Annotated in this window: 60 protein-coding genes and 1 tRNA gene (2 of these 61 cut by a window edge); 29 read left to right on the forward strand and 32 right to left on the reverse strand. The window is 26.6% G+C overall.

Translation table 4 applies throughout. The features are described 5' to 3' along the window. A protein-coding gene (gene dnaE / locus NV226_RS01380) for a DNA polymerase III subunit alpha (RefSeq protein ID WP_258211114.1) crosses the window boundary here: on the reverse strand, positions 1-1,598 show its 5' portion. It extends 1,309 nt beyond the left edge of the window; 1,598 of the gene's 2,907 nt are visible here — the first part of the coding sequence; the start codon lies at positions 1,596-1,598; its stop codon lies beyond the left edge, outside the window. Positions 1,599-1,706: 108 nt separating this feature from the next. On the opposite strand from dnaE, the gene NV226_RS01385 reads away from it, so the two are divergent. Both NV226_RS01385 and NV226_RS01390 read left to right on the forward strand, forming a co-directional pair. Next, complete coding sequence (locus NV226_RS01385; protein ID WP_258211115.1) at positions 1,707-2,051, forward strand: hypothetical protein; 345 nt, start codon at positions 1,707-1,709, stop codon at positions 2,049-2,051. Positions 2,052-2,124: 73 nt separating this feature from the next. After that, entirely contained in the window at positions 2,125-3,654 is a 1,530-nt protein-coding gene (locus NV226_RS01390; RefSeq protein WP_258211116.1) for an endonuclease/exonuclease/phosphatase family protein, read from the forward strand. Between the two features lie 76 nt (positions 3,655-3,730). Here NV226_RS01390 and NV226_RS01395 read toward each other — a convergent pair whose 3' ends face one another. The 6 genes from NV226_RS01395 to NV226_RS01420 are packed head-to-tail and all read right to left on the reverse strand — an operon-like array spanning position 3,731 to position 7,857. Further along, positions 3,731-4,153, reverse strand: coding sequence for an iron-sulfur cluster assembly scaffold protein (locus NV226_RS01395; RefSeq protein ID WP_258211117.1), 423 nt, complete (start codon positions 4,151-4,153; stop codon positions 3,731-3,733). Further along, entirely contained in the window at positions 4,140-5,300 is a 1,161-nt protein-coding gene (locus tag NV226_RS01400; protein ID WP_258211118.1) for an aminotransferase class V-fold PLP-dependent enzyme, read from the reverse strand. Before NV226_RS01400 ends, NV226_RS01395 begins: the two co-directional genes overlap by 14 nt. A 1-nt stretch (position 5,301) precedes the next feature. Further along, positions 5,302-6,024 (reverse strand): TlyA family RNA methyltransferase, encoded by a 723-nt coding sequence (locus NV226_RS01405; protein ID WP_258211119.1) that lies wholly within the window; start codon positions 6,022-6,024, stop codon positions 5,302-5,304. Further along, positions 6,024-6,518, reverse strand: a complete 495-nt coding sequence (locus NV226_RS01410) for a hypothetical protein (protein ID WP_258211120.1) — start codon at positions 6,516-6,518, stop codon at positions 6,024-6,026. The genes NV226_RS01405 and NV226_RS01410 overlap by 1 nt, the downstream gene beginning before the upstream one ends. Further along, positions 6,505-6,945: a transcription antitermination factor NusB gene (locus NV226_RS01415; protein WP_258211121.1), complete on the reverse strand. Its 441-nt coding sequence runs from the start codon at positions 6,943-6,945 to the stop codon at positions 6,505-6,507. Before NV226_RS01415 ends, NV226_RS01410 begins: the two co-directional genes overlap by 14 nt. A gap of 57 nt (positions 6,946-7,002) precedes the next feature. Continuing rightward, positions 7,003-7,857: an ECF transporter S component gene (locus NV226_RS01420; protein ID WP_258211122.1), complete on the reverse strand. Its 855-nt coding sequence runs from the start codon at positions 7,855-7,857 to the stop codon at positions 7,003-7,005. Between the two features lie 338 nt (positions 7,858-8,195). On the opposite strand from NV226_RS01420, the gene NV226_RS01425 reads away from it, so the two are divergent. Genes NV226_RS01425 through NV226_RS01435 form a run of 3 tightly spaced genes read left to right on the forward strand, consistent with a single transcriptional unit; the run spans position 8,196 to position 11,184 of the window. Then, on the forward strand, positions 8,196-9,587 hold the full coding sequence (locus NV226_RS01425) for an RNA polymerase sigma factor (protein WP_258211123.1): 1,392 nt from the start codon (positions 8,196-8,198) through the stop codon (positions 9,585-9,587). Beyond that, positions 9,574-10,341, forward strand: a complete 768-nt coding sequence (locus NV226_RS01430; RefSeq protein WP_258211124.1) for a Nif3-like dinuclear metal center hexameric protein — start codon at positions 9,574-9,576, stop codon at positions 10,339-10,341. Before NV226_RS01425 ends, NV226_RS01430 begins: the two co-directional genes overlap by 14 nt. Before the next feature lie 15 nt (positions 10,342-10,356). Beyond that, positions 10,357-11,184 carry a deoxyribonuclease IV gene (locus tag NV226_RS01435; RefSeq protein ID WP_258211125.1) on the forward strand — a complete coding sequence of 276 codons (828 nt, stop codon included), beginning with the start codon at positions 10,357-10,359 and terminating at the stop codon, positions 11,182-11,184. A gap of 32 nt (positions 11,185-11,216) precedes the next feature. Here the strand turns inward: NV226_RS01435 and metG are convergent, their stop codons facing one another. The 5 genes from metG to NV226_RS01460 all read right to left on the reverse strand — a co-directional run bounded on the left by metG (position 11,217) and on the right by NV226_RS01460 (position 14,977). Then, positions 11,217-12,752, reverse strand: a complete 1,536-nt coding sequence (gene metG, locus NV226_RS01440; RefSeq protein ID WP_258211126.1) for a methionine--tRNA ligase — start codon at positions 12,750-12,752, stop codon at positions 11,217-11,219. Between the two features lie 4 nt (positions 12,753-12,756). Next, positions 12,757-13,527, reverse strand: a complete 771-nt coding sequence (locus tag NV226_RS01445; RefSeq protein ID WP_258211127.1) for a tRNA1(Val) (adenine(37)-N6)-methyltransferase — start codon at positions 13,525-13,527, stop codon at positions 12,757-12,759. A gap of 65 nt (positions 13,528-13,592) precedes the next feature. Then, positions 13,593-14,048, reverse strand: coding sequence for a YgjP-like metallopeptidase domain-containing protein (locus NV226_RS01450; protein ID WP_258211128.1), 456 nt, complete (start codon positions 14,046-14,048; stop codon positions 13,593-13,595). Positions 14,049-14,145: 97 nt separating this feature from the next. Continuing rightward, positions 14,146-14,328, reverse strand: a complete 183-nt coding sequence (locus tag NV226_RS01455) for a hypothetical protein (protein ID WP_258211129.1) — start codon at positions 14,326-14,328, stop codon at positions 14,146-14,148. Further along, on the reverse strand, positions 14,309-14,977 hold the full coding sequence (locus NV226_RS01460; protein WP_258211130.1) for a nuclease-related domain-containing protein: 669 nt from the start codon (positions 14,975-14,977) through the stop codon (positions 14,309-14,311). The genes NV226_RS01455 and NV226_RS01460 overlap by 20 nt, the downstream gene beginning before the upstream one ends. 133 nt (positions 14,978-15,110) lie before the next feature. Between NV226_RS01460 and rpsT the strand changes: the two genes are divergently transcribed. The 3 genes from rpsT (at position 15,111) to NV226_RS01475 (ending at position 17,875) form a co-directional block, all read left to right on the forward strand. Continuing rightward, complete coding sequence (gene rpsT, locus NV226_RS01465) at positions 15,111-15,374, forward strand: 30S ribosomal protein S20 (protein WP_258211131.1); 264 nt, start codon at positions 15,111-15,113, stop codon at positions 15,372-15,374. Positions 15,375-15,549: 175 nt separating this feature from the next. Then, positions 15,550-16,200: a hypothetical protein gene (locus NV226_RS01470; RefSeq protein WP_258211132.1), complete on the forward strand. Its 651-nt coding sequence runs from the start codon at positions 15,550-15,552 to the stop codon at positions 16,198-16,200. Next, the gene (locus tag NV226_RS01475) at positions 16,163-17,875 is read left to right on the forward strand and encodes a hypothetical protein (protein ID WP_258211133.1); all 1,713 of its coding nucleotides are present in this window, start codon (positions 16,163-16,165) and stop codon (positions 17,873-17,875) included. The genes NV226_RS01470 and NV226_RS01475 overlap by 38 nt, the downstream gene beginning before the upstream one ends. A gap of 47 nt (positions 17,876-17,922) precedes the next feature. Here NV226_RS01475 and nusG read toward each other — a convergent pair whose 3' ends face one another. From nusG to rpmG, 3 genes are read right to left on the reverse strand one after another with little or no spacing between them, the layout of a single operon-like run. After that, on the reverse strand, positions 17,923-18,504 hold the full coding sequence (gene nusG, locus NV226_RS01480) for a transcription termination/antitermination protein NusG (protein WP_258211134.1): 582 nt from the start codon (positions 18,502-18,504) through the stop codon (positions 17,923-17,925). A gap of 17 nt (positions 18,505-18,521) precedes the next feature. Next, entirely contained in the window at positions 18,522-18,725 is a 204-nt protein-coding gene (secE, locus tag NV226_RS01485; protein WP_258211135.1) for a preprotein translocase subunit SecE, read from the reverse strand. Beyond that, the gene (gene rpmG / locus NV226_RS01490; RefSeq protein ID WP_258211136.1) at positions 18,725-18,868 is read right to left on the reverse strand and encodes a 50S ribosomal protein L33; all 144 of its coding nucleotides are present in this window, start codon (positions 18,866-18,868) and stop codon (positions 18,725-18,727) included. The genes secE and rpmG overlap by 1 nt, the downstream gene beginning before the upstream one ends. A gap of 150 nt (positions 18,869-19,018) precedes the next feature. Here rpmG and NV226_RS01495 point away from each other — a divergent pair, with 150 nt between their 5' ends. The 8 genes from NV226_RS01495 to NV226_RS01530 all read left to right on the forward strand — a co-directional run bounded on the left by NV226_RS01495 (position 19,019) and on the right by NV226_RS01530 (position 26,768). After that, a complete protein-coding gene (locus NV226_RS01495) occupies positions 19,019-19,960 on the forward strand; it encodes a TMEM164 family acyltransferase (protein WP_258211137.1) in 942 nt (313 codons plus the stop codon). A 32-nt stretch (positions 19,961-19,992) separates the two neighbouring features. Continuing rightward, positions 19,993-20,068, forward strand: a tRNA-His gene (locus NV226_RS01500). A 197-nt stretch (positions 20,069-20,265) separates the two neighbouring features. Next, on the forward strand, positions 20,266-20,706 hold the full coding sequence (locus NV226_RS01505; RefSeq protein ID WP_258211138.1) for a division/cell wall cluster transcriptional repressor MraZ: 441 nt from the start codon (positions 20,266-20,268) through the stop codon (positions 20,704-20,706). Beyond that, complete coding sequence (gene rsmH / locus NV226_RS01510; RefSeq protein ID WP_258211139.1) at positions 20,706-21,602, forward strand: 16S rRNA (cytosine(1402)-N(4))-methyltransferase RsmH; 897 nt, start codon at positions 20,706-20,708, stop codon at positions 21,600-21,602. Before NV226_RS01505 ends, rsmH begins: the two co-directional genes overlap by 1 nt. Positions 21,603-21,617: 15 nt before the next feature. After that, on the forward strand, positions 21,618-22,874 hold the full coding sequence (locus tag NV226_RS01515; protein ID WP_258211140.1) for a hypothetical protein: 1,257 nt from the start codon (positions 21,618-21,620) through the stop codon (positions 22,872-22,874). After that, on the forward strand, positions 22,867-24,015 hold the full coding sequence (gene ftsZ / locus NV226_RS01520; protein ID WP_258211141.1) for a cell division protein FtsZ: 1,149 nt from the start codon (positions 22,867-22,869) through the stop codon (positions 24,013-24,015). The genes NV226_RS01515 and ftsZ overlap by 8 nt, the downstream gene beginning before the upstream one ends. A gap of 144 nt (positions 24,016-24,159) precedes the next feature. Further along, positions 24,160-24,663 (forward strand): adenine phosphoribosyltransferase, encoded by a 504-nt coding sequence (locus NV226_RS01525; protein WP_258211142.1) that lies wholly within the window; start codon positions 24,160-24,162, stop codon positions 24,661-24,663. 257 nt (positions 24,664-24,920) lie between these two features. After that, positions 24,921-26,768, forward strand: a complete 1,848-nt coding sequence (locus NV226_RS01530; RefSeq protein WP_258211143.1) for a hypothetical protein — start codon at positions 24,921-24,923, stop codon at positions 26,766-26,768. A gap of 52 nt (positions 26,769-26,820) precedes the next feature. Here NV226_RS01530 and NV226_RS01535 read toward each other — a convergent pair whose 3' ends face one another. Continuing rightward, positions 26,821-27,693: a potassium channel family protein gene (locus NV226_RS01535; protein WP_258211144.1), complete on the reverse strand. Its 873-nt coding sequence runs from the start codon at positions 27,691-27,693 to the stop codon at positions 26,821-26,823. Positions 27,694-27,882: 189 nt separating this feature from the next. On the opposite strand from NV226_RS01535, the gene NV226_RS01540 reads away from it, so the two are divergent. The 7 genes from NV226_RS01540 (at position 27,883) to NV226_RS01570 (ending at position 32,883) form a co-directional block, all read left to right on the forward strand. Beyond that, a complete protein-coding gene (locus NV226_RS01540) occupies positions 27,883-29,532 on the forward strand; it encodes a ribonuclease J (protein ID WP_258211145.1) in 1,650 nt (549 codons plus the stop codon). A 112-nt stretch (positions 29,533-29,644) separates the two neighbouring features. Then, on the forward strand, positions 29,645-30,409 hold the full coding sequence (locus NV226_RS01545; protein WP_258211146.1) for a hypothetical protein: 765 nt from the start codon (positions 29,645-29,647) through the stop codon (positions 30,407-30,409). Positions 30,410-30,423: 14 nt separating this feature from the next. Beyond that, the gene (locus tag NV226_RS01550) at positions 30,424-30,762 is read left to right on the forward strand and encodes a thioredoxin family protein (RefSeq protein ID WP_258211147.1); all 339 of its coding nucleotides are present in this window, start codon (positions 30,424-30,426) and stop codon (positions 30,760-30,762) included. Positions 30,763-30,775: 13 nt separating this feature from the next. Next, positions 30,776-31,507 (forward strand): triose-phosphate isomerase, encoded by a 732-nt coding sequence (tpiA, locus tag NV226_RS01555; protein WP_258211148.1) that lies wholly within the window; start codon positions 30,776-30,778, stop codon positions 31,505-31,507. Between the two features lie 14 nt (positions 31,508-31,521). Then, on the forward strand, positions 31,522-32,001 hold the full coding sequence (locus NV226_RS01560; protein ID WP_258211149.1) for a hypothetical protein: 480 nt from the start codon (positions 31,522-31,524) through the stop codon (positions 31,999-32,001). Further along, positions 32,001-32,507 carry a DUF4231 domain-containing protein gene (locus tag NV226_RS01565; protein ID WP_258211150.1) on the forward strand — a complete coding sequence of 169 codons (507 nt, stop codon included), beginning with the start codon at positions 32,001-32,003 and terminating at the stop codon, positions 32,505-32,507. Before NV226_RS01560 ends, NV226_RS01565 begins: the two co-directional genes overlap by 1 nt. Then, positions 32,494-32,883 carry a DUF4231 domain-containing protein gene (locus NV226_RS01570; RefSeq protein WP_258211151.1) on the forward strand — a complete coding sequence of 130 codons (390 nt, stop codon included), beginning with the start codon at positions 32,494-32,496 and terminating at the stop codon, positions 32,881-32,883. The genes NV226_RS01565 and NV226_RS01570 overlap by 14 nt, the downstream gene beginning before the upstream one ends. A 65-nt stretch (positions 32,884-32,948) precedes the next feature. On the opposite strand, the gene NV226_RS01575 is transcribed toward NV226_RS01570, so the two are convergent. Further along, positions 32,949-33,587: a deoxynucleoside kinase gene (locus NV226_RS01575; protein WP_258211152.1), complete on the reverse strand. Its 639-nt coding sequence runs from the start codon at positions 33,585-33,587 to the stop codon at positions 32,949-32,951. A gap of 95 nt (positions 33,588-33,682) precedes the next feature. Here NV226_RS01575 and mnmG point away from each other — a divergent pair, with 95 nt between their 5' ends. The 3 genes from mnmG to rnc are packed head-to-tail and all read left to right on the forward strand — an operon-like array spanning position 33,683 to position 36,619. Continuing rightward, on the forward strand, positions 33,683-35,515 hold the full coding sequence (gene mnmG, locus NV226_RS01580; RefSeq protein ID WP_258211153.1) for a tRNA uridine-5-carboxymethylaminomethyl(34) synthesis enzyme MnmG: 1,833 nt from the start codon (positions 33,683-33,685) through the stop codon (positions 35,513-35,515). Next, positions 35,505-35,936, forward strand: a complete 432-nt coding sequence (locus NV226_RS01585; protein ID WP_258211154.1) for a 23S rRNA (pseudouridine(1915)-N(3))-methyltransferase RlmH — start codon at positions 35,505-35,507, stop codon at positions 35,934-35,936. The genes mnmG and NV226_RS01585 overlap by 11 nt, the downstream gene beginning before the upstream one ends. A 2-nt stretch (positions 35,937-35,938) precedes the next feature. Beyond that, positions 35,939-36,619 (forward strand): ribonuclease III, encoded by a 681-nt coding sequence (gene rnc / locus NV226_RS01590; protein ID WP_258211155.1) that lies wholly within the window; start codon positions 35,939-35,941, stop codon positions 36,617-36,619. A 12-nt stretch (positions 36,620-36,631) separates the two neighbouring features. Here rnc and NV226_RS01595 read toward each other — a convergent pair whose 3' ends face one another. Further along, positions 36,632-36,991, reverse strand: coding sequence for a PTS sugar transporter subunit IIB (locus NV226_RS01595; RefSeq protein ID WP_258211156.1), 360 nt, complete (start codon positions 36,989-36,991; stop codon positions 36,632-36,634). A gap of 102 nt (positions 36,992-37,093) precedes the next feature. Here NV226_RS01595 and trpS point away from each other — a divergent pair, with 102 nt between their 5' ends. The 3 genes from trpS to NV226_RS01610 are packed head-to-tail and all read left to right on the forward strand — an operon-like array spanning position 37,094 to position 40,219. After that, positions 37,094-38,083, forward strand: coding sequence for a tryptophan--tRNA ligase (gene trpS, locus NV226_RS01600; protein WP_258211157.1), 990 nt, complete (start codon positions 37,094-37,096; stop codon positions 38,081-38,083). After that, the gene (gene thrS, locus NV226_RS01605; protein WP_258211158.1) at positions 38,083-39,825 is read left to right on the forward strand and encodes a threonine--tRNA ligase; all 1,743 of its coding nucleotides are present in this window, start codon (positions 38,083-38,085) and stop codon (positions 39,823-39,825) included. The genes trpS and thrS overlap by 1 nt, the downstream gene beginning before the upstream one ends. Continuing rightward, on the forward strand, positions 39,815-40,219 hold the full coding sequence (locus NV226_RS01610) for an MAG3450 family membrane protein (protein WP_258211159.1): 405 nt from the start codon (positions 39,815-39,817) through the stop codon (positions 40,217-40,219). Before thrS ends, NV226_RS01610 begins: the two co-directional genes overlap by 11 nt. A 32-nt stretch (positions 40,220-40,251) precedes the next feature. Here the strand turns inward: NV226_RS01610 and NV226_RS01615 are convergent, their stop codons facing one another. From NV226_RS01615 to mnmA, 14 genes are all read right to left on the reverse strand, one after another. Then, a complete protein-coding gene (locus NV226_RS01615) occupies positions 40,252-42,054 on the reverse strand; it encodes a type 2 periplasmic-binding domain-containing protein (RefSeq protein ID WP_258211160.1) in 1,803 nt (600 codons plus the stop codon). After that, the gene (locus NV226_RS01620) at positions 42,054-42,872 is read right to left on the reverse strand and encodes an ABC transporter permease (protein WP_258211161.1); all 819 of its coding nucleotides are present in this window, start codon (positions 42,870-42,872) and stop codon (positions 42,054-42,056) included. Before NV226_RS01620 ends, NV226_RS01615 begins: the two co-directional genes overlap by 1 nt. After that, positions 42,865-43,722 (reverse strand): ABC transporter permease, encoded by an 858-nt coding sequence (locus NV226_RS01625; protein ID WP_258211162.1) that lies wholly within the window; start codon positions 43,720-43,722, stop codon positions 42,865-42,867. Before NV226_RS01625 ends, NV226_RS01620 begins: the two co-directional genes overlap by 8 nt. Next, positions 43,712-45,079 carry an ABC transporter ATP-binding protein gene (locus NV226_RS01630; protein ID WP_258211163.1) on the reverse strand — a complete coding sequence of 456 codons (1,368 nt, stop codon included), beginning with the start codon at positions 45,077-45,079 and terminating at the stop codon, positions 43,712-43,714. Before NV226_RS01630 ends, NV226_RS01625 begins: the two co-directional genes overlap by 11 nt. Positions 45,080-45,441: 362 nt before the next feature. Further along, entirely contained in the window at positions 45,442-48,720 is a 3,279-nt protein-coding gene (locus NV226_RS01635) for an AAA domain-containing protein (RefSeq protein WP_258211164.1), read from the reverse strand. A gap of 11 nt (positions 48,721-48,731) precedes the next feature. Further along, positions 48,732-50,546, reverse strand: coding sequence for a DNA primase (dnaG, locus tag NV226_RS01640; RefSeq protein ID WP_258211165.1), 1,815 nt, complete (start codon positions 50,544-50,546; stop codon positions 48,732-48,734). A gap of 14 nt (positions 50,547-50,560) precedes the next feature. After that, positions 50,561-51,922, reverse strand: a complete 1,362-nt coding sequence (locus tag NV226_RS01645; RefSeq protein ID WP_258211166.1) for a glycine--tRNA ligase — start codon at positions 51,920-51,922, stop codon at positions 50,561-50,563. Positions 51,923-52,148: 226 nt separating this feature from the next. Then, positions 52,149-54,002 carry a transketolase gene (locus NV226_RS01650; RefSeq protein ID WP_258211167.1) on the reverse strand — a complete coding sequence of 618 codons (1,854 nt, stop codon included), beginning with the start codon at positions 54,000-54,002 and terminating at the stop codon, positions 52,149-52,151. Continuing rightward, the gene (locus NV226_RS01655; RefSeq protein ID WP_258211168.1) at positions 54,002-54,304 is read right to left on the reverse strand and encodes an MMB_0454 family protein; all 303 of its coding nucleotides are present in this window, start codon (positions 54,302-54,304) and stop codon (positions 54,002-54,004) included. Before NV226_RS01655 ends, NV226_RS01650 begins: the two co-directional genes overlap by 1 nt. Before the next feature lie 4 nt (positions 54,305-54,308). Then, entirely contained in the window at positions 54,309-54,872 is a 564-nt protein-coding gene (efp, locus tag NV226_RS01660; protein WP_258211169.1) for an elongation factor P, read from the reverse strand. 57 nt (positions 54,873-54,929) lie between these two features. Beyond that, the gene (locus NV226_RS01665; protein WP_258211170.1) at positions 54,930-55,634 is read right to left on the reverse strand and encodes a TIGR01906 family membrane protein; all 705 of its coding nucleotides are present in this window, start codon (positions 55,632-55,634) and stop codon (positions 54,930-54,932) included. 14 nt (positions 55,635-55,648) lie between these two features. Further along, positions 55,649-56,572: an SPFH domain-containing protein gene (locus tag NV226_RS01670; protein ID WP_258211171.1), complete on the reverse strand. Its 924-nt coding sequence runs from the start codon at positions 56,570-56,572 to the stop codon at positions 55,649-55,651. A gap of 13 nt (positions 56,573-56,585) precedes the next feature. Continuing rightward, positions 56,586-57,083, reverse strand: a complete 498-nt coding sequence (locus NV226_RS01675; RefSeq protein ID WP_258210600.1) for an NfeD family protein — start codon at positions 57,081-57,083, stop codon at positions 56,586-56,588. A gap of 95 nt (positions 57,084-57,178) precedes the next feature. After that, positions 57,179-57,671 carry the 3' portion of a tRNA 2-thiouridine(34) synthase MnmA gene (gene mnmA / locus NV226_RS01680; protein WP_373423259.1) on the reverse strand. 617 nt of this gene lie beyond the right edge of the window, so the window shows 493 of its 1,110 coding nt (coding positions 618-1,110); the start codon falls outside the window, past its right edge; it ends in the stop codon at positions 57,179-57,181.

Consider the following 57,671-nt stretch of genomic DNA (forward strand, 5'->3'; position numbering starts at 1 on the left):
TGAAAAATACCTATAGTTCTTCCGTTACTTAAAAGTGAATTTGTTTTTAGATCGTGTAAAGGTAAATCACTCATTTTAATTTTGATGGGATTATCTTTGTTAATTAATTGCAAAATATCATCGATCACTGTTAAATTTTTTAAACCTAGTAAGTCGATTTTTAATAATCCAAAATTTTCTAAATAATCCATTGAAAATTGAGTTTGTAATCTGTTATCTTCTAATTTCATCGTAGGAATAATATCATTAATTTTTTTTTCAGAAATTACAATTCCAGCAGCATGGGTTCCGTGTTGACGAGGTAAACCTTCAATAAAACTTGCAATTTCATATAGTTTTTGATATTCTGGTTTGGATTCAATTTTAGCTTTAAATTTTGGGATAGCTTCATATGATTCTTTCAAAGTGTTGATTGCAGGTAACATTTTTGAAATATCATTAATTTCTGCGATGTTAATATTTAAAGCTCGTCCAACATCACGAATTGCCATTTTTGCACCTAAAGTTTGAAAAGTTGTAATAGTAGCAACATTTTCAGGCCCATATCGTTCAATAATATATTGAATAATTTCATCACGTCTTGAATCCTGGATATCAATATCAATATCTGGTTTTGAAATTCTTTTAGGATTTAAAAATCTTTCGAATAATAAACCATATTTTAAAGGATTTACTTCTGTAATGTTTAGCAAGTATGATATTAAGGAACCTGCAGCAGAACCTCTGCCTGGTCCAATATAAATTTCTCGTTCTTTAGCTCACTTGATAAAGTCCCAAATAATTAAAAAATAATCTTCATAACCTAATTTTTCAATTATTTCTAATTCATATCTTACTCTTTGTTGAAAATCTGGATATTTTTTAAATTCATCCATATTTTTATTAATAGACTCTAATAAGATTCTTTTTAAATATTCCATTGAAGAAAGATTTAAATTATTTTTAAATTTAGGTAAAGCTGAATGATTATCAAATTTAATATCAAAATCAATTTTAGTTAGTAAATTATTAGTATTTTCAATAATTTTTGGATTAATTTCAGGTTCAAAATTTAACCCTTTATAATGTAATTTTTCATTTGAATTGCCACTAATTGAACGAATAATTGAAAGTTTATCATTGTCTGAATCTTCCACAATTACATGTTCATTGACCCAAATTGCATTTGCAATAGTTGGATTATTTTGCACTATATAATAATTTGGAATATTCAATTGTTTTTTGTTCATTGCAAAATATCCCAAACTAGGATGATCAATGGCAATTAAATGCTCAAAATCGATATTTTCTAAATTAACTTTTTCTTTACTCATTGCATGGTGCGAAAGCTTTGATAATTCTAAAAAACCTTGATAATTTTTAGCAATTAAAATTAAACGGAAGTTTTCAATGTCCAAATCAAGCCCAATAATTGGTTTGATATTATTTTTTTTGCATTCTTTCAAAAATATGGGAACACCAAACATACTATTATGGTCTGTAATTGCTAAATATTCTAAATTATTTTCTTTTGCATTTTCAATCAATTTATCAATAGTAATTGTTGATTCTAAGAAAGAATATTCAGTATTATTATGGAAATTTACAAGTTTTTTCATAGATTTATTATAGCACAGCAGATAGTTGTTTTTTGAGACTAATTACCGTTAAAATAATTTTTTTATTTTTTAAATTTATAGGAATAATTTAATATAATTTGTTTTATTATGGCATTAGGTGAAAAAATGTTTTATAAAACTTTTTTTATTAACTATGATTCTGCTTTTGCTAGTAATGTAAGCAATCTGTTTGTTCTGTTGTTTCTAGCAAAAAGGAATAAGAAAATTACCTACCCTGATGGTAATGTTCCCATTTTGAAGAAAAAAGATGAACAAATTAAAGATATTGATTTTTTTATGTGCAAAAAATTTATTAATTTTATTAGCTATTTAGTGCTGGAATTAATAAATTTTTTTTCCAAATTTTTCATAAAAAATATTTATAAAAAATTTGGAAAAACTAAAACTTTTTTAATCAAATTTTATAAATCTGTAGAACGATCCAGCTTTTAATAATAAAAAGAAAAAAAAGTAAACTCATAGAAATAAAATTAATTAATTACCATTTTTAATCCAAGGAGCACCAATGAAGAAAATATTTATTTATTCTTTACTTGCCATAACGCCTTTTGCTTTTATTGCCTGCGCTGCCGCTAATAACGGAGATAAAGCAGAAAATAAAACAAAAGATAACAATCAAGTAGTAACTTCACAAAAAAACACTGATACAGAACCAACTCCAGAACCAACTCCAGAACCAACTCCAGAACCAACTCCAGAACCAACTCCAGAACCAACTCCAGAACCAACTCCAGAACCAACTCCAGAACCAACTCCAGAACCAACTCCAGAACCAACTAAGCCAGCACCAGAAACAGTACCAGAAACAGCACAACCAGTAGCAGCAAGCGAAAAAAAAGAAACCAAAGAATCTTCAAAAAATGAAGAAAACGAAGAAATTTTAGTTTCTAGTTCTGAAATTCAAAGAGATAAAACGGAAAATAACCAAACTAAAACAGCAACATCAAGTCAAGAAAATTCACTTGAAGAAAAAACTCAAAATCAAGAAGTTGATGCAGAAAAAGAAAGCAAATCAACTGCAACCGCTGAAAATGTAAGTATTAAAATTGGTCATTGAAATGTTCTGAATCTTACAAATAATCCAAATAATAAAAATGCTCAAAAAAATAAATTGAGAGTGCAATCAATTGCTCAAATTATTCACAATGAAAATATTAACTTGATAGGTTTAACAGAAATTGCAGTACCCGGAGCAGTAGAAGATATTATTAAATCATTAAAAACATTAGATCCTGATGGAAATTGAAGTTTCTTTGTTTCACAAAAAGGGGATGGAATAGGTTCACAAAGCCAGCTTGAACATGTAGGAATTTTATATCAAGGAAAACTATTAGAACCAATTCCATTTCAGGGATATGAAACCAACGGTGCACTTTATATAAACACACCATGAAAAAATCCTTTTATTCCTGATACAGATACATACTATGTAAGACCTCCATATGGAGCAAAATTTAAAATTAAAGAAAATGGTGAAGATTTTACAGTAGTTTATGGACACTTTGATCCTCCCGGAGTACATAAGGGCAACAAGAATCCTCCTAAAAGTGGCAGACCTAGACCGAAGGAAGTAAATGTTACAAGTGAGTACCGAATTAGAGGAAAAAACATAGGATCACAAGAAATAGCAGAAGCATTAAAACTTAAAGAATTAATGGAATGATACGACCAAATTGATGGCGAAAATGAAGATTTGTTATTTTTAGGGGATACTAATATTCATTTAGGGAACGAACAAAGAGCTTTTGCCCCTCTTTTAAGTAGCGGTTATAAATCTTTATTACCAGAATCTAATGAAAATGCAACTACTTTAAAAACTGAAGGAAATGAATATGCTAGCCCCTATGATAAAATGTTTTATAAGGGAAAATTATCTGTTAAAAATTCAGGAAAATTAGACATTATTTCTAAATTTAAAGATCCTGAATATTTAAAACAGTTTAGAGAAAATAATCTTATCAAACACGCACGTGATATTTCAGATCACACAATGATTTGAACAATTTTGGAAACTAAAAATCAATTAGATAAATAAGTTCATTAAAATACCTGCAAATTTGCAGGTATTTTTAAATATTAAAAAATAGATAAAAACTAAATGTAGTTAAAAATTATATTTCTAATTTATCAAAAGCTTTTTTTACAAGTAAAGCACATTCTAAACGGTTTAAATGTGTTTTAACATTTTGAAAAATATTTAGCTGATTTATTTTTGCGCTTTGAGACATTTCTTGTTTTAAAACTTTTTCATAATCATGAGCAATTGTTTTAGCTTCTTCAATATTTTTTCCTGTGATTTCGTCAATAAATAAATCTACAGCAGCTAAAAATACAGCACAACCTTCACCTTTAAAAAAAACTTCTGTAAATTTTTGATTACTAATATGGAAAGCGATTTCCATATTATCAACACAGTAATCACTGTGAATTTTAATGTTTTCTCAGGTAGGTAATTCTTCTTTTTTGTAAATGGGATTACTGTAATGAGACATTATCAATTCTCTTTTGGTTTTTTCATCACTATAAGATGGCATCTAAAAATCCTCCACCTAATCCTTCTTTAATGGCTTTAATTAAAGTATCAATATCACTTTTATTATTATAAATAGCAAGCGATATTCTGACAAAAGAGCTTCTTTGTGTTATGTAAGGAATTAATTTTGAACAAAAAGTTCCTGCTCTTACATAAATATCTTTATGACCTAAATAAGAGGCAATATCTTGAGAATTAAATCCTTTAATATTAAATAAAGTTAAAAAATCACCTCGTTTTGAAGCTATTTCTACATTTTGAATTTTTGACAGTTGATCATAAAGATATTTAGCAATAGAACTTAATTTTTCTTGAACATAATCTAAACCTATTTCTGTAAAAAATTTAATAGCTGCATGAAATTGTCAAACTGCAGCTATGTTTATTGTTCCTGGTTCGAAAGCTTTCACACCTTCTTTGGCTGTTCATTGATTGCTATCAATAATTTCATTAACAGCTCCGCCACCAAATTTAGTTGGTTTTAATAGTTGTAATAATTCTTTTTTGATAGCTAAAACACCTAAACCTGTAGGCCCATATAATTTATTTGCACTAAAAGCAATAATATCTGAATTTTCAAAAGTAATTTTTTCATGAGCAACTGCCTGAGCAGCATCATTTATTAAAATTGCACCATTTTCCTGGACTTTTTGATAAATTGCATCCATATCAAAAAATTGATTAATGTTATTTGTTACTTGTGAAAGAGTAACAATTTTTGTTTTTGAATTAATATCTTCTAGGATGTTTTCTGAATATATAATTTTACTTTTCGTATTTTTAGCAACTTCAATTCAGGGAATAATATTTGATGAATGATTATAGCTTGAAATTAAAATTTCATCATCTTCTTTTAAAAATTGTTGTGACATTTGGGCAAATAAATTTAGTGATTCAGTTGTGCCAGAAGTAAAAATAATTTCTTCTGGATAACCATCAATTAAATCTGCAGTCATAGCACGAGTTTCTTCGATTTTTTGATTAACTTCAATTCCTAATCTTGAGTCTGCAGTTCTTGGGCTAATTGAATAATTTGTATAGAAATCATTTCCAGCTTCAATTACTGAGATCGGTTTTAAAACTAATGCAGAATTATCTAAATAAGTGATTTTTTCAGCCATTGGGAATAAATGTCTATAATCTTTCATCTTATTTCCTTTCGAAAAGCGCTAAATATTCAATATTTTTACTAATGTTACCTTTAATAGGCGATTCTATTAAATCAATAAAATCAAAATATTCACTTGCTTGTTTTTTTACCTTATTAATTAAAAAATTATGATGTTCTAGTTCAACAAAACCACCTGGAGAAACATATTTTTTTGAAGCTTCAAATTGAGGTTTTATTAAAACAATAACTTGACTTTTTGCTTCTAAAATTTCTTTGATAACTTTAAAAACTTCATTTAAACCAATGAAAGAGACATCACAAACAACTATTTCTATTTTATCTTCAAATAGTTCATTAGATATAGATTTTAAATTAGTTTTTTCCTGAACAACAACTCGTGGATTTATTCTTAAATTATAATCTAATTGATTAGTGCCAACATCTAGTGCATAAATTTTTTTGGCTCCATATCTAAGTGCAACTTGGGTAAAACCCCCTTTAGAAGCACCTATATCTAAAATAACTTTATTATTAAAATCTAATTTAAAAGCATCAATAGCTTTTAATAATTTATAAGCCCCGCGGGAAACTCATTCTTTTTGCTCTTTGATTATTATATTTGCATCTGGTAAAACTTTTTCATTTGGCATAAAAATGGTTTCATTATTTACCATAACTTTTCCAGCTCTAATAATTTTTTCTGCTTCAATTATTGAATAGCCCATACCATTAATTACCTGTTTTAAAGGTTGTTTTTTCATTAAATAACCCACTTTAAAATTTGTCTTAAATAAAAGTTATAGTCAGGATAAATTTCTTCTAATTGTCTTGCAAAAGCATGATAATAATTGCGTTTTTCTGTATTTTTTCGATGAACAATCTCTACATTCTTATTAATAAATATATTTTTTTGCCCTGTTTTTTTATCATAGTAAAATCTTGAGGTTTGATAAATATAAAAAAGAAAATTTGCTAAGTTTTTAGCATCAATTTTCTTTAATGGGTGATTTTTTTGCATTGCAAACAATTCTTGTAATGGTAATAAAAACATTTTAGAATTATTTTTATTTATTAGGTATGACTCTAATTCAGATATTTGTTTTACTTGAATTTCTAAATCAAATAAAATTATTAATTTGGTTAATACAAAACGTATTTGTCTATTTTTAAAAGTTAATTTATATTCATTATAAAGATTGTTTTTCTTTAGTTCTGTTTTAACTACCTTAATGAGAAATGTATTATTTTTTATCATGATATTTTTTACTTAATTCATCTAAAATTCAGTTAACAAATTTATATTCGTTTTCACCTTCTAAAGTATACTCTTTGACAATGGCAACAATTTCATTAATAATCAATGATTTATTGGTTACAAATAATTGCAGTGAACCTTCAATTAAAGATGCTCTAATAAGTGGACTAATTCTTTTTCAATTTCAACCTGGTTTTAATAATTTTTCAATATTTTTTCTAAAGAAGAAATAATGTTTTTTAATTAAAGAAATATCTTTTATTTCTAGTTCTGTTAATTGAAAATCTTCTCAAATATTTTCTAAATCAAAGTTATTTTCAATATTTTGTACTTCAAACATATAAATAATTGCAATTACTTTTTCCAGGGATGAACGTCTTTTACTAATTGAATTTTGTGAATATTTTTTGCTATCTTGTTCCTGCATATTAAAAATTAATTATAACATTTTAAATCTAAATAACTCTTTGGAGATTCTAAAAAGTTATTTTTTATATTTATGTTTTCTATAACTTGTATATTTCTTATTTAAATGAAAAATAGCTGGAAGAATTGTTGACAAAGCAATTGTATAAATCGGGATTATAATAATAGATTTTAAAATTGCTGGAATTAAATAATAAACATAATATGCTTGAACAGTTCTTTGCGAACCTCTAGTAATAAATCGGTTGTAGTAAACAATAAAAGCATATGGATTTCAAAGTCATCTAACTACAATCATTATTAAAACGATGATACTAAAAATATAAATAAGATTTAATAAATATTGTTTTTTGTATTTATTAAATAAAAGAAAATTAACTAATATAAAAATAAAAGAAAAAATAAAAAAACTTGTAGCAATTATATAAATAGTTCAAATAGAAATTTCTTCCCTTTTTTCTACTCTATTAACCAGACTTGGATTTGAAGCAAAAGGGATAAAAAAGCTGTAAAAAATTATTACTGTAATAAAAAGAGTGATATGTGGTAAAAAGATTTTAAATTTATGTTTTGAAAGATAAATTTTAAAAAATATCCAAGCAACCAGAGTAATGAATGGAGGAACAATTGCATATTCAATCATTCAAAAACCAATTCTTCCAAAAATCAGAAGCGAAAAAGTATCCGATATCAACGATAAAAATACACCTTTAAAAGGTCCTAAAACTATTCCAAATAATATGTAAAAACCAATTTCAAAACTTAAAGCTCATCTTCCGGTAATTGTTGTTTTAGAAATAAATTCAATAATTAAAAATAATGCTAAAAATATTCCTGCAATAGCAACGTCAAAAATTGAAAAACGCAAATGTTTTACAAGATAATTATTTCATTTTTGTTTAATTGTTATCATTATAAGTCCTCCTTTCAAATTATTATAGATTAAATAATTAAAAATAAAAAATATTTTAATTTAGAAAATTCTATTATTTAAGTAAATAAAATACAAGCAATTTAAAAATAATTTCTATTTCTAAATTGCTTGTATTTTTAAGTAATTTAATCATGATATAACTAAAAATATGGTAAAATTTGAAATCTATATTATTAATTTTTTTATTTATAAATTAATTTAAAAGTTGGATTTAAATTAGCTTCAAAAGTGATAAGATCAAAATTTTCTTTTACTATTAAAAAATAGCGTTAATTTAAATACAGTCTTAGAAGTTTTTTTAGAAAGGAACAAAATACATGTCTAAAGAAACAAAACAAAAAAAAATAATTGATAACCAAAAAGACACAAAAACAACTAAATCTAAAAAACCTAAAAAAGAAATTTCTTTAGAAGTTATTGATGCAACTTATCCTTCAAAATTTCATACGCTGATTGAAGTTTTAAAAAAAGAAATATCTAAAAAATCTAAAACTAAAGGATCAAAAGCTTTTTTAACACAAGAAGAAGTTTATAGTTTTATCAACAAGAAAAAATATTTTGTAGATGAAAGTGAAGCGGATGAACTTTTTATTGAATTATTAAATCAAAATATTATCTTAAATGCAGCAGATACAGGTGATGAAGATGAAGCTAGTTTAAAAGATTTAGAAGGCTTAGATGATGTGTTGGAAGATGATGAAGAACTAGATATCGATTCCTTTCATAATGATGAACTACAATTAAAAGATTATGACGATGATGATTCTTTAGGTTATGGTGAAATCAAAGAAAATAAACACCACAATGCACAGTTAAAAAATAAACTTACCGAAACTAATGATATCGTTAAATGATATATGCGTTGAATTGGTAAGTATGGAAAATTACTTACTCCAGAAGAAGAAAGACAACTTGCAATTCAAATGCAAGAGCCAGGACGTAAAGGTCGCAAAGCACGAGATACATTAATTAAAAGAAATTTACGACTTGTAATTAATAACGCTAAAAAATATAAAAATCGTGGTCTTCCTTTTATAGATTTAATTTCTGAAGGGAATGCAGGTATTTTGAAAGCTGTTTCAAAATATGAATATGATCGAGGTTTCAAATTTTCTACTTATGCAACTTGATGAATTCGCCAAGCTATCACAAGGGCTGTAGCTGATCAAGCTAGAACCATTCGTGTTCCTGTTCATATGGTTGAAACTATTAATAAAATTGTAAAAATCGAAAGAGAATTACAACAAGAATTAGGGCATGCACCCACTGATGAACAAATTGCTGAAAGATATTCGCCTGATTTCACTGTTGAAAAAGTACAACAAATTAGAAAAATAAATGTAGATCCCATTTCCCTTGACAAAACCATCGGTAAAGAACAAGATTCATCATTTTCAGATTTTATTAAAGATGAGGTAGTTATCTCACCTGTGGATTATGCAGCAAGTGAAGAATTATCAAAAATTCTAAATGATGTTTTGCAAAATCATTTAGAAGATCATGAAAGAATTTTAATCATGAAACGTTATGGAATTGGCGAGGATGAAAACGGAGTCCGTTATAGAGTACACTCTTTAGAAGAATTAGGACGTGAAAAAGGTGTCACAAAAGAAAGAATTCGTCAAATTGAAGCTAAAATTTTAAAAAAATTAAAACATCCACAAAAGAAAAGAAAATTGAAAGATTTTGTCCAAAATGAATATTATTAATTTTCTAAATAAGAAATATCCCCTAGAAAATGCTGAAAAGTGAGATCCAGTGGGATTTTCTTTTCATTTTCATGATAATTTTAAAAAAATTTTAGTTTGTTTAGATGTAACAGAAGATGTTTTAAAATTTGCACAAGATAATAAAGTTGACACCATCATTTCTCATCATCCCTTCCTCTTTTATGAAACCTTAAAAGAAGAATATGCAAAAGCCCCTTACAAGCGAAAAATGGTTAAAAAAATTAAAGAATCAAAAATAAATATTTTTGCTATTCATACTAATTTTGACTCTGCAAAAGATGGAACAGCAAAACAAATTATTAAAAACTTAAAAATAAAACCTGAAAAAATAATACAATTAGATAATTATAATTTAATGATTGAAACAAAAATAACCTTAGATAAATTGATATTAAAATTAGAAAAAAATAATTTAAAAAATTTGGCTTCAAACTTTGATTTAGAAAAAGATTTAAATCAAGAAATAAAAAAGATAGCAATTTTACCAGGAAGCGGGGGAATTGAAGCGGTTATTAATGCTAAAAAATTTAAAGCAAATTTAATTATTACTTCAGATTTAAAATGAAGCGATTGATTAGTTATAAAATCATTTAATAAAAAAGTAATTGTATTGGAAGTTGCTCACTTAATTGAAAGTGCCTTTATAAATAGAATTAGTGAAATATTAAAAAAACAAAATGACAAATTAGAAGTTTTTAATTTTTTTGAAAATGAAATAAAAATTAACTTTTAATAAAAAAGAGGGAAAATGATTAAATTGGGAAGTCATGTTTCTTTTAAAAAACCTGGATATTTACATGCTGCAATTACTGAATCGATTGCTAATGGTGCCAACTGTGCCATGATTTACATGGGAGCTCCACAAAGCACAATGCGCGCAAATGTGCAAAATTATCAATTATTTGAGTATTTAAGAGATTTTAAAGATATTATTAAACCCGAAGACATAATAGTTCATGCACCATATATTACAAATGCAGCAAGTGAAGAAAAATTTCAGTTTGCTAATAATTTTTTAATTCAAGAAATTGAAAGAATGAACTATATTGGAGCTAAATATTTAGTACTTCATCCGGGAGCTTATACTAAGTTTACTAAGCAAAGTGCTTTAAATCAACTGATTAAAAGTATTGATTATATTTTAGAAAATACTAAAGATGTAGAAATTATTTTAGAAACAATGGCTGGAAAAGGCACAGAAATCGGTACCACTTATGAAGATTTAATTTATGTTTTGGATAATGTTAAATCCAACAGAAAAGGTATTTGTTTAGATACTTGTCACGTTTGAGATGCAGGTTATAATTTGCACAATTATGATCAATTTATAGAAGATTTAAAAGATAAAAGAGTGTTAGAGTATTTAAAAGTAATTCACTTAAATGATTCAAAAAATGCTCTTTTTAGTAAAAAAGATCGTCACGAAAATATTGGTAAAGGATATATTGGAGTTGATATTTTAAAAAGGATTGTACATGATCCTTTATTTGATAATATACCTATAATTTTGGAAACACCATGGGTAGATAACAAACCTATTTATAAAGAAGAAATTAAATTACTTTTAGATAAATAAAAAAAGAATGAAAACGTTTTTTCATTCTTTTTTTATTTTATTCTTTGGAACAAAGCATCAGCTTTTTCTAAAATAACATTATCAAATTTTTCAAAATTCAAAATTTGATCTCAAGCTAAATTTATTTTTAGTTGCTGAACTACTTGCTGTGTTTTCTCATGTAAAATTGGTGATAACATTACACTAACTGCATAAATTCCGTTGATTAAAGTATTTAATACAACTTCTAATCGCTCTAAATTTTCTTTTAATTTTCAAGGTTGAGATAAATCAATATAATTATTCAATTCACTTGAAAGTGACATTGCAGTTGCAATAGCTTTATCAATTTCAAAGTCATCAAATCTAGCTTTGTATTCAGCACTTTTTTCTGTTATTTTTTCAAAGATATCTTTTTCTAGAACAGTAAATTTTTCAGGGAAATATTTTACAGGTTTACTAAATGATTGTTGAAACATTGCTACTGTTCTAGAAATTAAATTTCCATAATTATTTGCTAGTTTATTGTTATAAACTTCAACTAATTGTTTTTCATCAAAAATTCCATCATTTGAAAAATTAATTACTGCAACTAAATAGAATTTAATTATTTCAGGGTGAAACTTTTCTAATAGTTCAAGGGGATTGATAACATTGCCTTTTGATTTTGACATTTTTCCTTCAGGAGTAATTAATCAACCATGAGTAATAATTTTGGTAGGTAATTTAATATCTAAAGATTTTAGCATTGTAGGTCAATAAATACAGTGGAAACGGGCAATTTCTTTACCAACAATGTGCACAATTTCATCACCGTTAACTCAATATTTTTGATAATCTTGATCATTTTCAAGGCTGTAGTTTAAAGCTGTAAGATAGTTGAATAAAGCATCTAATCAAACATAAATAACATGTTTGGGATCTTGATCAATTTTGATTCCTCAATTAAAGGAAATTCTTGTAACTGATAATTGTTCCAAACCTTTATCAACGAAGTTTTTTGCAAGTTCATTAAGAATTTTTTTAGGAATAATAAAATCATTTTTAGGTTCAATTTCTTCTTTTCATCATTTTTCAAAAAGATCCATTTTAAAAAAATATGATTCTTCAGAAATTTCTTGTAATTCATGACCACTTAAAGGATGATAATATTTTCCATTCTCAAATTTAGCTTGCGTTTGAGTTAAAAATTCTTCATCATTAATTGAGTATAAACCTGTGTATTCACCTTTGTAGATATAGCCTTTTTCTAACATTTTGTTAAAGACATTTTTGACAATTTGTTTGTGTTTGGGGCTAGTTGTTCTAGAAAAATAATCATAATCAATTTTAGCTTTTTTTCAAAGTTGAACAAATTTTTCAACTTGCATATCAACATAATCTTGCTCTGACATTTTAAGTTCTGCAGCCTTTTTAGCAATTTTTTGTCCATGTTCATCTGATCCTGTTAAAAATTTAACATCATAACCCATCATTTTTTTATAGTTTTTAATTACTCAAGCAATTGTGGTTGTGTATAAATGTCCGATGTGTAAATCGCCTGATGGATAATAAATTGGTGTAGTAATGTAAAATGTTTTTTGTTTCATATCTTTATTTTCCCCTTACCTTAATTGGTTTATATAATGCTATAACAGTTTTCCGGTATCTGTGATCATTTTTATCTATGGGATGAAGATAAATATTATTTTCAAATTTTGTTCCTCACCCTGAATTAAAACGTGCTTCAATCAAAGCAAATTTAGCTTTTTTATCTTCTCGAGGATGCACCATCTGTAACCTTTTAGGTTCAAAATTGTATTTACGCATTAAAAAAATACAATCAATTAAACGTTCTACTGGAAGTACTAAAGCTAAATAACCCTTTTGTTGAATAATTTTACTTGAACCTAAAATTATTTGTTCCAAATTTAATTTAACTTCATGAGTAGCAATTAATATTTCATCATTAGAACTAATTCTTTGTAAATTATTTTCAATTTTATAAAAAGGTGGATTACAAACAATGGCATCGTACTTTTTAGCTTGTTGTTTACTATGATCTTTGTAAAAATCATTGAAATCTTGATTAATTAAATGAATATTTTTAATTTGATTTAATTCTAAATTTTTTTGCGCCAATTCATAAGCTTTTTTTTGAATTTCAATTGCATCAATTTTTAAATTATTTTTTCTTTTACTAATAAAGATTGATAAAGCACCGTTATTAGTTCCAATTTCCAAAATTTTTTCAACTTTACTATTAATAGTTAAAAAATTACCAAGCAAAATTGTGTCTACAGAGTAATTAAACATATTTTTATCTTGATAAACATATAAATCAGAATCATAACCTAATGAATTTTTTATGATCTTTTGTTTCAAAGTAAAGCCGCCTCTCAGTATAAATCATTTATATTTTAATATAAGGGTAATTTAATCAAATGATTTTATTCACCTTTATTTAATCTCTTTCGTATTTTCTTTCAATTAATTTCATATTTTTCAACTATTTCTCAAAATTTTTTAGAGTGATTAGCTTCAAAATAGTGCGCTAGTTCATGGGCAACTACATACTTAATTTTTTCCAAATCATGATGTACTAGCTTGAAATTATAATAAATATTTTTTTTATTAACATGATTTGTTGCTCAACTATTTTTTTTCTTACGAATGTTAATTTTATGTTCTGGAACTTTCATAATTTTTTGGTAAGTATCGTGAAAAATTTGCAGTTTGTTTTTTAGTTGCCCAGCTAAAAAAATATTAATTTTATCTGTAATATATTCTTTTTCTAATTTTTTAATCAAAATTTTATACTCAATTATTTCCTTATCTCTATAAATACCTAAGAATGTTTTATCATTTAAAACAATTATTTTATATTTATATTTTTGGCCAAACAAATAAAAAAATGATTATTTAAATCAATCATTTCTTCTATTTGTTCTTGTTTTTGTAAAATAGCAACAAATTTTTCAATATGGATATTACAAAATTTTTCTAAATCTTTTGAGTAGCATAAGTACCAACTCTTAAATATATTTGTTTATTTTTAATTTTTAAACTTGTAGTTTTGTTTTTTGTATAAATAAATTGAATGGAATATTCTTTATGATTATCATTTTCATTAAAGTAAGTAATTTTTGAAATTTTGTTGTTAACTTTAGTTATAAAATAATTCAAATTTTTGTTGATCCTTTTTATTTTTTGTTTGAGCAGCTAAAATTTTTAATTGCAATTTTTTCATATCTTGTTTTGACATTGTAATTTTCAAATTTTTATAAACTTCTCACATTGTGTCAGAAATTTCTGATTCTTTAATTAATAAAACATGTTCAGGCACATGACTTACCCGTAATGCTTTGATTCGATCAGCATAAATGATCATGGATAAAATAGGAATACCTCTTTTATTAATAACATTTAAAATATGATCAATGTGTTTTTCGTTTTGTATAATAGGATTGTTTATTTCAAATTCTTTATCATGAATTTTTTTTATTAATTTTGGTTGATTTCCAATTCCTAAAAGAGTACCACTCATTGATTTCATTTCAACTACAATTACTGCACGAGAAGTAATTAAGATTCCATCAATTTCAAACAAAATATTTTTATTAATTTTGTAAAGTGAGCCATCAATTCAAATAGAATTGTTAACTTGTGCTCACTTTTCTAATTTTTGGCTAATTTCTACCTCAGCTAATTTCCCAATTTTATATATTTCAGACTTTTGACTGCCAAAGTGAACATTTAAATAAATAAAAGTAGTAAGTAAAAATAAGAAAACTAACAGGCCTAAAATGGTAAAAATGATATAAAACACCTCCATTTAAAAGCCTCCATATATTTTTTATGTTTTTTTATTTTTTTTAGTATAATAAAAAGCACTAATCAGTTTACGAGTTTATTTATTTTAAAATAATAATATATTATATAAAAAATTACTGAAGGAGAAAAAATAAATGGCTAATATTAAATCAAAAATAAAAAGAATTAAAACAAACGAAAAATCAAGAGTACGTAATGCTGCTATCAAATCAAGAGTACGTAAAGCTATCAAAAATGTAAAAATTGCTGTTAAAGAAAAATCAGAACAAGTAGAAGCATTAATGTCTAAAGCTCACAAAGAAATTAACAATGCTGCTTCAAAAGGGGTATTACATAAAAATAATGCTTCAAGAAAAACAGCAAGACTAGCTGATTTTGTTAATCAACATACTGAATAATTTTTTATAAATAATATATTAAGTTTCATAAGTTTTTTTGAATAATCTACCTATAATAAAAAACCTTTATAACTCAATTGTTATAATGGTTTTTTATTTTTTTAATGAATATTTCTATCAAAGTAATATAATTTTAGTCAAATTTAAAAATCATTAAATTTGGATAGGTGGATTCATGAAATTAAAAAATAAGATTTTACTTTCATTAACAGCAGTTGGAGTTTTATCATCTGCTGCTTTTACTAGTATTCTTGTAAATCATTTTAAAAACTATAACGGATCAAATGATGGATATTTGATTTATGATCCAAGTGCTATTACCAAAGAATTAAAAAATGAAGAATTAGAACCATTGCCAGCTCCGGCAGCTACTCCAGAAACTAATTCAGAAGTTAAACAGCAAAATCCTGTTATTTTACAACCTAAGCCACAACCTCAACCTGTAAGCCCAGAACCAGCCCCTGCTCCAAAACCTGCTCCTCAACCCAGACCAGTTTTTGTGCAACCTCAACAACCAACAACTCCAGAGAGTGCTCCTATTCCAGAAAGACGAATCGAAAGTAAAAGACCGGTTATTTTAGGAACAATTAGACCTTCTCAAGATTCTGATCTAGATAGAGAATTAAGCAGAAAAATTCTATTAGATAGTGATTTAGGAGAAATTGAAGAAGTAAATTCACTAGAATTTGAAGCTGGAGCAGATGAAAAAATTCCAGCAAATGAGAGAATTTTTGGTGGTAAGGGAACCCACAGAGAAGCTCAAGGAACATTTAAAGATAGAAATCCAGATGGAACTGAATTTTGAGCTGATATTAAGAAAAGCTAAATATTTAAACAATTCATACGGTAAAGGTGGTCAAAATTATCCAGAAAGTTTGACTGATATTTTTTACAGCAAAAAACCTTTTAAAAAACTTGCACCTGGTACAAAAATGAAATCAAAAGATTTTAAAAATGTTGATGTCAATTCCGTTGTTTTTACAGGTGAAGATTTTTTAATTTTAGATGATGATGATTTTAATCAATTTGTTGAAGAAATGAACTACCATATTAATTGACACAACAAATTTAAATTAAATAGTTCACCACAACAAGCTAGAATACCATTACAACCTTATACAAAGAGTCAGATAACAGAAGAAATTAAATCATATTTACGTAAAGGTTATTGACCCGCTGGAGTTAGCCCTATAGCCGATCCTTCAACAGCAAATGATAATAATCCTCCTGCTGTTCCTGCTTATGTTTCTGTTTGAGGTAAAAGACCAGCTTTTGTTAACAACACAACATATGGAATGATTTCAAAACAACTAGATAAATATATTCCAAGTAGTAACATTGCAAGAACAAAAACTCAAATTGAAAATTTAGATTACAATGATCGTTCTGGTTCAACCAAATATGCTTGAACTAAAACAACTAAACCAGTTGACGGTTTTGATAATGTTGAATTAAATACTTATTCACCTTCTAAAGAAATCGAAAATGTTAAAGATAGCTTTGAAAGATATATTATTGATATCAAAAATATCAGTAATGGAGTTGATGTTAATGCTGTAATTGATAAAGTTAAAAAAGAAGTTAAACATGGTAACATCGGTTTTGGAATTGCTCTAAGAGATATAAATGACAGAAACATGGATAAGGCTAAAGAAATTATTAAAAGCCTGCCAAGAGATGTTAAATATCTGATAACTTTCTATAATTCAAATAAACCAGACGCATTAGAAGCGCTAATGGATAATCCTAATTTTTCAGTAGATAATCGTTTATTTGAACTAGAAATTGTTATTAATCCACCACTTAATAGAGAAGGTCAAGAATTACTTGGTGATCCTAGTCTATTAAGAGAAATTGATCCTCGTTTATTTTTAAGAGTTGCACCTGCAGCTTTTAACTATAAATCTCAAGCTGTTTTTGAACGTTGAAAAATTAGAGATGTTGCTGCTTCTAAATCAATGAATGAAGCAACATTGGAAAATATTATTAAATATGTTTATGTGAAAGAAAAAGATAGAAGAGAATTTCAAGGACCACATGGAGAAGGTGGTTATATCCATGAATTAGATTTAAGTGCAACAAGTTTTAAAACTATTAATAATATTGAAATTCCCAAAGTTCAAACTGATAGACAATTAAATTTTTCTCTTGTGATTTTCCCTGAAGTTCAAAACAAAAAGTTAGAATTAGATTTATCTAATTTAAGAATTGATAATACTGATAAAATTATTCAAAATGGACAAACTAGATATGGAAAAGATGCTACTAAGCAGCCTGAAACTTTAGAAGTTCAAAATATTTCATCTCGAGGAGTAGCTGCTGACATAGCTACTTTAGGTAATATCATGGGTTATTCATGATCTATTAATGAATTAGATCTGTCTAAAACTAATATTACTATAGAACAAGCTAAAAGTATTTCTGGTGGAGCTAGAGGTTCTAAATTTACTGTTAAAGTTAAAACAGGTGAAACATTTGAATGAACTCCTCCTCCTAGATAGAAACTAAAATAATAAAAAAAATTGCAGCTAATAAAACTGCAATTTTTTTATTTTACTTTTAAAACAGTGTGATCCAATTGTGTTGGAGTTTTTTTTCCAAAAATTTCTAACTCTACAACAGCAATACGATTGTCATCATCACTTTCTATAACCATTCCACTTTCACCTAAAAATGGACCATCAGTAATTTCAACAAAAACACCTTGAAAAAATTCGGACTTTGAAGCTGATACTTCAAAGTCTTTTGCTAAGCGTACTTCATTTTCTAACATTTTTTTAAACTTAGCATCAGAAATAGGAGTTGGTTTAGTTCCTTTTCCTGAAGAACCGATTAAACCTGTAACATATTGAGTATTACGTACTAAAAATCATGTTTCATCAGTCATTTGCATTCTTATAAAAATATAACCCTTATAAATGTTATTCATTTTTACTGTGTATTTCTCACCTGCACGTTTTTTTTCTAAATCGCGTGGACTTAAGTGTGGTGCTTTGAAGATATAAACTTCTTCATACATCTCAGCAATTTCTGGTTGAGATTTTATTTTTGTTTCTAAAGCTTCCTTAACTTTATCTTCTTTTCCTGAAACTGTTGAAACCATATATCAATTAAATAATTTATTATTCATTTTTTAACTCCTTAGAACTATTCTAAACCTACACCTAAACTTGTTCATAATATTGAAGCAACTAAAGTTATCACAAAAAAAATACCCATAAAAATTAGAACAAAAACAATGATTTTTCAAAATGAACTTGATGAAGTTTTAGCAGAAGGTCAACGCACTCTTTTAAGTTCTAAAATAAAATTACGTAAAACATATTTTTTTTCTTTTGTTTTTTTAGTCATTATTTTTCTTCCTTGTGTATTTGATTAATTTTACATTTTTTACAGTATTTAGAAATTATTAATCTTGCTGTATTGGACTTGTTTTTTTGATAATTTTTAGTCCTACAAATTTCGCATGCTAAAGATATCTTTTTTTGAGACATAGCACAATTATAACTAAAAAGGTATTTTTTATGAGAAAAACACCGGATGTTATATTATTTAATATTGCACTTTTATATTTAAAATTATGTTTTTAAAAGTTGTATAATTTCAAATACTATTTTTTAAATTTAGTTTAAGAAAGGAACAATGTGAGTCGTAATGCTATTTCATGACGTGGAAATCAATTAACTTTTGCCGCGTCAGCTCCGTTATTTTGAACATTTTTTGCACTAATACTTTTATTAATGATGTTAGTTTGAATTTATAAAGAAAAAACTTCTGCTTATTTTCAAAATGTAACTAGAATTATGTTTATGCCAAAAAGGATTTTTGAAATTTTTTCAGGAATCGCTATTATTACCTTTACTTTAATTAGAGTTTTATTTTTGGAACTAGATGACTATGCCCAAAAATGAGAATATTTTCAATTACATTTTTGTCGATTTTTTGTTTTTATTATTGGTGTTTTACTAATTATTAATAAAAAACATTACATTAAATATTTTGGAATTCTTTCAATGTTGGGAGGATTGATAGGTATTTTATTTGCTGATTTAAAAAACTCTGCAGAATTAATCAACGCAGATCTAGCATATGAATTAACTAGATCTCCTGCAAATGGTAAACCAGGATTGGAATGAGGTCATGATAGTTATTTCTGATGAGATTTTATTTTTGCTCATAATTTTGTTCTTATTGCTTCATTTATGTTATTCATTGTATCAGGTAAAAAAGCTAAAATTGATCAACAAGCTTTATTTATTTCAATTGTGGGAATGACAATTTTAACAGCTATAGTATTTTGACTAAATATTGTAATGGACTATATTGCACCAGTTCAATGAAAATCAAATTGATTTTATTTAGGTAGCCAAGGAATTAATACATTAGGCAAATATAGTAAATGACCTTACTCCTTTTTCGTACTTTGACCAGCTGGTGTCTTTGCTTCAATTATTTTTACATTTTTATATTTTGCCCAAGATAAAATTCATTTTGAGTTTAGTGCAAAAGGTTTACCTAAAAAAATAAAAATTGTTAAATCTCAAAATTGGGAATATTTCATCTCAAAAAAACTTTATACAAAATAAAAAAATTTGCTATAATAAATTAGCAATTTATGGCGAATGTGGTGAAGTGGTTAACACACCTGCTTGTGGCGCAGGCATTCGCGGGTTCGATCCCCGTCATTCGCCCCATTTTTTTAAATGCCAGTTTATGTTTAAAAAAATGGACTGATAAAAATAAACAAAAAAATCGTTGTGATCTAAATTACAACGATTTTTTCATTTTTTTAGTTATTTTTATTCTAAAAAAGCTGTTCAAAAAAGGGATAAAAAAAATAAAAAGTTAATTTTTTTTGTTATAATGTGGAAGATAGTGGAAAGGAGTGGAAATGTATGGGACTCATCCAAGAAGTTTGGATACAAAAAATCGCGTAGTAATTCCAGCTAATTTTAGAGAAGAACTAGGAGATATTTTTTTCATTACTTTTGGGCCTCATAACGTACTTGAAATGCGTTCTGAAAAAGAATTTATAGCTTTTTCAGAAAAATTCAACAATTCCAACCTACTAGATGCAGATTTAAGAAAGTTGTGACGGATTTTGTCATCGCGTACTGTCCAACTTTCTGTTGACAAATTAGGTAGAGTAATTCTACCTAAAATGTTACTGGATCTGGCCGCTATCAAAAAAGAATTATCATTTATAGGAATGGGAAACATATGTGAAATATGGTCTCAAGAATTATTTGATAAGGACATTCAACAAAATGGTAATGCTTCTGAAATTACTAATTTAGTTGAAAAATTAAGTAAAAAAGGAATTGTTTTATAATGAAACACCAACCTGTTTTGCTTAAGGAGGTTCTCCAAGCACTGGATATTCAGGCTAATGAAACTTATGTTGATTTGACACTAGGTCGTGCTGGACACTCCGAAAAGATATTAGAAGGGCTGACAACGGGATTATTAGTAGCTTTTGATAAAGATCAAGAGGCTATAGAAGAAAGTAGTCTTTATCTTAGCAAAAGATTTACCAATTTTCATTTAGTGCATGCTGATTTTCAGAATATAGAGCAAGAACTAAAAAAATTGAAAATTGAATCTGTCAAAGGAATTTTAATAGACTTAGGAGTAAGTTCACCACAACTGGATGCCGCTGAAAGAGGTTTTTCTTATAACAAGAATGCCAGACTTGACATGCGGATGAACAAAGATCAAGATCTGGACGCTCATTTTATTGTCAATAATTATTCTGAAGTGCAATTGGTTAACATTTTCAAAACATATGCTGATGTAAAACTTCCACAAAAAGTTGCGAAAAGCATTATTGAAAATCGACCAATTAATACTACTTTAGAATTAGTTGAAATAATTAAGCATTCATTGCCAGCTTATCTAGTGAGGCAAAAAAATCCAGCTAAAGCTGTATTTCAAGCCTTAAGGGTTGAAGTTAATAACGAACTTGAATCCTTAAAAAAAATGTTAAAAGATAGCTTGCAATTTTTAACCAAAAATAGCAAGCTAGCAATTATCACATTTCATTCGATTGAAGATCGTATTGTCAAAAACTTCTTTGGTAACTTAATTAAAGGTGTTCATCATCACAAATTGCCAATTCTCGAAGAAAAACAATGGAAAGTAAAAGTATATAATCCTTCCGCTGCAGAAATTTTAGAAAATCCCCGCAGTAGAAGTGCTAAATTACGTGTTTTAACAAAATTATTTTAAAAAAAGGAGGTGAATGTGAAACGAGACATATTTGCGATATTAAAATTATCTAATAATCAAACTTCGATGATTATTATTGAAAAATCAAAAACTAATTATTTCCCACTTTTTGAATCAAACAGTCAAACTAATAATGTTGATCAACTAGAGAAATTTTTTGCAAAAACTTTAAATGAAGCACAAGCATTTTTGAAGTGTAAATTAGATAAAATTTTTGTGCAAATTGATGATTCAAAAGAATTAAATATTAAAATAAATCTTGTGGAACATTCATTTCCCGGCGCTGTTGAGAAACTTTCAAAAAAAGATCTACAAAATTATTTAATTAATTTGCAACAAAAAAATAATGCAACTCAAGAAGTAATTTTTAGTCAACATTATCAATATTTTGCAAAAGACTTAGAAAATAAGTGACATTATTTTTCTAATCCTCCATTAAATAAAAAAGATTTACATAATTTACATTTATCATCTGCAAAAATTGAAATTAATCAAGAAATTGTAATTGCTCTAAAAAAGATTTTTGCAAAGTTTAATTGCCAGATAGTTCAAATTTTACCAACTTCTGCAATTATTCCTTATACAATCGAAGATAGTATGTCTTCTAAAAAAGAATTTGTCAATTTTCATTTAGATGATAATTTTGCAATAGTAAGTTTAGTACAAAATAATGTTTTATTGAAATATCAGTTTACTGAATTTAATATCAATATTTTAATTGATAAAATTGCAACTAGATTTAAGATTAATCAATCAATCATTCGAAAAATTTTAGTTGCAAAATACAATGATTTAGATTTAGTACAATCTGATAGTGAAATCATAAATTCATTAGTATTATCTACAAGTAGTTTAAGATACAAAGATATTATTCAATTGTCAAAAATATTCTTTAATGAAATTCATTTAGAAATTCAAAAATTTTTGTTAAAAGCAAATCTTTCAAAATCTACGCCAATCTTAATTACTGGGAAAATTAATGATTTAATAAATTTTGATAAATTTGTTAAGCAAATTTTTCAAACTCATATAATATATAGTTATAAAAATGAATTTCCTGATTTATTGCAACAATCAAATCAGATAAAAGAAGCAATCGGTTATATAAAATGTATTAATTATTTGGATGAAATTATCGATTACAAAAATTACAATACTATTATAGAAACTCAACCAATAAAAATATCACATCTATTACCGAACAAAAAAAATCTTTTTTCATACATATTAAATATTTTTACAAGAAAAACCTTAGGAGAGAAACATGCTTAATGAACAACAAAATAATTTAGAGACAAATGTTTCAAACGAACCATTAGCAAAAATCACCATCATCGGTGTTGGTGGAGGTGGAAACAATTCTGTTGACTCAATGATCAAAGCCAAAATTGATGGTGTAAAATTTTTAATGGCTAATACTGATTTGCAAGTTTTAAACAAATATGATCAGGATATCGTTATACACCTAGGTAATTCTGCAGGTAATAGAGGATTAGGAGCTGGTGCAAATCCTGAAGTAGGACGTCAAGCAGCTCTAGAAACAGTTGAAGAAATCAAAACTAGAATTCAAGGTTCAGACATGGTTATTGTTACTGCAGGAATGGGTGGTGGAACCGGAACTGGTGCTGCGCCTATTATTGCTCAGGTAGCAAAGGATATGGGAATTTTAACAATCGGGATTGTAACAACTCCATTTGCATTTGAAGGTCCAAAAAGATCTAATAATTCAACAGATGGAATTGAACAAATGAAAACTGCAGTTGATTCATTAATTGTCATTTCCAATAACAAATTATTGGAACAATTCGGAAATATTCCCATTACAGATTCTTTTAAATATGCTGATACAATTTTAAAACAAACTGTTAAAACAATGACTGATATTATTTCTGTTCCTGCCTTAGTTAATCTTGACTTTGCCGATGTTACTACAGTGGTTAAAGATAAGGGTCTTGCAATTATTGGAATCGGTAAAGGATCAGGAAAAGATAAAGCAGTTAAAGCAGCTCATGCAGCAATTAATTCACCAATTTTAGAATCATCAATTCTAGGAGCAAAAGATTTAATTGTAAACGTTACAGGTGGAGCAAAAGATTTTTCTTTACAAGATGCTAATATTGTTGTGGAAACAATTAAAGATGCAGTTGGTGGAAATCCTAACGTCATCTTCGGAGTTGCTGTTGATAATAACAAAGATTCAAATGATATTTATGTTTCAATTATTGCAACAGGACTAAGTGGTAAACAAAGTAGTCAATTAGAAGACGAAGAATGACAAGAAGTGCATGAAAATATGACAGAAATTTTTACTTCAGAATTAGACATCGAAGAAGTTGAACTACAATATTCAAGAGATGAAGAATATCCTGAAGAAGATCTTGATGATGATCTGCCTCCTTATCTTAAAAAATAATTTCAGTGCGAAGTCTTAGAAGCGAAATATTTTTTTTAGATAAAAGTAGATTAATTACAAACTTTTACAGGTTTTAAATCAAAGCTAACTAACAGCTTTGATTTTTTATTTGTAAAAACTTTTTTAATGTATACTTTTAACGCTATGAAATTAAATAACTTTATTCGAGATGTGCCAGATTTTCCTAAAGCAGGAATTATGTTTAAAGACATCTCACCCTTACTAGCTAATGGTGCAGCATTAAACTATACAATTGAAAAAATGGCAGAACTTGCCAAAGATGCCGATATTATTATTGGACCTGATGCTCGGGGATTCTTATTTGGAACACCTACAGCTGCTAGATTAGCAAAACCCTTTATTATGGTTCGTAAACCTAACAAACTTCCTGGTGAGGTTGTAGCTATGAGTTATGATTTAGAGTATGGTAAAAATACTTTAGAAGTACAAAAAGGCATGATTAAAAAAGGACAAAAAGCCGTTATTATTGATGATGTTTTAGCAACGGGGGGAACTTTAGAAGCTATCATAAAACTTGTAGAATCACAAGGTGCAACCGTTGATAAAATCATTGTTTTAATGGAATTAGAAGCACTTCAAGGACGTAAGAAACTAAAAGTTCCTGTAGATGCCTTAATCAATATTTAAGAGAAGATGATAAAGAAACTTTCTTTAGGAGAAATACATGAAAGCTAAATACCAAAGTGAATTAGAAGCAATGAATGACTTTTATGAAGAATTAATTGCTCTAAGAGAGAGAGAGAGAGAGAGAGACCTTAGAAATCGACTTTTCCTGTAATACTGATGGAAGAATTAAAGGAACTTTATTTGAATTTAAATTAAGATTTGAAAATATTAATTCACATTTAAAACAAATTAAAAGATATATCATTGCATTTAACGCAATGGGACAAAATCCACCACGTTATACTTATTTAGTAGATATCAATAATCGTAATTGTATAAAAATTGATAATCTTAACTTTTCAATATTAAATGAATTTAATTGAAAAAGTCCTAAAGAATTTGTAATTTATGATGAATATATTGAAGGATGAATTGATGAATACAGCATTGTAGGATGAAATAATACTTATTGTACCTATAAAAGTAATGCAACAAAAGAAGATGTTAAAAACGAATTAATTAATCCTAAAATATTAAATATTAAAAAATTTGATTGAAATAAACAATTAGATTTTGAAAAAACTAATAGAACTGATAATAACTGATTAACTTTTAACATGAATTTATTAGGTAGTTCCTTGCTTAAAAAGCAATTAGGAGCTTTTTTTACTCCTGATAAATACGTGAAAATTTCAACTCAATTAGTTAGAGAAGCTATTGAAAACGTTCCTAAAGGGAATGATTATATTATCCTGGATCGCTGCGCAGGTACAGGAAATTTACAAAAATTTTTAAGTGAAGATGAATTATCACACTGTGTTTTAAATACATATGATTACACAGAATGAACAACACTAAAAGGACTCTATGAAGGTAGAGTAAGGATGATAATTCCACCAACTAATAAATTACGTAATGAAAATGGTTTATTAGAAAACGGTAATGCATTAAGTAAGAATTTTATTGACTATAGGCCTTTAGAAGATATTATTGCCAACAAAAAGATCACAATAATTATTTTAGAAAATCCACCATTTAGAAATATTACTGATAATAAAATAAGTAAAGATGAAAATGATATTTACATTAAGACTATAATGGGAACACAAAAAGCAGGATTTAAAACAGATTTATCAAACCTTTTTATTTGAAGTGCTGTAAATAAATATTTAAGACAAAAAGGTGATGCAATGGTTTTGTATAGTCCTATTAAATATTGAAAATCTTATAATGTAGTAGATACTTTAAAATTCGAAAAAGGTTATATAGTTAATAAAAAAGACTTTAATGCAAGTTCTGAAAGTGCTGTAAGTTTAATACATTGAAGCTGAAACTATTTAAAAAATAATTATTCTAAATTAAATTTTGAAATCATTGATCATAATATTGATAAAAAAGATAAAAATTATGAAATAAAAAAAGTTTTTAATACACCAGCTCATCTATTTAATAAAATTAAACAAAGTGAAAAAGAAAAAATAGCTATATTGAATATTAGCGGTTTTTCTTTAGATTACCAATCAAGTTCAATTTATATTAATGATAAAGATGTAAAAGGGAATGGCTCACCTACAATTTTATATAAAAACAATTTTATTGAATATTTACCACTTTTTGCTGCTAAAAAATACAAAAGTGTTATTACAAATTGGTGAGAAAATGAAACGATTTTTGCTACAGGTGATGGTGGTTTTGACTATAAAAATGATAAAGAGTTTTTAAAAAATTGTTTGATATGGACTTGCCTTACTGATTTAAATAAAGCTCGTGGTGATGAATTAAATCCCAATCCATTCGGATTAATGCAAGATACCATTTCAAACAAAATTTTGTATGACTTTGATTGAAATGATGATGATAAAAAAATTTTGGAATTATGAAAAATTGTTTTATCAGAAGCTAAAAAAACAAGTTTATACAAAGAAAACAAAATTTATAGTTTAAACGATATAAATAATGAAATTAATATTAAAAAAGAAGACGGAAAAACTAAAACTGGCAAAGTAATAATGGTGCCCAAATATCATCAATTAGATTATCAAATATCCAATTTAAAAAATAATTTAAAAGAGTATTACAAATCAAAAATTGTCCCGAATTTATTTAAATATGAACTATTAAAATAATTTTTTTTCTAAAAAAAGAAATTGAAAAGCTAGTAATATGTTAATTTTCTAACTATTTCTCTTTTTCTTTCTTTTTGTTTTTAGAATTTTCCTGAATTTTTGTTAAAAATGCCCCCGCAATAACTCCAGAAGGAATTGCGAATAAAGCAATTCCTAAAAGTGAAACAAATACTACTAAAATTTTTGTTAAAGGAGCATAAGGAATAATATCACCATAGCCAATTGTTGTTAAAGTAATGGTTGAAAAGTAAATGGCATCTCAATATGTTTTAATAATATTGGTAGTTTCTTCGATTTGTTGATCTGTTCAATTATTTGCTTTTACATGAGAGACTTCTGCATTTCAAATTAACAAAGCTAAAAATAATATAATGAAAATAATAAATGCAAAAATATTAATTAATACAATCTTTTGTGATCGAAATACTTCAAATAAAACACGGAAAGATTTAAAAATACTTACCAATAGTAAGAATCGAAATACTTTAATAACAGAGAGAGCTTCTAAGTAACTGAAAAATTGTTTAGATCCCTGATCTAATTCTAAAAAATTATTCAAAGGATAAAGTGAAGATAAAATTCCTAATATTAAAAATAATGAGCTAAAACTAAATAAAAATTTCAAACGAGGATTTTGTCAATCTTTTGTATATTTAACTGTTCAAAATAGTAATAAATAATCAGCAATCAAAATAATAGCTGCAAGTAATTGACCTCCAGCAATTCAATATTTTAGCTGCTCTTGGTAGTTTTTGGGAATTGCTAAAATTAAAAGTGAAAATGAGATAGCAAAAAATATAATACCAAAATAAACCCACTGTCCAAATTTAACTGCAGCAGTATCTTTTGTACTGAATTTTAAATCTTTTTCAATTCAAATTATGCATCCTAATTTTTTTTCGAAGTTTTCAATTTTTTTATTCATAAGTTAATAAATTATATATAAATAAAATTTTAATTTTTTTCAAAATGCCTATATTAGTTTATAATTTCAGTTCAATAAATAAAAACTTATTTTTAATAAGTTTTAATATTTCTTTATATTAATTTATTAATTTGATTATAAAAATTCTAGCAATTAGAATTATTTGGTGTTTTACGGAGGCTTTATTAAATGGCTAAAATTAATTTCTTTGCCTTGGGTGGATTAGATGAAAATGGAAAAAACTGTTATGTTTTAGAAGTTGATAATGATCTTTATATTATTAATAGTGGTACTAAAGTACCTATTTCTTCAGTTAATGGTGTTGATACTTTAATTCCTGATTTTAAATTTTTAGAGAAAAACCAAAAAAGAATTAAAGGTGTATTTTTAACAGATGTTAAAAATGAATCATTTTCAGCAATTCCTTGACTATTAATGCGTGTGAAAAATCTGAAAATTTACTGTTCTGTTTTTTCAAAATTTATTGTTTTGGAACGTTTGTCAAAATATAAAATAGGGCACAATAATTTTGAAGTAATTAGTTTGATAAAAAGAACTCAAATTGGTATGGCAACAATTACACCAATTTCAGTTGCAGGAGCTTTACCGGGAATTAATGGTTACAATTTTGAAACCGCTGATGGAAATATTTTATTTTTATTAAATTTAGTAGTAGGAAATTTAGGTTTATTTGGTAATACAAATTTAAATTTTATTAAAAAAGTCACAAACAATGAAAAACCATTGCTTGCCTTATTTTTAGATTCAGGAAAGTCAAATTTACCAGGAAAATCCATTGATAAAATCGGGATAACTTCCAAAATTGAAAAAGTTTTTCAAGAGACTAAAGAAGAATCAAGAATAATTATTGGTGCTTATGATGAAGAAATGTTTATTCTTAATGAAGTTTTAACACTTGCACAAAAAAATGATCGCCCTGTAATAATCTATGGTAGAAACTACAGTCAATTGCTAGAATTATCAATTAGAATCAACAAAGAACAAAAAATGCCTAAATTTTTAGAATATAAATATGCTAATAAAACTAAAAATGCAGTTATTTTAGTAGTAGGAAAAGTTGAAAGACTTTATCAAAGATTTTTAAGAATTACGGAAAAAAATGATGTTTTTTTAAAACTAAAAAGTGAAGATTCAGTTATTATGATTGCTCCCCCTGTCAATGGTTTAGAAGTAACACACGCCTTAACTTTAGATGAAATTGCCAGAATTTCTAAAAATTTAATCGATGTCAGTGAAAGTGAATATTACCCACTTAGACCTGCAAAAGAAGACATCGCCAAAATTGTGAGTTTTTTAAAACCTGAACATTTCATACCTTTACAAGGACTTTATCGTTATTTAGTTGTTGCTTCACAAGAAGCCAATAAAGCAGGTGTATCTAAAGCTAAAAGTTATGTGCTTCAAAATGGTAAAACTTTATCTTTTGTAGATGGAAAATTATTTTCACAAAAAGGTTTTATCAAAGATGCTGGTGAAACAATTATTGATGGTTTTGGAGTAGGTGATATTTCTCATGAAGTTATTCGTGAAAGAGAAACTTTAGGAAGAGATGGTGTAATTTCCATTTCAAGTCTTTTAAATTATAAAACTAAAAAAATTGAGGGTGAAATTAACATTATTTCATCGGGAACTATCATCAAAGAAATTAAGACAGAAATTCATGATATGATTTCATCTATTTTCATACAAGTATGTAATGAAAATAATTTAAAAAATTTAAAAGATGTTCAGGAAAAAATTCGTAAAGTAGTAAGAAAATTAATTTTTAAAAAAATTGATAAAGAACCAATAGTTTTGGTAACCTTTTACGAATACTAGAGCTTTTTTCTGGATAATTTAACCTTATTTTTTGTTATAATTTGCCTAAATAATTATGAAAAAACATCTAAAATCTAAGGTTATTACAAACAAAATAATATGATCCCTAACAATGATGATTATAGTATTTTTATTTGTAATTTCCTTTTTTGAAATTAAAGGTTTAACAACTTTACATAGTTATACTTTTGGTTTGGTATTTGGTATTTTTTCATGGTTATTTTATTTTCTATTTTTTTTAATCGTTTTAAACAAGATTTATAAATTACCACTAATAGAATTTAAATATTTTAGATTGTCAATTAGCAAACTATTTTTTTTGTCGATATCTGTAGTTTTTTTATATCTTGTAATCAATACTCTTGTAAATAAAATTACTTCAGAACCTTACAGTTCTGTAATTTGAACAGAAAATTTTAATCATTGGTGAGCAAAATTTAAAAATAGTACTAATATTAACGCTTCAATTTGATTACCTTTTAAATATCATGAAGGTTTACTAATTTTATTTATATATGTTGCATTTTCTTGACTATTAACAATTTGAGCAATTTTAGCATTAGCTATTATTTCAATTCTTTTTCTTTTTTATTTAATCTTTGCACCTGATAATTTAATTCCAAAATTCTTTACAACTGTTTTTTGGACCCGTTATTATATTAGAATCAGTTTATTTTTTAACAAAGACAAACGTCAGCAATTTAAATTAATGGAAAAAGAATTTGAAGCTTCAAAAAATAGAAAATATCAATCTAATTCATTATTAAATAATGAAAATGATCCAGAACAAGATGAGATAAACCAAAAAACAAACCAAAACTATAAAGATGAATCAAAGGATCTTGATAAAGATTTACCTTTTGATGATCCATTTTAAGGAGATAAAATAACATGCATAAAAAAATTGAATTAATGAAATGAGCTGACGCTCAAAAAGAAATAGCTAAAGGACATGTGTATTTAGAATTCGTTACTGCATGATGCGGTGATTGTAAAATGATGGAACCAATTGTGGACGAAGTTGCTGAAGAATTTGCAGATGATAACAGAATTAGAATTATTCGTGTTGATGCAGAAGAAGCTAATCTATTCCGTGATGCAAATAATAAATATCAAGTATTAAAAGTACCAACTCATCTAATATTAAAAGATGGTGAAATTTTTCGTAAAGGATTCGAATACTATCCAAAGCAAATATTAGTTGAATGAATCAAAGATTCTTTAAAATAAAGAAGGATATAAGATGAAAAAATTATTAATTATAGGTAATTGAAAAATGAACAAAACTTTGGAAGAAACTGAAAGCTTCCTAAAGGAATTTGAAACTTTATTTACACAAGAAAAAGCTAAAATATCACAATATACAGAATTTGGAATTGCTGCGCCTTTTACTTCACTAACTGCTTTTAGGAGTCAAAAATTATTAAATGGTGTTGCACAAAACTTTTCACATCATGAATCAGGAGCTTATACAGGTGAAATTTCAGCTGTAATGTTAAAAGATTTAAGCGTTAAATATGTAATTTTAGGTCACTCAGAAAGAAGAACTTATTACGGGGAAACAGACAAAATTGTAAATGCAAAAATGCACCAAGCAATCAAACATGGATTAGTGCCAATTGTTTGTGTTGGAGAAACTTTAGAAGAATATGAAGCTGGTAAAACGCAAGAAGTTATTAAACATCAAATTGCAGGTTCACTAGAAGGATTGGAAGATTATTCAAAAATTGTTTTAGCTTATGAACCAATTTGAGCGATTGGAACAGGAAAAACAGCAACTCCTGAAATTGCACAAAATGTTTGTCAATTTATCCATTCATTAACTTCAAAAAACTTAGTAGTGCAATATGGGGGAAGTGTTTCACCTGAAAATGTTGCAGATTTAATGTCTCAGTCAGATATTGATGGAGCATTAGTTGGTGGAGCTTCATTAAAGCCAGAATCATTTATCAAATTATTAACTTTGGGAAAATAATATTACAAGTAGTTATGAAACAAGTTGATCAAGATTTGAAAATTTATATGCAACAAAAACTAAGATCAATGGAAAAACAAAAAAAATTTGCTTACAGATCAAATTATGTTGCAAAAATTTTAACATTAACATTAAATTTAATAATTATTGGTTTAGCTATTTGAGCGCTTGTATACCAAATTGAAATTTATCAAGCATCAGATAAAAAAGATTTTATAAATGAAATAGGGTTAACTTTCTTTTTAGCGCTTTTTATTGTTTTAACTTTTTTCATCACTTTAGGTTTATCTTTTTATAGCGCTTTTATGAAGTTTGAAGATTATAAAAAAGCGATTAATGAAATTGAATATATTAGTATTTTGCTAAAAGAAAAACCAGATTATTCAATTAATGATTTTGAAAAAGATTTAGCCGGTATTCAACAAGCTCATTTACAAAAGAAAAAAATATCTAAAAAAGAAATTTTAATTAAGTTCATTATGGGAGAAAAATAATGATTACTTTTAAAATGAGAAATTCTTCACAGGACTTTGTAAAATATGCAATTAGAAGCACAAAATTACGTGCTTTAAGATTTAAAACTGCTTTTTGATCAATATCAATTTTTTCTTTGTTTTTTGGTTTTTTTTCAGGCTTAATGGGAACTGCCAAACTTGCATCAACTAGATTTCCAGAAGCTTACAAAAGCATTGTTGAAGCTTTTGTAACAATCACAAAAGACGGAAAAACTATAGATCAATGGCCAATTTTTGTGTTATGAATAGGTGTTGCAACTTCTATTATTTCAGGTTTATTAGCATTATTTCTAGTACGTCAAAGGTGAATTGATAACGAAAAAAAACATAATATTATTATGTTAGAAATGCGTTTATATCAAGCACAATATGGAATTTACAGCGATCCAAAAACAGCCGACTTAGTAATTTTTAACCGTGTATCAGAAATTTTAGAAACAAATAAAGAAATTATAAAACGCTGAGGTAGAAATGATGCCAAGTAAAGAATTATTGTTAAATAAGAGTAAAGCTTTAGCAAATAAGCTTTATAAAAAATACTTAATTTCAAAATTTCTTTATTTAATACTAAACATTATTCTAATTCTTATGTCGGCTTTTATGAGTATTTTATCTGCTTATTCTATTGCTAAAAATCCTAATTTATATTCAGTTTCAATATTTGTGGCTATTGCTTTTATTACCGCAATTATGACTTTTTTAAATGCCTTAATTACAACTTTTACATTAAAAAATCGTTACAAGATTTTAAGTGATAAAATTGAGGTTTTAAAAGAACAAATTAAAAAAATAGAAGAAAATAAAATTGAAGATATGCGAGAGTTCATTGCCACAATCGGAACAATTGATAGTGTTCACTAGCCTTTTGATAAATTTAAATATAAAAAAATAAGTAAAAAATATAACTTTTACTTATTTTTTTATATTTATTTAGTGGTATCAATCAATTTAATTGTTTCTTCTAAAACTTCTTGTTCTGATTTACCATTAGTATCAATGACGAAATATTTTAATTGATACTTTTGACAAAGTGCAATAAATAAAGTTTTGTATTGCTTATAAAGTTCTGAAAAATAATCTTGATTAATTTCTCAGTTATCTACCTCAATTTTTCTTCCTCGTTTTAAAAAACGGTATTTAAAAGTATCATAAGACATATCTAAAAAAATGGCATAATCAGGCAATTCTTCTTTACCTATTAATTGTTCAAAAGCTAAATCATAAGCTTTTAAATATTTTGCATCTTTTGTAGCTAAATTTACTTTAGCAAAAATATAATGTTCTAAAGAAAAACGATCTAAAAATAAATGTTCTTGAGGATGTTTTCTTGCTTGTGATTTTTCCAGAATATCTGCAAATTTTGTTGAATGAGACTCAACAATATATGTTTGAAAAGCGATTGTTAAATTTTCTTTTTTTTCATAAAGTCATTTTAAAAAAGTATTAAAAATTTCATCATCTTCTTCAAACTCAACTAGTAATTTTGAATTTTTGTAGTGTTTTGCTAAGTCAGAAGTTAAACTACTTTTCCCACTACTAATCATTCCACTAATACCAATTATCATTTTTTCTCCTTTTGTTTTTTGAATAGCTATATAACTATAGCAAAAAAAGCTATATAGTTATTTTTTTAACAAATTAATGGTATTATAATAAAACTATGAACAAAAACTATGATGCTATAGTAGTTGGCGGTGGTCATGCTGGAGTTGAAGCAACATATGTTCTTGCAAAAAAAGGCTTCAGAGTAGCACTTGTCACTTTAAATATCAATAAATTGGCTTCTATGCCATGTAATCCATCAATTGGTGGCCCTGCAAAAGGAATTATTACAAGAGAAATTGATGCCTTGGGAGGAGTACAAGGTTATTTTTCTGATCATGCCATGATTCAAATTAAAATGTTAAATGAATCAAAAGGACCAGCTGTAAGAGCCATTAGGGCACAGATTGATAAAGATAAATATTCTGCAATTATTTTAGAAGACATTAAAACTAAAAAGAATATTACATTAATTGAAGATATTGTTGAAGATCTAGTTGTTAAAAATGATCAAATTGAAGCAATCATTACTCAAAAACACGGAAAACTTACTGCAAAAGTTGCGATTTTAACTACAGGAACTTACATGGATTCACGTGTTTTAAGAGGAGAAGAAGTAGTTATTTCTGGACCAGATGGTGAAAAAACTACTAAAGGTATTTCTGAAAAACTAAGGGAATTAGGTTTCGAATTACAAAGATTAAAAACAGGAACGCCTCCTAGAATTTTTACAGATTCAATTGATTTTTCGAAAGTAGAAGAAGAAATTTTAGACAAATCTTTTTTAAGTTTTAGTGATTATTCTGGCATTAAGCTAGACAAACAAATTCATTGTTATTTAACTTATACCAATGAAAAAACTCACAAAATTATTTTAGATAATTTAGACCGTTCTTCAATGTATTCTGGTTTGATTAATGGAGTTGGTCCAAGATATTGTCCATCTGTAGAAGATAAAATTGTACGTTTTCAAGACAAAGAACGTCATCAGATTTTTTTTGAACCAGAAACAAGGAAAGGTGATTTAATGTATATTAATGGCCTTTCAACTTCCATGCCAATTGAAGTTCAAAAAGCAATGATTGAAACTATTCCTGGATTAGAAAATGCTAAAGTTGCAAAATGAGCTTATGCTATTGAATATGACGCAATTAACCCTTTACAAGTGCAAAGAACTTTAGAAACTAAATTAGTTAAAGGTTTGTTTTTTGCAGGCCAAATTAATGGCACTTCAGGTTATGAAGAAGCAGCAGCTCAAGGTTTAATAGCTGGAATTAATGCAGGTCAAATGTTAACAAATGCAGAGCCAATTGAAATTACCAGAAATGATGGATATATTGGAGTTTTAATTGATGATTTAGTAACTAAAGGCACTAATGAACCATATAGAATGTTAACTTCTAGAGCTGAATATCGCTTACTTTTAAGAAATGATAATGCAGATATTAGAATGGCAAAATATGCTTTGAAAGCAAAAACAATTTCACAAGAAAGATATAATGAAATTATTGCTAAATATGATGCAATTGACCAAAAAATTAAAGAATTAGAAAAAGAATTTATTTCACCTAAAGATAATATAGGAACTAAATATAATATTTTAAATGGGCAATCAAAATTAAAAACTCTTATGCGTCCAGATGTAAATCCTCAAGATATCCTTGCAGATTTTGATTATTTAGAACAATTAACAACTATAGTTCGTCTGGAAGGTTATATCCAAAAACAAAAAAATGAAGCCAAAAAAATGATTCGCTTAGAAAAATTAAAATTACCTGATGATATTGATTGAAATAAGGTTGATAATCTAGCTTCAGAAGCCAGAGATAAATTAATTAAAATCCGTCCAAGAACAGTTGGACAAGCTTCTAGAATTAGTGGAATTAATCCAGCTGATATTCAAATGATTATGTTTTATTTAAATACAAGAAATATAAAAAATGAAAATTAATGTTATTTCTGTTGGTAGTTTAAAAAATGATCTTCAAAAAATTTATGATTCATATGCTAAAAAAATTAGTTTTTTTGCAAAAATTAATTTAATTGAAATTAAAGAATCTAATGAAAAAAACATTCAACAAAAAATTACTTTTGAAACAACAAAAATTCTTGAAAAAATACCACATAATTCTCGAGTAATTTTATGTTCTTTACAAGGAAAACAAATTTCTTCAGATGAATTTGCTAATTTTACAGAAATTGATAATATCACGTTTGTGATCGGTGGATCAAATGGAGTTGATGAAAAACTATTTAAAGAAAAAATTAATTTTTCTAAAATGACATTTCCACATCAGCTTTTTAGAATAATGTTAATTGAACAAATTTATCGAGGTTTTACAATCAAAAAAAATATTAAATATCATAAATAGAAATGAATAAAATGGAAAAATTATTTCAAAAAATTGCAATCCAGCCAAACGATTTAAAAATATTTCAAAAAGCTTTTACACACAAATCTTTTTCAAATTCCTATCCCAAATCGCCGAATTACAATATGCTAGAATTTTTAGGAGATAGCATTTTACAATTCAAAACTTCTAATTTTATTTATCATAATTTTTTTGAAATTGAGGAAGGCGAAGCAACACTGCTAAGGGCAAAAAATGTTAATACAAAAGCGCTTTCAGAATTAGCTACAGCCCTAGAATTAACAAAGTATGTGCGTATTGCTAAAAATTCTGAACCAATTTTACAAAACCCCAAAATTCAAGCTGATCTTTTTGAATCATTGGTAGCTGCAATTTATTTAGATCAAGGTGATGAAAAATTAGAACAATTTTTAGAACGTTTTTTTTACCCTCAAATTAAAAAATCTTTTTCCCAAAAACACATCAATTTAAAAGACCCAAAAACAACTTTTCAAGAATACGTTCAGCATTTTAGTAAGAAATCTGTCCAATACATCGTTACTAAATCTGATGAAGATGGTCAATATCATGCTATTTTAAAACACGAAAACCAAAATTTTGGTCGTGGGATTGGTAAAAGTAAAAAAGAAGCTGAAACTAATGCAGCTCTTGAAGCTTTAACTAACTTAAAAATTGTTAAATAGTTTTTTTAAAAACTAGTTTAATTCATTGATAATTTTTTCGGCGATTGTTTTTGCTACATTTCCAACGATAATGGTAATGCTGTTAGAAGATAAAACAACACCAGAAATTCCTTTTAGATCTTGAATAGCTTCACGATCAACAATTTTTGTGTTTTTTAAATCAATTCTCACTTTATTGTGTGTAAAAGAACAATTTTGAATATTATTTTTAGAACCTAAAAGTTCTAAAAACTTTTCAAGGGCAAAAGGGATTTTGACTGAAGTGCTTAAGTAATCTTTTTTAGGTGTTTTTTTGTTAATTCAATAAATCCAAATTAAACCTAAAGTTATAATTGTTAAACTAACCATAATTATTTTATCTTTGAATGACATATTACCCCTTATTTTTATGATATCTATTATTTTCGCCTTTATGATGTGGTAAAATTTATACGCTTTTTTTATATAAAATTATATAAAAAAATAAGGAGAATTATGAAAGAAAGAGTCATTAGTGGAATTACTTCAACAGGTTCCTTAACAATTGGTAACTATATTGGAGCTATCAAAAACATGTTAAAGCTTCAAGAAGAATATGAAGCTTATATTATGGTTGCTGATTTACATGCTTTAACAGTAGAAATTGAACCTAAAGTTTTGCGAGAAAATCGCCGTTCAATTTTTGCCCTTTATTTAGCTTTAGGAATTGATCCTCAAAAATCAACAATTTTTTATCAGTCAGATATTTTAGAACATACAATGTTTAATTGATTAACTTTAACCCAAACGACAATGGGCCAATTAAATAGAATGACACAATTCAAAGATAAAAGTAATAAGATTAAAAATACAAATGGAACAGAATTAATACCAACAGGATTATTTTTATATCCTACATTAATGGCGGCAGATATTATTGCTTATAATCCAAAATTTGTTCCTGTAGGAATTGATCAAAAACAACATTTAGAATTAACTAGAGATATTATTGATCGTTTTAACAAAAAATATAAAACAAAATTTAATTTACCCGAGCCAATTATTGCTCAATTAGGGGCAAAAATTATGTCTTTGAGTGATCCTACTAAAAAAATGTCTAAATCTACTAATAATAAAAATGATTCTATTTTTCTTTTAGATGATCCTGATTTAGCTTATAAAAAGATTTTGAAAGCTGTTACTGATAGTGAAAATAAAGTTTATTTAAGTGATCATAAACCGGGAATTAAAAATTTATTAACCATTTATGCATCTTTAAAAGAAATTACTTTGGAAGAAGCAGCTGCAGAATTTGTAAATAGCAATTATCAAGAATTTAAAAAAGCAGTTGCTGAATTTGTCAAGAATTTTCTAATTAACATTCAAATAAAATATCACGAAAACTTAACAAAAATAGATGAGATAGCAAGCCAGGGAGCAGCGAAAGCTCGCCAGGTAGCTCAAGCTAATTTACTCCATTTAATGGAAAAAGAAGGACTTAAATAATGAAATTAAATAAAGAATTAAATCATACATCAAGCCATTTATTAGCAGCAGCAGTTTTAAAACACTTTCCAGAAACCAAATTAGGTTTTGGACCTGCTACCCAAGAAGGGTTTTATTATGATTTTGAATTCAAAGAGCCAATTTCAGAAAATGATTTACAAAAAATTGAAAAAACTTTAAAAAAAATGGCAGCCGGTGGCTACAAAATGATTGAAGATAAAAATGCACAATATTCTTTTGACCAAAAACCTTACAAAAAAGAATTGTATGATGAAATTATCGCTTCAGGTCAAAAAGCTACTTTTTATTCTCTGGTGAATCCAGCAGATGGTTCAGTATTATTTACAGATCTTTGTGCTGGTGGACATTTAGAGTCAACAGCCAGCATCAAACATGTTAAATTACTTTCTTTAGCAGGAGCTTACTGAAGAGGAAATTCTAACAATATTCAATTAACCAGAATTTATGGAACTGCTTGAGAAACTCAAGCAGAATTGGAAGAATATTTAAATATTTTAAAAGAAAGAAAAGAAAGAGATCATAGAAAAATTGGTAAAGAATTAAAGATTTTTAGTTTTAATGCTTTAAGTGGTCAAGGAATGCCTATTTGGTTAGAAGATGGAATGAAAATTCGTAATGCCATTCATAAAAAAGTTCAAAAATGAGACCGTAAATACGGTTTTAATGAAGTTTTAACTCCACATTTTGGTGAAAAAGAATTGTATGAAATTTCAGGTCATTGACAGCACTATAAAGATGATATGTTTAGTCCTATTGAAGTAGAAAATGAGCTTTTAGTAGCACGTCCTATGACTTGTCCACATCATGTTTTGCTATACAAAGCAGAACGCCGCAGTTATAGAGAATTACCCATCCGATATTCTGAATTATCAAGACTTTATCGTTATGAAAAATCAGGAGCTTTAACAGGATTGGAACGTGTAAGGTCAATGGATTTAACTGAAGGACATATTTTTGCAAGAGTAGATCAAATTGAAAAAGAATTTGTCCATCAATATAAATTGATCAAAGAAGTATTAGATTTTTTCAAAATTAAAGTCGATTATATTTCTTTTTCAAAAAGAGATAAAAGTGATAAAGAAAAATTTTTCAATGATGATCAATTATGAGATAAAGCAGAAAAAGCTTTAGAAAATGTATTAAAAACTTTAGAAATTGAATATATTGAAAAAGAAGGTGAAGCAGCTTTTTATGGTCCTAAAATTGATATTCAAGTAAGAACAGTTTTAGGTCATGAAATTACTATGTCAACTTTACAATTAGATTTTCTTTTACCACAAAAATTTAAGATGGAATACATTGATCAAAATGAAACTAAACAAATACCGGTATTAATCCATAGAGGATTAATTGGAACTTATGAAAGATTTATTTCTATTCTGTTAGAACAAACAAAAGGTAATTTACCTTTTTGAATGAGTCCAAAACAAGTGGTTGTTATTCCAGTTAATTATGATTTACACCATGAATATGCCCAAAAAGTGCATGATAAATTATTTGAATTAGGTTTCCACTCAGAAGTTGATTTTAGAAATGAAAGAATTAATAAAAAAATTCGGGAAGCACAAATGAAAAAAATTAAATTCCAGGTTATTATCGGGGATGAAGAACTTCAAAATGAAACTTTAACTTACAGAAAATACGGTTCAAACGATTCTGTTAATAATATCAGTCTAGCTCAATTTATTGATTATTTAAATAACCTAAAAAATGAAAATTAAAAATTTACTAGCATCTAACAATTTAGTTTCATTTCTGTTTATTATTATTCCTAATATTTTCATTTGAGTTTTTGCAGGTGGCGATATTCAAAAAAATAACACTAATTTCTTAACAACACTAATTATTGTTTTATCAGTAAATATTAGTTTAGCAGCATTGATTTTTATTATTTTAATATTAAAATGAATTAAGCCTGATGTTATTAAAACGGCCTTACCATCTTTAATAATTTTTCCTGCAATTATTTTAACTTATGATACAAATACATGAATTAGATTTGCAATAATTGTAACTTTAATTATTACTTTCTCTATTGCTTCAATTTATCTATATGAAGCATTTCTTAAAAGAAATAAAAAGAAAGAAACACAAAAAGAAAATATTAATAAATAAAAAACACAGAATCTTTGTGTTTTTTATTTATATTAACTCTTTGTTTTTATATTGTAGTAGGTAATTACTTCTGAACGAAGCTGATCATTAATCGGTTTGATTGATTCATAGTGTACTTCATAAATCTGATCAGCGGGAGTGTCCTCAGTTGGCATACCGCCAGTAATTGTTTGGTATTTTTGTTGAGTAACAAAAATATTTAATAATTTTTGCGAAAAGGCATCACTAACATCTTCACTAACTTCATCAATATTTAAAGCGCTTTTAATTTCTTCTAATTTAGTTTCAAGATCTCCTTCTTCAACATCTTTCACCATTTCAAACATTAAAGGCTTTTCATTTACATGAATGATTGAAGATTCTTCAGCTGTTGTAGTAACTGCATTGTTAAAGTACATTTTTTTAATAACTTCAAAATCAGCTTTTCATGAAGAAGTATAGTTGATATAATCAAAATTTCGAGTAATAGCAACAGCACTATAGTCTATTATTACACCATAATTTTCTTTACCATCTTTTTCTCAAATTTCAACAGTTTTACCATTTTCATCAATGGTTGTTTCAGCTACTCACTCACCTTCTTCATTTTCTACCATAAATGGAATTTTTTCTACAGATAAAATTTCTTTGAATAATTCTTCAGTAGTCATGTCAATCCCTCTATAGATTGATTCATAAAGAATATCATAAATTTTGTCATTAGTTGCTTCATTATTATATGAAGCAAAAACAAAACCTTCTAATAGGGTGATATTGTTTTTAGGACGAATATAATTAATTTGTCCGTCAGGAACATTAGCGAAATTATCACCTGAATATAGAGCATCTAATGCATCACCATTATAGATAACTCCAGCATCTGAAGGATTTCCAGGTTCAATTAAACTTTGTAAAATATCTGTTCCGCTTGAAACAAATTTATTTGTATTAATATTTGAAACAGAATCTCCAGTCCCTTCACGTACCACTTTTAAAAATCCTTCAACCATTGAACGATAATTTGAAGGAGTAACTTCACCTGAATAGGTGATTTGTCCAGGTTTATTAGCATCACTATTTTCAACTTCTGAACCTATTAATAAATTATCACGTGAAGCTTCTGTTCAAGTAAATTTACTGTAATTTTTTGTGCGTAATTTTTTTAAAATTTCTGTAAAAGTTTGGTCTTCAAAAGCAATTCCTTGCTCACGTTCTTCTGGAGTTAAAACATTATATGAATCAGGTCTTAATGGTGTTAAGTTTTCTGAATCATTTTGATTTGTTTTATAACCTCCAGTGGTATAAGCAATTACTTTATCTTGAATGTAGTAAGGAATCATAAATTCTCACATTTCATCAGCCTTACCATCTTTATCAATATCAATTATATTTCCTTTACTATCTTTTAAATATGAATTGTAAGAATCAATGTGTTCCATAGTTTCTGTTCTTAAATATTTTTGGACAATTGATTTTTTAATCATACCATTAGCTTCAAAAGCTTTGGAAGTATTATCACCTTGTAATTCAGGAATATTTCTTAAAATTTTTTCATATTTAATTTTTGATAATTTACCACTAATAATTAAACGGGCAATTTCAAAGTCAGAAGCAAAACCACCAACAATTCTTTGACTTTCAATTGCTCGAGAAAATTCGTTTAATTCTTGGAAAACTTTATATTGAAAATGTTTATTAATTTCTTTTTCGGCTTCAGGACTAACATAAGATTCAAAATTCATGATAACAGGTCGAAAATCTCTGCTAGCCCAATAAGCATAACCTCCGATTGTTAAACCGATTAAAGAAGTAGCAGAAAATAAAGCACCAATTTTTGATCATTTTGTTAATTTCATTATTTTTCACCTCTTCTTTTAGCTTTACTGATAAAGTAAACAAGATTTCCAATAATTACTAACAGTAACATAATAGCTGCTAAAGCTAAAGATCAAGTTTTAAATTTACCTTCATATAATGCTGTTCCTATTGTTTCTGTATTTGAAACAATTCTTGTGATGATGAAATCATCAAAAGATAAAAAAGTTGTAATAATAAATACAAAGACAATTGAAGGCATCATATAAATAAAATATGTTTTAAATCAGGTTTTAAAAGGTCCATAACCTAAATCTTGAGATGCTTCCATCAATGATTGAGAAAATTTATCGCTACGAGGCAGCATAAATAAAATTCCATATGGTAAACACATAATTGAATGTGAAACAATAGCTCTTCATAGACCTTCTTCAGAAGCTAGAAGACTTCCAAAAAGAATAGAAAGCACAATTGAAAGACCAACAGCTGTAATAATATCAGGGTTTATTAAAGGAATTGAAGAAGTTCCATTAATAACGCTTTTTACCATTCTAGATCTTTGTTTTCAAATTGAATAAACAGTAATTAATGAAATTACAATGACAATTAAAGATACAGACATTGCAATAATGAACGAATTAATAAATTTGTTAATTAATTCATCTTCAAATAAATTAGCTCACCCAGCTCAAGTTGTTTTGTTTCATGCATTTAATGAAACATCACCTTTAGTAGATTCGGCATTGAATGAGTAGACAGTTCCAAAAATGATTGGAATATAGAAAATTATTAAAATAATTCAAACATATGATTTTTTTAATATTTCTTTGGAAGTGATAAAATCTCAAATTTTAGACATTTTTCATTCTCCTTAGTTTAGTAATTAAATAAGGAACTAAAAAAGTTAGTGAGTAAGCACCAATTAAAATAATTGTAGTAATAACTACTAAAGTAGAAGCTGTAGCAATATCGAATTTACTTGTTGGATTTGAGAAATAATTAATTAAATTTCCAATCATCTGATTTTGTGAACCATTAGGTAATAATTTGTCTGAAATTGCCACAGATGAAGCAGCCATTAAAAATACCATACCAATTCCAGTAAACATCGCCTTTAGTGAGTAAGGTAAAACAACTTTAATTAAAGTTTGAAATTTGTTGTAACCTAAATCTTGAGATGCTTCAATAATGTTTTTTGGCATATCACGAAATACTGTGTATAGCGGAATTATCATAAAAGGTAAGTTTAAAAAAACTAAACCAATTGCCATAAATCATTCACTAGTGATTGTATCTTCACCCAGCATTACTGTAAAAAGACCTCTCAATGACAATAATTTTGAAATTGTGAAAATAATTAATGGTGAAACAATTAAAGAAATGCCATAAATTTGAAAAAATTTTGATTTTGATGTTGAAACAAAAAAGGCATAAGGTACTGCAATTATTAAACAAATAAATGAAGCAATAAACCCTAATTTAACACTTCTTCACATAATTCATCATGTATTTGATTGTGAAACTACATATCATTGGTTAAATGATTCTTGATTTTGATCAACATCAACTTTTGAAATTGCTGTTACAAAAATTAATACAGTAGGTAAAATGATAAAAATGATAGCAATAATAATATAAGGAATTGAAAGTAATAAACGGGGATTATATGAAATTTTTTCTTTGAAATAAGAAATAAGATTAAAGTTCATCTTTTTCAAATCCTTTGTGATCTTTTTGCATTACATGTAATGAGTCAATATCCCAGTTTATTTTTACATTTTCACCAATTTTATAATTTTCAGTTGTTTCGATATAGAAAGTTTGTGCAGCAGTTTTAACGTCAATAAAATAATATGAACCTTTGTAAACTGACTTAACAACTTCCCCATCAAAGTAACCTTTTGTTTTAGAAATTTTTAAGTCTTCTGGACGAATTAGACAATCAACTTCTTCATTTGGTTTAAATTCAGTGTGAATTGTTGGAATTTCTTTTCCTAAAAGCAAAACTTTTTTGTCACCTAAAAATTTTGCTGAAAATAAGTTTGAATCACCAATAAAATTAGCTACTCATTTATTGACAGGATAATCATAAATTGTTTTTGGATCATCAAATTGTTCTATTTCTCCATCTCGAATAATTGCAACTCTATCTGATAGTTCTAAAGCTTCATCTTGATCATGAGTAATAAAAATAAAAGTAATTCCCATTTTTTGTTGAATTGATCTTAACAATTGTTGCATTTTTTGACGAATTTTAGCATCTAAAGCTGATAATGGTTCATCTAATAATAAAATATTTGGCTCAATAACTAAAGAACGAGCTAAAGCGACACGTTGACGCATACCACCAGATAGTTCACTAATGCTTTTATTTTCGCTCCCTGTAAGACCTACAAGATCAATCATTTTTGTAATTTCATCTTGCATTTCTTTTTTAGTAATTTTTCTTGTTAAATATTTTTTATAAAAACTTTCTTCCTTGGCGAAAGGATAGTTTTCTCAATGTGAATATTTAAAATCTGAATCATCTAATCAAGATTGGTATTTTTGTATTTTTCTTTTTGGTAAAGTTTTATCTTTTAAAGCTGATTCATATTCATCTTGTAATTTTTCAATTTGAGCAATCTTCTCTTGAGCTTTTTGTTGTCATTTAGTTTTTAGTTGTTCTAATTTTTTATAGATTGCAGGATCAACGTTTTCTTTTGGATATCTTTTCAATTTCAATCCATATTTAATATTTCCCGAAACATCTAAATGTGAAAATAAAGCATAATCTTGAAAAATTGTGGAAATATTCCTTTTGTATGGAGGTAAATCTTTAATGTCTAAACCATTAATTTTAATTTCACCACGTGTAGTTCATTCAAAACCACCAAGTAATCTTAAAATAGTAGTTTTACCTGAACCTGAAGGACCTAAAATAGTAACAAATTCGCCCTTTTTAATTTTTAAATTAATATTGTTTAAAACTCTTTTATCTTTGAATTCTTTAACAACATCAACCAGGTTGATTAAGTATTTTTCCTCATTAGTATTTTTCTTTTTCTTAACAATTTCTTCATTCATTATTTTTTAATCCCTTCTGCTGTTAAGTTTTATTTAATTAGAAAACCAAAAAATTAATTAAAAATTAATTAATTTTTTAATCTGTAAAAATAAAGTTAATTATAAAAACCTGTAAATTTAATTACTAGGCAGCAGTCTGGAGAAATTTATCAAAAATATCCTGATGAGTTTCTGTATGAAAAAAAGGAAGATTTACATAAGATAAATAAAATACAAAAATATAAAATCTATTACTGTATTTCTTTCATTTTTTTAAAAGTTCTTTTTTCATATTAGTGGAAATTATACAAAAATAAACTTTAAATTTAATTAAAAAATAAACTTTTTAACAGTTAAAGATTTATATATTTTTAGTTTTTTTATTAATTATATTTTGTGAATGATAATTTTTTTTCAATATCTTTAATTATTTGATTTTTACTTAAAAATCATGTGTTTTCTGTGATTCTATAAAGTGGATATCCTTTGGCGATCAAAAAATCTTGTTTTTTTCTATCTTCAATTAATTGATTAATTCTATTATGTGAGATAAATAGATCTAATTCGATAGCTAAAATAATTTTTTTTGTATTTTTTTCAAATAAAACCAAATCTAAATCATAAGAACCAATAGGGTAATTTGCTTCTATGTCAATGTTATTTGCAAAATCTTGAATTTGCATTCATTTAAATATTTGTTTTTCTAAATTACGTTTTGAAGCTTTCACTGCATTCGCTTTTTGAATAATTGCATAAGTTTTTCGCTTTTTAGATTCCATTTCTAAATATTCAAGTCAATTTTTAAATACACCTAAATTCAAATTATTTTCATTTAAAATAATTTCTTTAGAATTAATTGATTTAATAACTATCATTTTTGATTTTGCACGAGTAATTGCAACATTTAAAGCAAAACGACCGCTTTTTGTCATTACATAAACACTATTTAATTTTGTTGTTTTGTCATAACAAACAGAGATAATTACCAACTCTGCTTCATCACCTTGAATGTTTTCGATATTTTTAACACTTAATCTATCTTCATAAATTGCATTTTCTAATTTAGGATGATTAGATAAGATTTTTTCCATGATCAGTTGTTGTTGTTTGCTATTGAAGATTAGCAAAATAATACTATTATATTTATCAATATTTTCATTTGCAACTTCAATTATTTTATCAGCCTCAATTTCATTAATTGACTGTTCTCATTTTCCATTAGCTTCAATCACTTCAATGGAATTAGTTTGAATTTTTTGAACATGATCTAAAGCTTTTAAATTTTCTTCATAAAAATTTTTGGAAGAAAATAATACAAGTTCTGAATTTGCAGAACGATAGTTCATTTCTAAATTATATTTGGGGATTGACTGTAATTTAGCTCAATCTAATAATGATTCAATTTCATTAATTTCATTTTTTTCATCATCTTCTTGAAATCTTGAACCAAATCAGTTTGAAGGTTGCATTTGTTTATCATCCCCTGCAACAATAACATTTTGGCAAATCGAAATATAAGGAATAGCTTTTTCAAAAAATAACTGTGAAGCCTCATCGAAAATAACAAAATCAAATGCATCATTTTTAAAATCAATATAAGGTGCTAATTGCTCTGGAGTACCAACAATAATAGGAAATAAATCTTTTAAAATATCACTAAATAATTTGATAAAAATCTGTGGGTTAGTAAAGGCTCTTTCTGCACGACCAACAAAAGATTTAAAAGTCTTTTTGTATTCTTTGTCAGTAGCTAATTTATCCTCTACTTTAGCTTTGCTAATCGCAGAAATGGTTTCAATTATTTGTTTAATATCATTTTTTTGAACATTATCAATTTTTTTACCTTTTTCTCATCATAGACTGTAGTATGTGTCATGTAAATAATATTGAAAATATGTATCATATTGCTCTTCATCAATTTGATAAAGTAATTCAAAATCTTGTTTCTTAAATGAAGAAAAAGCATTAATAGTCTTAATCTGTTCAATTATTTTTCATTTTTTCTTAAAGGATTTTTCATAAAAAGCAAGTTTTAAAAATTTAATTTCTAGGCGAACTTTTTCCAGTTTTCTGGCAAGTTCTATTTTTGAAATATTTTTATCATTTCAATATTCAAAAAATTTTTCTTTTGAATCAAAAGTAGCAAGTAACTTATAAATTGTTTTAACATCATCATTAAAAACAGAATTTTGAAATTTTTGTCCTATTTTCGCATTATAAAGTTTTAAAAGTTGAGTGAATGCATTATATCCATCTTCGTCAAAATTTTGATTAACATTTAATTTTGTTTTTGAATATTCTACTTCAATTGAATTTAAAAAAGGTTGACCATAAATTGGTTTATCTAAAAATTCTTTATTTAGTTTAATTTGTTGAATTCTTTGCTGAATAATGCTATAAAATTTTTCTTTATCTTTCTTGTTTCCCTTTTGAATATTACTAAAAGGTAACATTAAAGTTTCCAAATCAAACATACGTTTTAAAACAACATCAAGAGCTACTTTTTTTTGAGAAATAAATAATCCTGTTTGTTTACGAGCCAAAATATTAGCCAAAATATTAGCAATAGTTTGCGATTTTCCTGTTCCAGGAGGCCCAATAATAATAGATGAATGATCCATTGCAGCAAGAATAGCAGCTTCTTGTGAAATATCTGTAGGTATAATTCTTGTTAAAGGATTTAAGTTAAGAACTTTTTGATTTGCATCATCTGAATAATCTTTTAGTAAATCAATATTTACTAAATTTTCAATTTGATCTTCTTTAATTAAATCAATTACTGCTTCGCGTAATTTACCACCAGATGGCATAGCTGAATTTAAAACTATCCCAGGATAAATGATAATTTCATCTGTTTTGGGTAGATCACTTTTCATGTTCATTGAGATAAATTCAGACATAAAATTAATGTTTGGAGTTAATTTTTGAAAATATTCATTAGTTTCAATTAATAATTCATCAATAGCTTCGCTAAAACTAATATTTTCAATAGACTTAATTTTAGGAATATCTAATGAAAAATGTTCATGAGCTAAAAAACTGATTTTATCATTTAAAATTAAGGCAGAATTTTTAGAAACTAAATAAACAAGATTATCTTCTATTAAAATTTCCACTTCTTTAAAAAGTAAAGGTGCATAAAAAAAAGTTTTAGAACTATTGTGTTGTACAAAAAATGATGAAACAAATAAAGGTCAAATACCTAATTCATCATAAATATTTTTAACAGATAAGATATTAGTTTTTCATCTTTTTAAAAAAATATTTTTATCTTTGATAATTCTATTTTTAATTTCTTCTTTAGCTGCTAAAAGATCTTTTTTAGCTTCTTTTTTTAATCTGTTAGAGAAAGTAAGTAAGTTATCATCCAAAAATTCTGCCAATTCAGTTTCGTTACCGACTTTTTCTAAATTTTCTAAAAGTGTTTCTAAAGGATTTTGTGTTATTTTGATTTTGAATTCACTTTTAGTAAAAATTTTTTCTAAATCTCTTTTAGACAAAATTTTCGAAAGATCTATATTAATGCCTTTTATTTTTGTATGCACAGCATTATCTGATTGAGTAAAATATAAAAGGTTATTTAGAATTTTTTTATATTTATTGAAATTTTTACTACTAATATTTTTTTTATCTTGGCTACTGCTAGTTTCAAAAAGTGACATAAACATTTCCTTTAATTATGTTTTTTGATATTTTTGTTTAGTTGTTCTAAAAGTTTGGGATCATTTTCTTTTGTAAGGTTATTAAGTACTTGTTTATTTAAATCTTGTTTCAAGATTTTTTGATATTTTTCAATTGCATATTTTAAGTCAGAAAAATTATTTGAATAAGCAAATTTTTCTAGTTGCTCAGTTTCTGTTTTTAAATTTTCTAACTCCTTTAAATCATTTTCATTTAAAGGAGGGATTAAAGTTAAACCGATTGCTTCATGCACTAGATGATCAACAATTCTTTTATATTTAACATCATGCCATAAAATAGGTCGATCGCTTAATGATAATTTTAAAAAAGAAGGATTTTTTAGTAGTAAATAAATTACTTCTTTTGCTAATTTTATGTGGTTTTGGTTTTCTACCAAAAAATTATTTAATCTATTGTATTTAACAAAATTATTTTCATGATTTTTCTGGAAATTTTGATATCTTTCCTTCTTTGTTTCATTTGAAAATAATTGTTGATCATCAGCTATAAAATCAATTGGTTCATAAAAATCTTTTTGGCGAGCTTTAAAATTTTCTCTATAAATGACTAATTCAATATTTAATTCAGTTTTGGCTTTTAATAAAAAATAATTTTGTTTTTCTGTATCTAAAAAACTAAGTAAATAACTAAATTTTTGTTTAAATTCAACAGTAGATTCAAAAGTATTTTTTACTTTTGTTTTGTATAAATCATATAAAAATTCTATTCCTAAAATACGTTTTTCATATAATTTTTTTAAGGCATTAACACCTTGATCTTTTAAAATTTCATCAGGATCTAAATTCGTTGGATTAACAATCACAAAATTTTCAATATTATTTTTAATTAATAAAATTAATGATTTTTCTGTTGCATTTTTACCTGCTAAATCACCATCTAAATTTAAAATTACTTTAGTTTTTTTTAGCAATTTTAAATGATCTTCAGTTAAAGCAGTTCCCATGATTGCTACCACATTTTTAATTCCAGCACGATGATAAGCTATGACATCCATAAATCCTTCAACTACTAGAACTTCTTTTGTATGGTTAATAAAATCTTTAGCTGTACTAAAGTTATAAAGAATTTTGCTTTTTTGAAAAATAGATGATTCAGCTGAATTAATATATTTGGAAGTCTTAGCTTCTGGGTCAAGTGTTCTCCCAGAAAAACCCACCATATCTCCTTGATGGTTTTTGATTCCAAAAATTAATCTATTTTTAAAAAAAGGTTGTAAATTTTCTGTCATTAAAGAAGCATTAATTAAAATTGATTGCTCAATTTTTTTAACATTTAAAGTATTTAAATAATTATCAGGCGCATATCCAATGTTGAATTCGTTGATGATATCAGCATCAATGTTTCTGTTTTCTAAGTAATTTTTTAAAACAGAATTTAAGCTTGAATTTGAAAAAATTTCTAATTTAAAAAGTGCCATGGAGCTTTTGATAGCTTCAAGCATTTTTTTTTCTTGTTCACTATATTGAATAGTGTAAAAATCATTTTCTTTTTTTAAATTTAAATTAATACCTTGCAACTGAGCAAGATGGTTAATGGTAGTAATATAGTCCCATTTATTGAATAACATCAAAAATTGAACTGCATTACCTCCTTTACCGCAGACAAAACATTTAAAAAGTGCTTTTTGTGATGAAACAGACATGGATGGATTTGTATCTTCATGAAAAGGACAAATCCCTCAGAAATTTTTTCCTTTTTGTTGGAGATTAACATGAGTTGAAATAATTTCAATAATATCAGTATTTAATACTATTTCATTTATAATGTTTGAATTATTTTGGCTCATGTTTTTCCTTCTAGTTATTTAATATAGTTGGAAATTCCACTAATTTCCACTCTTTCTTGTTGCATAGTATCACGATTTCTAATTGTCACTTTTTGATCATTTTCTGTATCATAATCCACCGTAATACAATATGGTGTTCCAATTGCATCTTGACGGCGATAACGTTTTCCAATTGAACCAGCTTCATCAAAACTTATATCTAAATCATTTTTAATTAATTGATCAAAAATTTCTTTAGCTTGTTGGCTTTGTTTTTTAGTTAAAGGTAAAATTGCAAGATGATAAGGAGCAATTTTTTTATCTAATTTTAAAACAATCCTTGTATTTTCATCATCAAGTTTTTCTTCTTCGAAAGCATCAGAAATTAAAGCTAAAGTTAATCGATCAAGCCCGATTGAAGGTTCTATTACAAAAGGAATGAAAGTTTCATTTGTAATAGGATCACGATATTCAAGATTTTCCTTTGAATGTAGCATGTGAGTTGTCAAGTCAAAATTTCCTCTGTTGGCTACTCCTAATAATTCCCCTCAACCAAAAGGAAATTTAAATTCAATATCTGAAGTAGCTTTTGAATAATGTGCTAATTCTTCCTTTTTATGATGACGAATTCTAATTGATGATTCATTAATTCCTAAATCTAATAAGAAGTTTTGCATTTTATTTAAATATTTTGTAAATTCTTGATCATCATCATTTGGATTTACAAAAATTTCTAGTTCCATTTGTTCAAATTCTCTTGTTCTAAAAATAAAATTTCCTGGAGTTACTTCATTTCTAAAAGACTTACCGATTTGACCGATTCCTAAAGGTAATTTAGCACGCATAGAACGAGTGATATTTTTGAAGTTAACAAAAATACCTTGAGCAGTTTCAGGTCTTAAATAAACAATATCTTTTGCATTTGCTAAAACACCTTGTTGGGTTTGAAACATTAAATTAAATTCTCTAATATCGCTTCAGTCAGTTTTGGAATTATCATAAGAAGGCACTTTTGTTTTTAAAATTTCTGCCATTTCTGCTTTTGATAATTTTGTAACATCAATTTCGGGGAATAATTCTTCAATTAAGTGGTCTGCTCTATAACGTTTTTTATTTATCTTATTTTCAATTAATGCATCTGTAAAATTATCGATATGGCCTGAAGCTTTTCACACTTGATTATTCATTAAAATTTTGCTATCTAAAGCATAATTATTTATTTCTTGTCTGATAAAAACTTTTCATCAATAGTCTTTAACTTTTTTTGTTAATAAAACTCCTAAAGGTCCATAATCTCAAGTATTTGCCAGTCCACCATAAATTTCTGAACCTTGGAATACAAAACCTGTAGCTTTTAAGTGATTTACAATATTTTGCATATTTTTCTTATTTTTCATAATTTCCATCCACCTTAAAATAAATGTAAATTTATTATACTTTAAACAAAAAAAACTTTTTTTAATTACTTGAATTCTCAATTTGTTAGATTAGTTTTATTTCATTTTCGATTTACTTATTCAAGTTTTGTTTTTTTTGTTTTTTTTGTTTTTTTAACTAAAAAAACAAAAAAATAAATTAACACTTGTAAACTTACAAGTGTTAAAGGATATTTATTGAAAATAATTATTTGATAATTTTTGAAATGGCAGTTTTTAAACTTTCGTAATTTAAGCCGATTTTAGCATAAACTAAATCACCAGGAGCTGAATAACCAAATCCGTCATGGCCGATGTTAAATTTAGCAAATTTAGCTCAACCAAAAGTTGTGGCTGCTTCAATTGAAATAGCTTTTTGGATATCTCAAAAAATTTCTTGTTTGAAATCAAAGTTTGACATTGAGATTACATTTAAGTCAAATTCTTCAGCTAATTTTACTGCATTTGCCAATTCGCTACCAGTAGCAATTAATGTTCAAGGACTTTGTGATTCCTTAATTAGATAAGCACCCTTATGAAATTTAGTTTTTGAAGTGTTAGCAAGCGAAACGATGTTTTGACGAGTTAGGACAATTGCATGTGGTGTTTCTATTGATTGTAAGGCTAATTCATATGAAGCTAAAACTTCTTTTTCATCAGCTGGACGTAAAACTTTTAAATTAGGGATTGAACGAAGCATTGCTAATTGTTCAATTGGTTCATGAGTTGGACCATCCTCACCTACAAAAACCGAATCATGAGTAAAAATGTAAGTTACTGGTAATTTCATTAAAGCTGCTAGACGCATTGCAGCTTTTAGATAATCAGAAAAAACAAAGAAAGTTGAAACAAAGGGTCTAAAATTTGAGTGTAATGCTAAACCATTGGCGATGCAACCCATTGCAAATTCACGTACACCAAATAGTAAATTTCTTCCTTTTGGGTTTTGAGCTGAAAAATCACCATCAGCTCCCCCAGCTTTAGTTGAAGCTACTAAATCAGCTGATCCCCCAATTCAATTAGGTAAAATATCGTTTAAATATTTAATCACTGTACCAGAAGAATTTCTGGTTGCATCATTTTGTTTTAGTTCTAAATCTAATGAAATATTTGTTGATGTAGTTAAAAATTTTTCTAATGCTGGAGAAGCTTTTCAAGCATCAAAAGCTTGTGCACCACGAGCAAAAATTGTTTCTTGATATAATTTTTCTACTTCTGCTGGAACTTCAAAATCACCATAAGTTCAATTTAAATTTGTTTTTAAAATTTCAAAGTCTTTACCTAAAGGAGCGCCGTGAACATCTGAAGTTCCGGCTTTTGGAGCACCAGCTCCAATAACTGTTTTTACTTCAATAAATGTTGGTTTGGTTGATGCTTTAGCTTCAATAATTGCTGCATCAATTTTATCAACAGTTGCTTCATCAACAAAAATATAGTTAAATCCAAAAGCTTCCATTTTTTGTTTATGATTGATTGAATCTACTTTATTTACGGGTGTATCTAATTGAATGTCATTTGAATCATGAATTAAAATGTATTTATTTAACTTTAGATGTCCGATTAAAGCAAGTGCTTCAAAAGCTACACCTTCTTGTAAATCACCATCTCCACAAAGTACATAAGTATAATGAGATAATTCAGGATATAGTGAATTTAGATGTTTTTCAGCAATTGCTAAACCAGCAGCTGTTGCTATTCCTTGCCCTAATGGCCCAGTAGTTGCTTCAACTCCTTTTGTGTGTCCAAATTCAGGATGTCCAGGTGTTTTTGAATCTAATTGACGAAATTGTTCTAAATCGGTTTGTGAAATTAATCCTAGTAATCTTAGTGCTGAATATAATAAAGCAGAACCGTGTCCTGCAGAAAGGATAAATCTATCGCGATTTACTCATGTTGGATTTTTAGGATCAAAAACTAAGTGTTTAGTAAAAAGGGTATGAATAATAGGAGCAGCACCCAATACAATTCCTGGATGCCCTGAATTTGCTTTATTAACGGCAGCAATTCCATTAATTGAAAGAGTATTGATTGCTAAAGTATTTAAATCGTTGTTGTATGACATTAAAATCTCCCTTGATAATTTATTTGAATATTTTTTGGAGCAACACCAATTAAGTTTTTCATATCCTCATTGATGCTTGTAGTTAAATGATTAATTATCTCAATGATATCTAAATCAATTTTAATCTTTATATTGATGAAAATTTCAACATTGGTATTTTGTTCTACAAAGCTAACTATCGGTTCATCAATTAGTTCAATTTCTTTTTTTGCATTTAAAGAGTTATTAATAACTTGAACAAAAACATTTTGGTGGATGTTATAACTTTTGTTTAATCCATAATTTAATAAAATGTATTGCATAGATTTACTTGGTAGCTCTTCCTACATATTTTCCGGTTTCAGTTGATACAATAATTTTTTCTCCTTCTTTAATAAAAAGCGGAGCATCCATTTCAAATCCTGTTTCTAAAGTAATTTTTTTCTGAGGATTAGAAGTTGAATTACCTTTAACAGCATCTGGTGCAACTGTAACATTCAACTCCATATTAATTGGTAATTCGATATCTAAAATTTCATCTTCAAATTTTCTTACCGAAAGTTTTTGTCCTTCAATTAAAAAATTCTTTTCTCACTCAACTTTGCTATTTTCAATTGTAACTTGTTCATATGTATTTTCATCCATTAATACAATTGCATTTCCGTCATCATATAAGTAGTTCATTCCCACTTTTTCAATATGAGCTTTTTCGACTTTTTCTCCACCTGTATAAGATTTTAATGTAATTGCTCCAGTTCTCAAATTCTTAACTTTTGCTTTTACTGTTGCTTGTCCACGCCCCTGTTTTGAATGTTGTGATTCAAGAACAATAAAAATTCCATTATCTTCTTGAAAAGTAATTCCTGGCTTAAATTCATTGACATTAATCATAAATTCTCCTTTGTATTTAACTGTTTTAAAAATTAATTGTAATTATAATATAAATAATTAGTAGCTGGTTTTTTTCCGGTATTTTTTCCGTAAAAGAACTCAAACTACAAGCTGAAATATAAAAATACAAAGGCTAATACCAAAAACAAAAAATAAGAAATTATAAAAGAACATTTGTGGTAAAACTTTAATAATTTCATCTTTATCAGGGTCAAAATATCAATAATCATTATTAAAAAAAACTTTGTGAAATCAGATAAATAATTTATCTGCATCAATTGCGAAAGCAATAATAATGATTAATATTAAAATTAATGCTGTTAAAAAGCTTCAAATTAAAAAATTAAATTGTTTTTTTCAAATAGCAAAAGACAAAACAGGGATAAAAATTAAAGATGTAGCAATTAAAATAGCAGTAATAATATTTAAAATATGTTTTACATCTTCAAAATGGATTATCCCAGTTGCAGAGATTTTGTATGTAGGAAATTGTAAACTTGCTGAATTTGTAAAAGTTAAATAATTAATTAATGCAACATAATTGCTATAAGCTTCATCAATGTCTATGTTTTGATCTATATGTTTTATATTAAAAGGAGCAAGAAAAAACTGTTTGATATTTAAAAGTATAATTAAAGGTGAGAAAAGAGCAATTCAAATCACACAAAAAATTAAAATGATTTGAATTGCTAAAGAAAATATTTTATGATTAAAAAACTTTTTGGTTTTTTCTTTGTTCAAAAAAAATATTGTTTTTGGCATAAATAAGAGAAATTTTATTTTTTCTTTTTAATATCAATTCCTGCAATTTCTCCAAAAGTAGCCATAGTTGAAGCTACATCTGTAAGGTTTGGCGGAATGATAATTTTGGTGGCTTGTCCATCAGCTATTTTTTCTAATTGTTCTAAAGATTTTCAAGTTAAAACTTCTTTATTTAAATTAGCTTCTAACAGTAAACTAATAGCTTTTTTCTGTCCTTCGGCTTCTAAAATTAGTGATTCTTTAACTCCTTGAGCTTTCAGAATAGCTGATTGTCTTTGTCCTTCAGCTTTAAGAATTGAAGATTGTTTTAATCCTTCTGCCTCTAAAACTGCCGATTGTCTTTGTCCTTCGGCTTCTAAAATAGAAGCTCTTTTTTCTCTTTCTGCACGCATTTGTTTTTCCATGGCAGTTTGAATTTCTTTAGGAGGTAAAATATTTTTTAGTTCTACTCGATTTACTTTAATACCTCAGCTATCACTGGCTGAATCTAAAATATCAGCTAATTTAGTATTGATTGTATCTCTTGAAGTTAAAGTTTCATCTAATTCCAATTCCCCAAGTAAGTTACGTAATGTTGTAGCAGATAAATTTTCAATCGCTTTTTTGGGATTTTCTGCTCCATATGTAAATAACTTAGGATCTGTAATTTGTAGATAAACTACTGTATCCACTTTGATTGTGGCATTATCTTTAGTGATGACATCTTGTGCATCAAAGTCTAAAACTTTTTCTTTAAAATTATCTTTTTTAATTGTTCTATCAATAAATGGCACAATGAAATTAAGTCCATTTTTTAAAGTTTTATGATATTTTCCTAGTCTTTCAATTACTATAAAATAAGATTGTGGCACAATTTTAATTCCTTTAATAATAAGTACTAATAAAAATAAAGTTATTAAAATTGCAACAACAATTACTACTATTAAGCTTGTTTCCATTAAGTCTCCTTTGTTATTTTTGAGCTTTTTTTACAAAAAAGGTATTACCTTCAATTTTAGTAATAATCACTAAACTGCCTTTTTCAATAATTCCTTCTTTTTTATCAGATAAGACACGAAATACCTTATCTTGTATTTTTAATTTTCCATATTTTAAATCTGGAGCATGAATTTCTGTAGATGTTTCTATTAGTTGAAATTCTTGTCCGATATAATCTTCAATTGAACCAATAAATTTAGAGGATTTTGAATTTATTATTTTTTTTAATATTTTATAAAATATGAAATATCCTGCAGTTCAGAATATTAATACTACTAAAAATTGAATTGCAATTGTTCAATTTTTTTCTCCTCAAACTAAAGCAATAATAATTGTTGGAATAATTGCAACAGCACCAATCCCGCTGAAGATGCCGGTGGTAAAAATTTCAGTTAAAATTAAGCACAAAAAAATAAAAGATCAGATAGTTACAAATATTCATTTTACTATTTCAGGTCCTGTCATTTTCATCCTTAATTTTAATTAAAAATATCTTAATAAAATTATAACATGTTAAAAATTTTGCTATGTAGTAAATACTCATTTAAAATTAAAAAAAATTATCGTTAAACATAATCGATAATTTTTTTGTCTCTGTAAATATTTTTAATGGTAGCTCCACCTAAGCATTTGTTTCCATCATATAAAACGATTTGTTGTCCAGGAGTAATGGCTTCCTGCCCTTGAGGATAATAAACCATTATTTGATTGTCTTTTATCATTTCAATAGTAACAGGAAAATCATCTTGACGATATCTTGCTTTTGCAGTTAAATTATTAACATTAAAATCTGTATTATTTAAAGTTAAACCTTCAGCTAATAGAGCATCTGAAATTAATCAAACAGGATCTGAGGCAGGAGCAACATAAATTTCTCTTTCTTTGATGTTGTGACCTACAACAAAAAAAGGCTCAGTCATTCCTCCCAAATTTAGACCTTTTCTTTGTCCTAAAGTAAAATACATTGCGCCAGGATGAGTTCCTACAACTTTTTTTGTACGAATATCCACAATATTTCCTGGTTGTGAAGGAATATAATTTTTTAAAAATTCTGTAAAG

Origin of the sequence: Mycoplasma iguanae, assembly GCF_024722375.1 — a bacterium.
In the GTDB taxonomy this organism is placed as follows: Bacteria; Bacillota_I; Bacilli_A; order Mycoplasmatales; family Metamycoplasmataceae; genus Mycoplasma_M; species Mycoplasma_M iguanae.